General features: G+C 67.8%; 43 protein-coding genes and 2 pseudogenes. 25 read left to right on the plus strand and 20 right to left on the minus strand.

Annotation, left to right across the window (positions count from 1 at the left end):
- Positions 1-79: 79 nt before the first annotated feature.
- From HR086_RS00585 to HR086_RS00620, 8 genes are all read right to left on the minus strand, one after another.
- Positions 80-1708 (minus strand): sodium/solute symporter, encoded by a 1629-nt coding sequence (locus HR086_RS00585; RefSeq protein WP_141640706.1) that lies wholly within the window; start codon positions 1706-1708, stop codon positions 80-82.
- Between the two features lie 13 nt (positions 1709-1721).
- Positions 1722-2000 carry a DUF485 domain-containing protein gene (locus tag HR086_RS00590; protein ID WP_141640705.1) on the minus strand — a complete coding sequence of 93 codons (279 nt, stop codon included), beginning with the start codon at positions 1998-2000 and terminating at the stop codon, positions 1722-1724.
- Positions 2001-2038: 38 nt separating this feature from the next.
- The gene (acs, locus tag HR086_RS00595; protein ID WP_174464538.1) at positions 2039-4003 is read right to left on the minus strand and encodes an acetate--CoA ligase; all 1965 of its coding nucleotides are present in this window, start codon (positions 4001-4003) and stop codon (positions 2039-2041) included.
- A gap of 30 nt (positions 4004-4033) precedes the next feature.
- Positions 4034-5143: a hypothetical protein gene (locus HR086_RS00600; RefSeq protein WP_174464539.1), complete on the minus strand. Its 1110-nt coding sequence runs from the start codon at positions 5141-5143 to the stop codon at positions 4034-4036.
- Between the two features lie 200 nt (positions 5144-5343).
- Positions 5344-6711, minus strand: a complete 1368-nt coding sequence (locus HR086_RS00605; RefSeq protein ID WP_174464540.1) for a sigma-54 dependent transcriptional regulator — start codon at positions 6709-6711, stop codon at positions 5344-5346.
- Positions 6708-9689, minus strand: coding sequence for an ATP-binding protein (locus HR086_RS00610; RefSeq protein ID WP_174464541.1), 2982 nt, complete (start codon positions 9687-9689; stop codon positions 6708-6710). Before HR086_RS00610 ends, HR086_RS00605 begins: the two co-directional genes overlap by 4 nt.
- Complete coding sequence (locus tag HR086_RS00615; protein WP_174452950.1) at positions 9679-9879, minus strand: hypothetical protein; 201 nt, start codon at positions 9877-9879, stop codon at positions 9679-9681. Before HR086_RS00615 ends, HR086_RS00610 begins: the two co-directional genes overlap by 11 nt.
- 218 nt (positions 9880-10097) lie before the next feature.
- On the minus strand, positions 10098-11009 hold the full coding sequence (locus HR086_RS00620; protein ID WP_371745498.1) for a LysR family transcriptional regulator: 912 nt from the start codon (positions 11007-11009) through the stop codon (positions 10098-10100).
- A gap of 52 nt (positions 11010-11061) precedes the next feature.
- Between HR086_RS00620 and HR086_RS00625 the strand changes: the two genes are divergently transcribed.
- On the plus strand, positions 11062-11937 hold the full coding sequence (locus HR086_RS00625) for an SGNH/GDSL hydrolase family protein (protein WP_373564241.1): 876 nt from the start codon (positions 11062-11064) through the stop codon (positions 11935-11937).
- On the plus strand, positions 11934-12773 hold the full coding sequence (locus tag HR086_RS00630) for an NAD(P)H-binding protein (protein ID WP_174464542.1): 840 nt from the start codon (positions 11934-11936) through the stop codon (positions 12771-12773). Before HR086_RS00625 ends, HR086_RS00630 begins: the two co-directional genes overlap by 4 nt.
- 126 nt (positions 12774-12899) lie before the next feature.
- Here the strand turns inward: HR086_RS00630 and HR086_RS00635 are convergent, their stop codons facing one another.
- Positions 12900-13304 carry a hypothetical protein gene (locus HR086_RS00635; protein ID WP_254626118.1) on the minus strand — a complete coding sequence of 135 codons (405 nt, stop codon included), beginning with the start codon at positions 13302-13304 and terminating at the stop codon, positions 12900-12902.
- A gap of 208 nt (positions 13305-13512) precedes the next feature.
- Here HR086_RS00635 and HR086_RS49655 point away from each other — a divergent pair.
- The 4 genes and pseudogenes from HR086_RS49655 to HR086_RS00650 all read left to right on the plus strand — a co-directional run.
- Positions 13513-13643: pseudogene (locus HR086_RS49655) on the plus strand (IS5/IS1182 family transposase); the annotation flags it as partial.
- 148 nt (positions 13644-13791) lie between these two features.
- Entirely contained in the window at positions 13792-15168 is a 1377-nt protein-coding gene (locus HR086_RS00640) for a hypothetical protein (RefSeq protein WP_174461616.1), read from the plus strand.
- Positions 15169-15408: 240 nt separating this feature from the next.
- Positions 15409-17118, plus strand: a complete 1710-nt coding sequence (locus HR086_RS00645) for a DUF1592 domain-containing protein (protein ID WP_246136946.1) — start codon at positions 15409-15411, stop codon at positions 17116-17118.
- Complete coding sequence (locus tag HR086_RS00650) at positions 17115-18539, plus strand: DUF1552 domain-containing protein (protein ID WP_174452955.1); 1425 nt, start codon at positions 17115-17117, stop codon at positions 18537-18539. The genes HR086_RS00645 and HR086_RS00650 overlap by 4 nt, the downstream gene beginning before the upstream one ends.
- A gap of 57 nt (positions 18540-18596) precedes the next feature.
- Here the strand turns inward: HR086_RS00650 and HR086_RS00655 are convergent, their stop codons facing one another.
- On the minus strand, positions 18597-19925 hold the full coding sequence (locus HR086_RS00655; RefSeq protein WP_174452956.1) for a M12 family metallopeptidase: 1329 nt from the start codon (positions 19923-19925) through the stop codon (positions 18597-18599).
- Positions 19926-20383: 458 nt separating this feature from the next.
- Between HR086_RS00655 and HR086_RS00660 the strand changes: the two genes are divergently transcribed.
- Complete coding sequence (locus HR086_RS00660; RefSeq protein WP_174464544.1) at positions 20384-22822, plus strand: FG-GAP-like repeat-containing protein; 2439 nt, start codon at positions 20384-20386, stop codon at positions 22820-22822.
- A 184-nt stretch (positions 22823-23006) separates the two neighbouring features.
- Positions 23007-23561 (plus strand): dihydrofolate reductase family protein, encoded by a 555-nt coding sequence (locus HR086_RS00665; RefSeq protein ID WP_174464545.1) that lies wholly within the window; start codon positions 23007-23009, stop codon positions 23559-23561.
- Between the two features lie 71 nt (positions 23562-23632).
- Here the strand turns inward: HR086_RS00665 and HR086_RS00670 are convergent, their stop codons facing one another.
- The 3 genes and pseudogenes from HR086_RS00670 to HR086_RS49660 all read right to left on the minus strand — a co-directional run.
- Complete coding sequence (locus HR086_RS00670) at positions 23633-26110, minus strand: GH25 family lysozyme (protein ID WP_174464546.1); 2478 nt, start codon at positions 26108-26110, stop codon at positions 23633-23635.
- A gap of 105 nt (positions 26111-26215) precedes the next feature.
- Positions 26216-26866, minus strand: a complete 651-nt coding sequence (locus HR086_RS00675; RefSeq protein ID WP_174452960.1) for a TetR/AcrR family transcriptional regulator — start codon at positions 26864-26866, stop codon at positions 26216-26218.
- A 25-nt stretch (positions 26867-26891) separates the two neighbouring features.
- Positions 26892-26993, minus strand: a pseudogene (locus HR086_RS49660) (IS5/IS1182 family transposase); the annotation flags it as partial.
- A gap of 209 nt (positions 26994-27202) precedes the next feature.
- Here HR086_RS49660 and HR086_RS00680 point away from each other — a divergent pair.
- Both HR086_RS00680 and HR086_RS00685 read left to right on the plus strand, forming a co-directional pair.
- Entirely contained in the window at positions 27203-29134 is a 1932-nt protein-coding gene (locus HR086_RS00680; protein WP_174464547.1) for a hypothetical protein, read from the plus strand.
- A gap of 1001 nt (positions 29135-30135) precedes the next feature.
- The gene (locus HR086_RS00685) at positions 30136-30969 is read left to right on the plus strand and encodes a hypothetical protein (RefSeq protein WP_174464548.1); all 834 of its coding nucleotides are present in this window, start codon (positions 30136-30138) and stop codon (positions 30967-30969) included.
- On the opposite strand, the gene HR086_RS00690 is transcribed toward HR086_RS00685, so the two are convergent.
- Together HR086_RS00690 and HR086_RS00695 are read right to left on the minus strand one after the other, a co-directional pair.
- Positions 30950-31102, minus strand: a complete 153-nt coding sequence (locus HR086_RS00690) for a hypothetical protein (protein WP_174461608.1) — start codon at positions 31100-31102, stop codon at positions 30950-30952. The genes HR086_RS00685 and HR086_RS00690 overlap by 20 nt on opposite strands.
- 322 nt (positions 31103-31424) lie before the next feature.
- Positions 31425-31856 (minus strand): Imm30 family immunity protein, encoded by a 432-nt coding sequence (locus HR086_RS00695; protein WP_174464549.1) that lies wholly within the window; start codon positions 31854-31856, stop codon positions 31425-31427.
- A 564-nt stretch (positions 31857-32420) separates the two neighbouring features.
- Between HR086_RS00695 and HR086_RS00700 the strand changes: the two genes are divergently transcribed.
- The gene (locus tag HR086_RS00700) at positions 32421-33971 is read left to right on the plus strand and encodes a GspE/PulE family protein (protein ID WP_141640685.1); all 1551 of its coding nucleotides are present in this window, start codon (positions 32421-32423) and stop codon (positions 33969-33971) included.
- A gap of 115 nt (positions 33972-34086) precedes the next feature.
- Here the strand turns inward: HR086_RS00700 and HR086_RS00705 are convergent, their stop codons facing one another.
- Positions 34087-37428 carry an Ig-like domain-containing protein gene (locus HR086_RS00705; protein WP_174464550.1) on the minus strand — a complete coding sequence of 1114 codons (3342 nt, stop codon included), beginning with the start codon at positions 37426-37428 and terminating at the stop codon, positions 34087-34089.
- Between the two features lie 95 nt (positions 37429-37523).
- Between HR086_RS00705 and HR086_RS00710 the strand changes: the two genes are divergently transcribed.
- The 3 genes from HR086_RS00710 (at position 37524) to HR086_RS00720 (ending at position 39451) form a co-directional block, all read left to right on the plus strand.
- The gene (locus HR086_RS00710; protein ID WP_174464551.1) at positions 37524-37709 is read left to right on the plus strand and encodes a hypothetical protein; all 186 of its coding nucleotides are present in this window, start codon (positions 37524-37526) and stop codon (positions 37707-37709) included.
- Positions 37710-37727: 18 nt separating this feature from the next.
- The gene (locus HR086_RS00715) at positions 37728-38255 is read left to right on the plus strand and encodes an FHA domain-containing protein (RefSeq protein ID WP_141640682.1); all 528 of its coding nucleotides are present in this window, start codon (positions 37728-37730) and stop codon (positions 38253-38255) included.
- A 101-nt stretch (positions 38256-38356) separates the two neighbouring features.
- Positions 38357-39451 (plus strand): PEP-CTERM sorting domain-containing protein, encoded by a 1095-nt coding sequence (locus HR086_RS00720; protein ID WP_174452964.1) that lies wholly within the window; start codon positions 38357-38359, stop codon positions 39449-39451.
- 12 nt (positions 39452-39463) lie between these two features.
- Here the strand turns inward: HR086_RS00720 and HR086_RS00725 are convergent, their stop codons facing one another.
- On the minus strand, positions 39464-39871 hold the full coding sequence (locus HR086_RS00725) for a hypothetical protein (protein ID WP_174452965.1): 408 nt from the start codon (positions 39869-39871) through the stop codon (positions 39464-39466).
- Between the two features lie 126 nt (positions 39872-39997).
- Here HR086_RS00725 and eis point away from each other — a divergent pair, with 126 nt between their 5' ends.
- The 5 genes from eis (at position 39998) to HR086_RS00750 (ending at position 46738) form a co-directional block, all read left to right on the plus strand.
- Positions 39998-41179, plus strand: coding sequence for an enhanced intracellular survival protein Eis (gene eis / locus HR086_RS00730; protein ID WP_373564242.1), 1182 nt, complete (start codon positions 39998-40000; stop codon positions 41177-41179).
- A 148-nt stretch (positions 41180-41327) separates the two neighbouring features.
- Positions 41328-42323 (plus strand): NAD-dependent epimerase/dehydratase family protein, encoded by a 996-nt coding sequence (locus tag HR086_RS00735; RefSeq protein WP_174464552.1) that lies wholly within the window; start codon positions 41328-41330, stop codon positions 42321-42323.
- Between the two features lie 63 nt (positions 42324-42386).
- The gene (locus HR086_RS00740; RefSeq protein WP_174464553.1) at positions 42387-43247 is read left to right on the plus strand and encodes a WGR domain-containing protein; all 861 of its coding nucleotides are present in this window, start codon (positions 42387-42389) and stop codon (positions 43245-43247) included.
- 34 nt (positions 43248-43281) lie between these two features.
- Entirely contained in the window at positions 43282-44490 is a 1209-nt protein-coding gene (locus HR086_RS00745) for a substrate-binding domain-containing protein (RefSeq protein ID WP_174452967.1), read from the plus strand.
- Between the two features lie 226 nt (positions 44491-44716).
- Complete coding sequence (locus HR086_RS00750) at positions 44717-46738, plus strand: glycoside hydrolase family 88 protein (protein WP_254624855.1); 2022 nt, start codon at positions 44717-44719, stop codon at positions 46736-46738.
- A 108-nt stretch (positions 46739-46846) separates the two neighbouring features.
- Here HR086_RS00750 and HR086_RS00755 read toward each other — a convergent pair whose 3' ends face one another.
- A complete protein-coding gene (locus HR086_RS00755; RefSeq protein ID WP_174452968.1) occupies positions 46847-47602 on the minus strand; it encodes a hypothetical protein in 756 nt (251 codons plus the stop codon).
- A gap of 318 nt (positions 47603-47920) precedes the next feature.
- On the opposite strand from HR086_RS00755, the gene HR086_RS00760 reads away from it, so the two are divergent.
- Genes HR086_RS00760 through HR086_RS00775 form a run of 4 tightly spaced genes read left to right on the plus strand, consistent with a single transcriptional unit; the run spans position 47921 to position 51586 of the window.
- Entirely contained in the window at positions 47921-48493 is a 573-nt protein-coding gene (locus tag HR086_RS00760; RefSeq protein ID WP_174461600.1) for a sigma-70 family RNA polymerase sigma factor, read from the plus strand.
- A 3-nt stretch (positions 48494-48496) separates the two neighbouring features.
- Entirely contained in the window at positions 48497-49276 is a 780-nt protein-coding gene (locus HR086_RS00765) for a hypothetical protein (protein WP_174464554.1), read from the plus strand.
- Positions 49263-50951 (plus strand): caspase family protein, encoded by a 1689-nt coding sequence (locus HR086_RS00770; RefSeq protein ID WP_174461598.1) that lies wholly within the window; start codon positions 49263-49265, stop codon positions 50949-50951. Before HR086_RS00765 ends, HR086_RS00770 begins: the two co-directional genes overlap by 14 nt.
- A complete protein-coding gene (locus HR086_RS00775) occupies positions 50951-51586 on the plus strand; it encodes a carboxypeptidase regulatory-like domain-containing protein (RefSeq protein ID WP_174464555.1) in 636 nt (211 codons plus the stop codon). Before HR086_RS00770 ends, HR086_RS00775 begins: the two co-directional genes overlap by 1 nt.
- Before the next feature lie 26 nt (positions 51587-51612).
- On the opposite strand, the gene HR086_RS00780 is transcribed toward HR086_RS00775, so the two are convergent.
- Entirely contained in the window at positions 51613-52413 is an 801-nt protein-coding gene (locus tag HR086_RS00780; protein WP_174464556.1) for a hypothetical protein, read from the minus strand.
- Positions 52414-52509: 96 nt separating this feature from the next.
- Complete coding sequence (locus HR086_RS00785) at positions 52510-52959, minus strand: Spy/CpxP family protein refolding chaperone (protein WP_141640670.1); 450 nt, start codon at positions 52957-52959, stop codon at positions 52510-52512.
- Between the two features lie 339 nt (positions 52960-53298).
- Between HR086_RS00785 and dnaE the strand changes: the two genes are divergently transcribed.
- Together dnaE and HR086_RS00795 are read left to right on the plus strand one after the other, a co-directional pair.
- Positions 53299-56850, plus strand: a complete 3552-nt coding sequence (gene dnaE / locus HR086_RS00790) for a DNA polymerase III subunit alpha (RefSeq protein WP_174464557.1) — start codon at positions 53299-53301, stop codon at positions 56848-56850.
- Between the two features lie 99 nt (positions 56851-56949).
- A complete protein-coding gene (locus HR086_RS00795; protein WP_254626119.1) occupies positions 56950-57654 on the plus strand; it encodes a TIGR02269 family lipoprotein in 705 nt (234 codons plus the stop codon).
- Positions 57655-57671: the final 17 nt, after the last annotated feature.

Genomic DNA, 57671 nt, shown 5'->3' on the forward strand with positions numbered 1-57671 from the left:
CCCAGGCTCCTTGGAGGCCCAGGCCCCACCCCCGCCCTCCTCCCCAGGAGCAATGACGGAGGAGGGCTACTCGGTGGCGTTACGCCTTGCTGGGCGTGGGAGGCGGTGTCGCCTTGGAGGTCGCCGCGGCCACCTTCGCCGCGACGGGCACGGGGGGCTGGACCGCGCCCATGTGCATCCGGTGCTTCACCTCCGCGAAGCGCTCGCTGGACTCGCGCTCCGGGAACAACAGCGACACGAGGACTCCCACGACGAAAGCCAACGGCATGGTGATGATGCCTGGGTTCTTCAGCGGAAACAGCGCGCTCGTGTTCTTCAGCAGGTCCACTTGTACGGTGGGCGACAGGAAGATGAGCAGCACCGCGCTGAAAGAGCCCGTCAGCATGCTGGACACCGCTCCATACGTGGTGAACTTCTTCCACGCCATGGACAGGAGCAGTGCGGGGAAGTTGGCGCTCGCGGCGATGGCGAACGCCAGGCCCACCATGAAGGCCACGTTCTGTCCCTTGAAGGCCACGCCCAGCACCACGGCCAGCACGCCGAGGAAGAGGCTGGCGAGCCGCGCCACCTTGAGCTGCTCGTGCTCGGGCGCCTCGCCCTTGCGCACCACGCTGGACCACAAGTCATGGGACAGCGCCGCCGCTCCGGACAGCGTCAGGCCGGCCACCACCGCGAGGATGGTGGCGAAGGCCACCGCGGAGATGAAGCCCAGAAAGCCCGTGCCGCCGACGACTTCCGCCAGCATGGGCGCCGCCATGTTGCCGCCCTTGTCCACGCTGGTAATCGCCTGCCGGCCCACCAGCACCGACGCGCCGAAGCCGAGGATGAACGTCACCAGGTAGAAGTAGCCGATGAGGCCCGTGGCGTAGAACACGCTGCTGCGCGCCGCCTTCGCGTTGGGCACCGTGTAGAAGCGCATCAGGATGTGCGGCAGGCCCGCCGTGCCGAACATCAGCGCCAGCCCCAGTGAAATCGTCTCCAGCGGGTTGCTCACCAGCGCGCCCGGCGCCAGCGTCTGCGCGCCGTACTGCGTGGCCGCCTCGTTGAAGAGCGCCAGCGGGTTGAAGCCGAACTTGTACAGCACCGCTCCGGCCAGCGCGGACGCGCCGGCGAGCAGCAGCACGGCCTTCACGATTTGCACCCACGTGGTGGCAATCATTCCGCCGAAGAGCACGTAGAGAATCATCACCGCGCCGACGATGACGACGGCGACCTCGTAGGACAGGCCGAAGAGCAGGTGGATGAGGTTGCCGGCGCCCACCATCTGCGCAATCAGATAGAAGCTCACCACGGTGAGCGTGCCCAGCGCGGCGGCCAGTCGCACCGGCGTCTGCTTGAGGCGGTACGCCACCACGTCCGCGAAGGTGTACTTGCCCAGGTTGCGCAGCGGCTCGGCGATGAGGAACGTCACCACCGGCCAGCCCACCAGCCAGCCCACCGAGTAGATGAGCCCGTCGAAGCCGGACATGGCGACGAGGCCGGCGATGCCCAGGAAGCTGGCGGCGCTCATGTAGTCGCCCGCGAGGGCGAAGCCGTTCTGCAGGGCGCTCACCCCGCCGCCGGCCGCGAAAAACTCCGAGGTCGTCTTCGTCTTGCGCGCCGCCCAGTACGTGATTCCCAGGGTGACACCGACGAAGAGGAGGAAGAAGAAGATGGCCGTGCTGTTGGGCTGGCCCAGCTGCGTGCCCGGTGTCGATGTGGGGTTCATTCGAGGCTCGCTCTCAGCGACGCAGTTGGCTCAGGGCCCGGTCGTACTTGCCGTTCGCCCAGATCATGTAGATGCCCGTCAGCGCCCAGGCGGTGACGATGACGACAGCGCCCAGGAGGATTCCCACCGACAGGCCGGGGGCTATCTGATGGCCCATCAGCGGCTTGTTGAAGGCCACCAGCAGGATGAAGCCGAAGTACGCCACCAGCGTGGCCACCGTCAGGACGGCGGCCACCCGCCAGCGCGACGCGGCGAGTGCTTCCAGGGCGTCTTCTTGGGATTTCGAGGACATTTCTTGCCTCCAGTGTGACGTCGGAAGACCGAGGGGAATCAGGGCTTCGCCCGCACGGGCGTGCCCTTGGTGAGCAGTTCATCCAGCACGGCGGGGTCGGCCAGGGTGCTGGCGTCACCCAGGTTCTCCGTCTCGCCGGACGCAATCTTGCGCAGCATGCGGCGCAGAATCTTGCCGGAGCGCGTCTTGGGCAGACCATTGACCACGACCACACGGTCCGGCGTGGCGATGGGGCCGATGACGTGGCGCACCTGTTCCTTGAGCGCGCCCACCATCTGCTCCGTGGACGTCTCCAGCCAGTCCGGCTTCACCGTGACGAAGGCGCACACGCCCGTGCCCTTGATGTCATGAGGGAAACCCACCACGGCGGCCTCGGCCACGGCTTCGTGCGCGACGAGCGCGCTCTCCACCTCCGCGGTGCCCAGGCGGTGACCGGAGACGTTGAGGACGTCATCCACGCGGCCCGTAATCCAGTAGTAGCCGTCCTCGTCGCGGCGGCAGCCATCACCGGTGAAGTACAGGTTGGGGAAGCGCGAGTAGTACGTCTCCACGAAACGCTGGTGGTGGCCATACAGCGTGCGCGCCTGCCCGGGCCAGGAGCGCGCCAGACACAGGTTGCCGCTGACGCCGTTGCCCTCGATGACTCGGCCCTCGTCGTCGAGCAGCACCGGCTCCACGCCGAAGAAGGGCAGGGTGGCGGAGCCCGGCTTGCACGGCGTCGCGCCCGGCAGCGGGGAGATGAGGATGCCGCCCGTCTCCGTCTGCCACCACGTGTCGATGATGGGGTTGCGGCCCTCGCCCACCACGTCGTGGTACCAGCGCCAGACCTCCGGGTTGATGGGCTCGCCCACGCTGCCCAACAGGCGCAGCGACTTGCGCGAGGACTTCTTCACCCACGCGTCGCCCTCCCGGATGAGCGCGCGCAACGCGGTGGGCGCGGTGTAGATGACGGTGGCCTTCACGTCGTCCACCACCTGCCACAGCCGGCCCGCGTCGGGGTACGTCGGCGTGGACTCGAACAGGACGGTGGTGGTGCCGTTGATGAGCGGGCCGTAGAGCAGGTAGCTGTGGCCCGTCACCCAGCCCAGGTCCGCCGTACAGAAGTGCACGTCGTCCGGCCGCGCGTCGAAGACGTAGTGGTGCGTGGTCGCCGCATACACGAGATAGCCGCCCGTGGTGTGCAGCACGCCCTTGGGCTTCCCGGTGGAGCCGGAGGTGTAGAGGATGAAGAGCGGGTCCTCCGCGTCCATCCACTCGGCGGGACAGACGCCGCGGTGGCGCGCCATCTCCACGTCCAGCCAGAAGTCGCGCCCCTCGGACATGGGCACTTCGCGCGACGTGCGCCGCACCACGAGCACGGACGTCACCTGGGTGAGGCCCTCGACCGCTTCGTCCGCGATGGCCTTGGTGGGAACGGCCTTGGGCCCGCGTGGACCCTCGTTCGCGGTGACGAGCACCCTGGCGCCGCAGTCGAGGATGCGCTCGCGCAGCGACTCCGAGGAGAAGCCCGCGAACACCACCGAGTGCACCGCGCCGAGCCGCGCGCACGCGAGCATGGTGTACGCCAGCTCCGGAATCATCGGCAGGTAGATGCAGACGCGGTCGCCTTTTCGGACGCCGTGGGCCTTGAGCACGTTGGCCACGCGGCCGACGTGGTGCTGGAGCTCCCGGAAGGTGATGGTCTGGTATTCGCCCGGCTCGTTCTTCGCCCAGATGATGGCGGCCTTGCCGGGGCGCTCCCGCGCGTGGCGGTCCACGCAGTTGTAGGCGGCATTGAGCTTGCCGCCGCTGAACCAGGAGAAGTCCACCTGCTCCGCGTCCACCTCGCGGATGGCCTCCGGAGGATGGAACCAGGTGAGCCGCTGGGCCTGCTCACCCCAGAAGGCGTCGGGCTCATTCAGGCTCTTTTGATAGAGGTCGCGGTAGTCCTCCAGCGTCTTCACGTGGGCGTGACGGGAGAAGTGCTCTTTGGGCGAGACGAACGAATCCTTCGCGGCAGTCATCGGAGGTGACCTCGGGGAGAGCAGGGGGCGTCAGTAGAAGAACTGGAGCTGCGCGGTGCCGGTGATGCCGGTGTCCGCCTCGGAGATGTCGCCCAGGCGGGAGATGGCGACCTCTGTCTTCAGGTTGAAGGTGTGCTTCTGGAACCAGAGGTTGAAGCCAAGCCTCACCACGAATGTGTCCTGCGCCACGACGCGCGAGTTGAAGTACTCGACGGACACCAGCGGCTCCACGTGGCCGATGCGATAGCCGAGCTCGGACAGGAAGCCGGTGCCGCTCTGCGGGCTGTCCATCCCCTGGCGGTAGGTGTACACGCCCGTCTGGAATACGAGCTCCTGGTCATTGCCCATGGGCCAGTCCAGGAACACGTCCGCCGAGAAGGCCACCGAGTCGTGCACGCCGCTGGCCGTCGCGACGGCGGAGGGCTGATAGTCCGCGCCCGCGCCCACGGAGAGGTGGGGCTTCTCGGTGAAGTAGATGCCCTGGAAGAAGAGGTCCTCCTCACGGGTGAGGAAGTTCCACCGCACCATCGCCACGCCTCGGGGGATGTCATCCGGGTTGATGGCGGGCGCGTCCTCCCGGACGGTGCCCTCCGCGCCGTTGAGGATGGCGGCTCGGAAGCCGAGCGGACCCACGAAGCCGCGCAGCTGCACGCCCATGTCGCGCCAGATTTTTCCGACGCCCGGCGTGAAGCGGATGAGGTTGGAGTGGAAGTCGACGGTGTTGAGCGCGATGGCGCCCTGGAGATTGTGGCGCGACAGCGGGGCGATGAGGAACCCCACGTCCACCCAGAGCTTGTCGACGAACTCGTAGGAGGCGAAGGCATCCTGGACGAAGAAGTCGACGTTGTAGTTGCCGTCCTTGCCGAAGTTGGGCTGGTCCGTCTCCATGAAGAAGGACAGCCGCTTCGTGACGTTGCCGAAGACGAGCAGCCGCACGCGGCGCAGGAAGAAGTCGGTGCCCACGTGTCCGACGGGCGCCCCGTCCTTGATGAACTGGGCCTGGGGCTGCAGCAACAGGTTGATGTTGAGGTTTGCCTCGTCGTTGATGGTGATCTTCCCGGCGACCGCGGAGCCCAGGGGCAGCAGGGCCACCGCGAGCGTCAGCAGCAGCGGCAACGGACGCGTGGGGGGGAGGGGCATGCCCGTCGCCCAGAGCAACACTCCGGCCAATTGCCGCCACGCGAAGATTCAAGACCTTGCAGGTTGGCTCGCCGCGTCAGGATGTTACGGAAGGTGACGTGGGCGTTACCTCGGTAACGATTCGTGCAATGCGTCGTAACGAAGCGCGCGCGACGGAAGACGTTGGCCGGTGACAACGCGCCTGCCCTGAGGGCGGTGCGTCATGCGCGAGTGCGCGGGAGGCCGAGTTTCTGGCGCTTCTCCCACAGCGCCTTGCGGCTGATGCCCAACCGCTTCGCCAGCTCCGTCTCGCCCATGTGCTCCTGGTGCTCGAGTACGAAGCGTCGGAAGTACTCCTCCATGGAGCCGCCCGCCTCCTCGGCTTCTGGCTCGACGGGCGCGGGTGCGTCGGTGGTGAGGGGACGCGCCTCGCCGCCGGGCAGCTCCAGCGCGAGCAGGTCGGGGGTGATGACGGGGCCGTCCGCGAGGATGACCGCGCGCTCCAGGGCGTTCTCCAGCTCGCGCACGTTGCCGGGCCAGGGATGGACGGTCAGCGCCAGCAGGGCTTCCGGTGACAGCGTGGCGGGAGCGCGGCCGAGCTTCCGACAGGCCTTCTCCAGCAGGTACTTCGCCAGCACGGGCAGGTCCTCGCCGCGTTCGCGCAGGGGCGGTGTGCGGATCTCCACGACGCGCAGCCGGAAGTAGAGGTCCTGGCGGAAGACGCCCTCCTGCACGCGACGAGGCAAGTCCCTGTGCGTGGCGGCGACGATGCGCACGTCCACCTTGCGAGGCCGCGTGGAGCCCACGCGCCGCACCTCGCCGTCCTGGAGCATGCGCAGGAGGCGGGCCTGCGCGGCCGCGGGCAGTTCGCCCACTTCGTCCAGGAAGAGGGTGCCGCCGTGCGAGGCTTCCACGAGCCCCGCGTGCGCGGTGAGCGCGCCGGTGAAGGCGCCCTTCTCGTGGCCGAACAGCTCGCTCTCCAGCAGGCCCTCTGGAATCGCCGCGCAGTTCACCGACACCAGCGGGCCGTCCGCGCGAGGGCTCTGTGCATGGAGGGCGCGGGCCACCAGTTCCTTGCCCGTGCCGGACTCGCCGAGCACCAGCACGGTGGCGGGGGAGGGCGCGACCTTGCGGATGCGCTCGAACACGTCGCGCATCGCGGGGCTGCTCCCCACCATTCCGCTCACGGGATAGGCCTGCTCCACCTCGCGCTTGAGCGCGGCGTTCTGTCGGGTGAGCTTCCCCTCGCGCAGCACGCGCTCGACCTGGAGCAGCAGCTCGTCGTGGTCGAAGGGCTTGGCGATGTAGTCCACGGCGCCCAGCTTCATCGCGTCCACGGCGGACTTCACCGTGGCGTAGCTCGTCATGATGAGCACGGGGACGCCCGGGCATAGGGCGATGACGTCCGTGCCCGGCGCGCCCGGCAGGCGCAGGTCCGACAGCACCAGGTCGAAGGAGTCGAGCGCGTAGTCGCTCGCGGCTTCCTGCACCGCGCCCGCTTCCGACACGTCGTGTCCCGCGCGCACGAGCAATCGCCGCAGCTCCGTGCGGATGATGGGCTCGTCCTCGATGACCAGGATGCGACTCATGCGGTGGCTCCCGGACCTGGACGCGAGCTCGACTCCACGCCGCGCGCGTCGGGTAGGCTCACCGTCACGGTAGTCCCTCCACCCGTCCGACTGTCCACCTGAATGGTGCCGCCGTGCTCCCGGACGATGCCCGCCACCAGCGCGAGCCCAAGGCCCGTGCCCTCGCCTGGCTGCTTCGTGGTGAAGAAGGGTTCGAAGACCCGCTGCGAGAGTTCAGAGGGGATGCCGTGCCCCCGGTCCAGCACGCGCAGATGGATGCGCCCGTTCGCGGACTCCGCTTCCAGCTCCACGCTCGCGCCTTCGGGGGACGCGTCCACGGCGTTGGTCAGGAGGTTCACGAGCACCTGCTCCAGGCGCTGCGAGTCGCCTTGGACGACGAGTCCTTCGGGGCTGTGGTGCTCGAAGCGCACGCCGCGAGACCTCGTCGACGCGCGCGCCAGTCGAGCGAGCTGCACGGCCTCGGTCAGCAAGGGGCCGACCTCCACGCGCGCGAACGGGCGAGCCTCCCCGCCCACCGTGCCCGCGTGGCTGAAGCCCACCAGCGCGCGCACAATCGCGTCGATGCGGCGGCACTGCTGAAGGATGAGGAGGGTGCGTTCCTTCACCGCGTCCGCGTCATCCAGCTCGTACTTGAGGTTCTGCGTCAGGCTGGCGATGGCCGTCAGTGGATTGCCAATCTCGTGCGCCACGCCCGCCGCCACGCGCCCCAGTGAGGCCAGCCGGTCCTGGTGCGCGAGTCGCGCATCCACGGCCTTGCGCGCCGTCAGGTCCTCCACGAGCAGCGCCATGCCCTCCGAGGCGCTGCCACCTTCCTCGTCGGGCGTGAGCCGTGAGCGGTGGAGGCGCAGCGTTCGCTCACCGTCGCCCACCGTGACGCGCGTCTCGGTGTCCGCTTCGGCGCCGGTCGCGAAGCCGGACAACAGCGGGCCCCAGGGGGAGGGCAGGGCGGCCAGGGGATGACCGCGCGCCGCGTGCTCCTCCACGCCGGACAGTCGCTCCAGCGCCGCGTTCCAGATGACCACTTCTCCATCCGGGCCCACCGCGCACACGCCGAGCGGCAGGTCTTCCAGGATGCGCCGCAGATAGCGCCGTACGGCCTCCACCGCGTGTACCGGGCCCTGCATGCCCCGGGCATCGCGCAGGCGTTCCTCCACGAAGCGGAGTTGCTCGGCCAGGGCCGCGCGTGTGCCGGGCCCCAGTCGGAGCGCTTCCTCCACCGTCAGGCGCGCCAGCACAGGGCCGAGGAGTCCGGACAGGTTTCGCTCCACGCCGTCGCGCAGGCGGCGAAGCTCCGCGGGGCGACGCTCGTCGGGGGACATGCCCAGACCGGCCAGCGCGCGGTCGACCTCGGCTGATGCGGCCTCGGCGCCGAGCAGGGGCGCGAGTCGCTCGCGGAACTCGCGGGGCGAACCTGCCTCCACGCCGCCGGAGACGAGTCCCGGGGCTTCACGCGTACACGCTCGCGCGGCCTCGGCTTCCGATTCGGACTGTCGCGTGGCCAGCGACACGGCGACGAAGGCCAGCGTGTTGAGCGTCAGTGAAGCGAAGGTGGAGAAGCCCCAGGGTTCGTCGCCAGGGAAGCCCAGCAGCACCGCCACGCGGTGCGTCCATGCGACCAGGCCTGGCGAAGCCCACAGCGGCACCACCAGCGTGAGCAGCCACATCGTGGCCCCAGCGCCCAGGCCCGTGAGCAGGCCCGCGCGAGTGGCCCGCTTCCAGAAGAGGAGACCCAGCACGCCCGGAGCGAACTGCGCCACGGCCACGAAGGACACGAGCCCCAGGTCCACGAGCCCGAGGCCGCGAGTGTCCAGCAGCCGGTAGAAGCCGTAGCCCGCGAGGATGATGAGCGCGATGAGCAGGCGGCGTGCCCACAGGAGCCAGCCGTACAGGTGGGGTTGTCCGCGCGCGTACCCCAGGGGCAGCACCAGGTGCGTGAGGCACATGGGGGCCAGGGCCAGCGTGGTGACGATGACCATGGCGCTGGACGCGGACACGCCGCCCAGGAAGGCCACCAGCGCCAGCCCCGTGGCACCGCGCGAGGCAGGCACCGCGAGCAGGTGGAAGTCCGCGGGCCAGGGCAGGGCGAGCGCTTCACCGCTCCACAGCACCACGGGCACCGCCAGGTTCATCACCAGCAAGACGAGTGGGAAGGCCCACGTCGCGGTGGACAGGGCGTCGCGCTCGGGGGCCTCGGTGAAGGCGACGTGGTAGCTGCGCGGAGTGAGGAAGGCGGCCGCGCAGGAGAGCACCAGCAGCGGAGCCCAGGACGCTTCGCGCGCGGGACGGCGCAGTTGCTCCACCGCCTCCGGGTTTGCCTCCAGCCACTTCCACAGTCCGTCCACGCCGCCGAAGACGGACGACACGGCCCAGGCACCCACTGCCACGAGGGCCACCACCTTCACGGCGGACTCGAAGGCGATGGCCAGCATCAACCCTTCGTGTCGCTCGCGCGGGGTGAGGTGTCGCGCGCCGAAGAGGACGGAGAAGACGATGAGCACCGCGCAGAAGCCCATGCCGACGAGCGTGGGAGAGGCCGAGGGACTCAGCACCTTCGCGGACTCGACGACAGCGCGCACCTGGAGCGCGAGGTAGGGGAGGCTGCCGGCCAGCATGAAGAGCGTCACCGCGGTGCCGGTGCTCTGGCCCGGGTAGCGAAAGGCGAGCAGGTCCGCCAGCGAGGTGAGCTGGAGCTCACGGGTGAGGCGCAGGAGTGGGCGCCACAGCACGGGCACGAGCAGACACGCCAGGGTGACGCCCAGGTAGATGCCCAGGTAGCGGAAGCCGTGCCGGGCCGCGTAGCCCACGCTGCCGAAGTAGGACCACGACGTCGCGTAGACGCCGAGCGCGAGCGCGTAGACGAGCGGGTGCTGGGTGATGCGCGAGGAGATGAGGCCGCGCTCGGCCGCGTAGGCGACGAGGAACAGCACCAGCAGATAGGCAACGGATGCGGCGACGAGCGAGCCCAGCTCAAGCGTCATGGCCACCGCTCCGGTAGGCGGCCCAGGCTCCGAGGGCGATGACGCCCAGCCACACGATGAAGGGCATGTACCCGGGTGCGTCCTCCGCCAACCACAGACGCCGCAGCGGCGAGCCAAAGAGCAGCACAGCGATGGTGAAGACGAGCAGCGACGGCATCGCGGGCGCGTCCTGCTCAGGGGGGCGCTTCATGGTGGTGAGGATAGCAGCGGGGCGACGGCTGGGTGACAATGCGGTGAAGTGCTGTCCCCATGCCGGGGGGAACTGTAGATGGCCGCGGTTGAAACCGTCGCGTGGGTGAAGCCACCCGAGCTTATCTGCGGCCTCGACCACCTTGTCCGCGCGAGCTTCTGGGGGCGCGAAGAGCTACACGCAGCGACGGGGAGACGGTTTTCACGACCAACGCCCGGTCAGTTCTCCCGAGCGCTGCGGACCAGATGAATGGTGGGAAGCTCCGCGAGCAGATGGTCGATGCAGGTCCGTACCGCCGCCGTCAGCGACCGATGGGCGCGGTAGAGCAGATAGACACCGGCAGCCTCCCCTTCCCAGTCTTCTAGGACTCGAGCCATGTGCCTCTTGTTCACATCCTGGGCGCACAGCGACTCGGGGAGCATCGCGATGCCGACACCCGCGAGCACCGCGCGATAGGCAGCGGAGAACTCGCTCACGTAGAGGCGCGGCGCGAAGGTGAAACGTCGCTTCGTGCGACCTTGGGCGAGCGTCCACGTTGCGTGGCCGTCCGTGGCGCGCGTCGTGATGCAGTCGTGAGAGGCGAGCTCCTCGACTCCGCGAGGCGTGCCGTGCGCCTTCAGGTAATGCGGGCTCGCGAACAGCAACTTCCTGGTCATCGGGCGGACCTCGCGCGCAACGAAGTCGTCGGTGTCTTTCAATTTTTCCGTCGCGATCGCGATGTCGAAGCCGCTGTCGGGGTCGGGGCGACGTCCGTCGATCTCCAGGTCGATCGACACCCCCGGGTGCCTGGCGAGATACAGGTAGACCACGTTGGCGACGGCGGGTCCGAAGGCGCTCGGCGCGGCGATGCGAACGCGGCCGCGAGGTTCATCCTGGAGCTCGCGAACCTGCCCGGTGCCTTGCGCGAGGTCGTCCATCGCGCGTTCGGCATGGTCGAAGTACTTACGCCCCGCGTCCGTCAGGCGAAGCGTCCTCGTCGTGCGCTCCAGGAGCCGCAGGCCGAGCGCCGACTCGAGCCGAGCGATGCGGCGGCTCACCGTCGAGACGGGAACCCCGCGCTCACGAGCAGCAGCGGAGAAGCTCCGCCGCTGCACCACGCGCACGAGCAGCGCGACGTCGTTGAGGTCCACGTCTATTTTTGCATTCATGATAAGAGTCCGTTTCCGAGGAGCATACTAGTGCGTGACCGTTCCGTCCGGTATCTCGTTGCGCATGACATGGTCGACCGAACAGACGCGCTGGCTCATGAAGGTGCTTCAGCCAGAACAAACCGTGGCATCGCTTCCCGGGGCTGCGGCGCTCACCGAGCCGATGCGTGCGGCCCTGCTCGGCCTCGCTCCGGACGCCTACTCCGCCGAGCTCGGGCGCCTGCGGGCAGGCGCGAAGGAGGCCGCGCGCGAGTTGCTCGCGGATCCCGCGGTGGGCGCGATGGTGGACCGACTTCCCTTGCGGCCCGGGGCGAGGGTTCTCGCGTTCGGCGATAGCCACACTTCCGATCCGCAGTCGTGGGCGGTGATCCTGAACGAGATGTTGGCCGCGCGCCGTCCCGCGGATGGAATCTCGATCGACGTCAGCGCCGTCGCCGGTGAGACGACAACGCACGGCCTGATTCGAATCGGCGGGGTCATCGCGAGGAATCCAGACTGGATCTTGTTCTTCATCGGCGTGAACGACGCTCGAACACAAGGCCCGACGCCGAGCAAGACGCTCGTCGCTCCCGAAGAGACGGCGCGCAACCTCGCGGAGCTCCGCACGCGCGTCTCCCGGGAGACGAAGGCGCGGTGTCTGTGGGTAACTCCTGCCCCGGTGCTCGAAGATCGCGTGTCGAAGCATTGGGGGTTGTCCCGCTTCGGGGTTCGCTTCCGCAACGAGGACATCGCCCGCGTTGCCGAGGTCATTGCCGCCTTCGACGAGCCGGCGATCGAACTGTTCGCGAGGCTCGGCCTGCCACCCCCGCAGGAGCTGCTCATGGAGGACGGGCTTCACTTCACGCAGGAGGGGCAAAAGAGAATCGCGCTCGAAGTCGTGCGCGGCTGGGCCGACGCGAGGGCGCGATGAAGTATCTGGTCACCGGCGCGACCGGTAACATCGGCTCGGGGGTAACCCGGTGCCTCCTGGCACGGGGCGAGCGCCCGTGCGTGTTCGTGCGCGACGCGAAAAAGGCGCGAGCGCTTTTCGGGGATCGAGTCGAAGTCCGGGTCGGCGATCTGTCCGGTTCGCGCGCCTCTCTCTCCGCCGCCCTCGCCGGGATTGATGCGGTGTTTCTCCTGAACAGTGGTCCCAAGCTCGGTGTCTGGGATCGCGCGTTCGCGCTCGCCGCCAGGGCTGCCGGGGTCAAGCACCTGGTCAAGCTCTCGACGCTGGACGTGAGCACGGGCGTGGGGACCGGCCCATGGCATGCGCGCGGCGAGACCGCCGTTCGAGAGAGCGGCCTCTCGTTCACGTTCATCCGGTCGGCGGCGTTCATGTCGAACGCGCTCGGCTGGGCCGATTCGATTGCCTCCGAGGGCGTGCTCCGGTCCTCCACGGGCGAGGGGAAGATAGCCTTCATCCATCCGGACGACATCGCCGAGGTCGTCACCAGGGCCCTGACGACGCGCGAGTACGTCGGGGAGTCTTTGGTGATTACAGGGCCGGAGGCGCTGAGCTACGGCGAGATGGCCACCCGGATCGGCGCCACCCTCGGAAAGACGGTTCGCTTCGAGCCGATCTCCGATGAGGAGGCCCAGGCGGACGTTGGCAGAGGCCCGTACGCCGCGGCGCTCGTCGATATCTGGCGCGCGGTCCGCGAAGGGCGGATGGCGCTCGTCAACGAAGGAGTGGAGCGCGTCCTCGGACGAAGGCCGCTCTCCTTCGACCGCTGGGTCGCGCAGCACGCCGAAGCGTTTCGCTGATCGCTCAGCTTCGGTAGGAACCCTGTGCCTCCCCAAAATTCGAGGGCTGCATCATGCGCGCGTCAAAGCCGCGCCACGACGTGCCAGGCGCGGTGGGCTCGCACACGCGCCCTTGGCGGAGAGGGTTCAGACATCTTGGTAGACATAGGACACACGCGGGTCGTGCGGTCGTGCATGGCCCGCGAGGTACACGTCTGTGCCGGCCATGCCTGTCTCTTCAACGGAGTTGAGCACGAAGCCGGGACCTGCTGGGAGGCCATCGTCAAACCAGCGCAGCAGCAGCTCGTGGGCGAAGAAGGCAAGTATCCGAGGAGCCGCAACCGGGTCAACGAGTGCACGTGCTGGCTCGGGCCATTCGAGGGCACGCAGGGCCTGGTCCAGCGGGTCATCCGGCGCGGGAAACCGCTGGTAGTCGCTCACCAATCCAGGCCAATCGCGTTCGAGCAGCGCCACTGCATATTGTCCAGGCAAGATGACTTCGTAGCGCACCTCGGTGATTCCTGGAGTGCGCCAGGGTTGGTTGAAGTTCATGGTCCGCACTCGCATGGCATCCACCGACACGGGGCGGCCACCTGCGAGGCAACTGGCTCTATGGGGCGGTATCGGAAAGCGGTGACGCCACTCGTTTTGATAAACCATGTCTCGCTTCCCAAGCACCTCTGGGTGGACAGAGGCCCTGTCTACGACGAGGTAAAGGAGTGTGCTCCAAGACGAGCCACGCTCGACAGAAGGCGCGACGGTGGAGCGCGGGCACTCCTGGCTGAATCGCTTCCGACGACTGCTGGTGCGATGGGAGAAGACACCTCTCTGGGAATGCCGCGCCTCGCGGCGGCCATCATCATCTGGTTCCACGCGCTCCTGCCGAGATAAGCTCCGGGATGTTGGCCCTTCAATTGCTTTGGGCAGAGGCAGCCCCTCATCTCGTCACTGGAAGCCGAGCACCCATGCGTTCCCGCCCCTTCGTCTCTGTCCTCCCAGCCGCTTCCACCTCGTCTGTTCGCGCCAGGGAGGTGGCCCTGTGAGCCGCGTCGCGGGATGGGTGTTGCTGGTGCTCGCGCTGGTCGTGTCGTACCGCCCGGCCGAGGCCGCGCAGGCGAAGAAGACTCAGGCGAAGAAGACCCAGGTGGCGGTGCTGCGCCCGGAGGGCCGCCAGGCGGATGCGCTGCGCAGGGTGCTGACGCAGGAGCTGGGCAAGAAGGGTCGCGGGCGAGAGGTGCTGCCCGCGAAGAAGGTGGATGCCCAGGTGAAGCTCATCCGCGGCGGTCCGAAGACGGATGAGCAGCGGCAGGCGCTGGCGAAGAAGCTCGGCGCGGACGTGCTGATCCTCGCCTCGGTGAAGGGGACGAAGCGCTGGGACGTGGAGGTCCGCGCCTACTCCGGCAAGGACGGCACCCTCCTCGCGGAGGAGCGCTGGGCCGTCCGCACGAACCGCGCCTTCCCCGATGTGCGGCGAGAGCTCGAGCCCAGGCTGGGCGCGGCCCTGACGGAGGGCTCGGAGCAGAGCCTCCCGCCTGCCGCCGTCACGCCTCCGACTCCTGTCGCCGAGCCCGAGCCCGAGGTCGCGCCCCCGGCCCCCGTCGCGGAGGCACCGCGCCCGGCGGTGGTGAAGCCTCCTCCGCCCACCGTGAAGAAGGAGGAGCCGCCGGTGGAGCCCGAGCCGAAGGCAGCCGGCCCGCGCGACCTGGACGGCCCCACCCTGGAGGTTCTGCTGTCCGGACAGGGGCTGTTCCGCCGCTTCAACTTCTCGGGCAACAACGCCGACGAGCTGCCCGACTACAGCCTCAACAGCGCCGCGGCGGCGAGCCTCGCGGTGAGCTACTTCCCGCTCTCCCACTTCACGGATGGGGTGGTGCACAACCTGGGTATCGTGGCGCGGGGCTCACGCGCCTTCGGGCTGTCCACGCGGCTCCCGGATGGCTCCAGTCACGCCACCACCGCGCAGCTCCTGGAGGGAGGCCTGCGCTTCCGCCTGCCGCTGCGGTGGCTGGAGGTCTCGGTGGGCGCGCTGTACGGCACCCACTCCTTCGCGGTGGAACTCCCGCCGGAGAGCACCTTCACCCTGCCCGACGTGGACTACCGCTTCGCGCACGTGGAGCTGGGCCTGCGCAAGGCGCTCACCGAGCGATGGGCCATCGCCGCGCGCGTGGGCTACCAGCACGTGCTGAGCGGCGGCGAGCTGTCCTCGGACGACTACCTCCCGGAGCTGAGCGGCTCCGGACTCGATGGCGAGCTCGCCGTGGAGTTCGCCCTGACGCGCATGCTGGGTCTGCGGCTGGGCGGAGAGATGCGGAGCTACTCCTTCACCGCCAACGCCGCGGAGGGCACCCCGGTCTTCGCCGGCGGCGCCAAGGACCTGTACTTCAGCGGTCAGCTCGGCGTGTATCTGAGGCTGTAGCACCGGCGCATTGAGGGGGTCTGTCCCCCACGCATGTGGCGCGTCCTCCACACTTTTGCGCGAGGCCCGCACGAAAAGTCGGGTCTGATGAAACGCGTATGCACGTGTGACACGAGTTTTTCAGTATCCGTGTCATCGGGCCATTTGACCGACGCGCGTGCGAGTCGCGGCTACATTGACAGGAACGCGTAATCCATCCGATTGGTATGTCTCCCAATGATGGAGGCGCTCGTGCCGAGGATGCGGTCACAACGGTTGTCACGAGAGCCAGCGGAGCGGGGACGGTGGTGGCGCCCGGTGGTGCTCGGGCTGGTCTTGAGCGGGGCTGCTGGCTGCGAAGGAAACATCTCCAACCCGGAGGGCCCCGGTGGAGGACCCGGCCCCGGTACGCCCACCGCCATCGAGAAGCCAGCCCCGTCCGTGCGGATGGCGCGCCTGACGCACGTGCAGTGGACGAACAGCGTGCAGGAGCTGCTCAGGCTGGATGCGCCGCCCACCACGCTTGCGGGCACCTTCCGCGCGGACCCCGCCCAGAGCGGCTTCCTCTTTGACAACGATGCGCGCGCCCTCTCCGTCGACGAGGCCCTCTGGGGCGCCTACCAGCGCGCCGCCGCGGAGCTCGCCGGCCAGGTGACGACGGACGCGACGAAGCTCGCGCGTGTGCTGCCTCCGTCGGCCGACACCGGCGAAGCGCGCGCCCGTGCCTTCGTGGAGTCCTTCGGCCTGCGCGCGCACCGGCGCCCGCTGACGTCCGAAGAGGTGGAGAGCTACCTCGGGCTGTACCGCAGGGGCCCCCAGGCCTACGCGGACATGGCGGCCTTCGAGGGGGGCATCCGGCTGGTGATTGAGGCCTTCCTCCAGTCGCCCCACTTCCTCTACCGCGTGGAGCGCAGCACGCAGGCCGTGCGGGACCGGGTGCCGCTCGACGACTACGAAGTGGCTTCGCGGCTGAGCTACGGCCTCTGGAGCGCCATGCCGGACGACGCCCTGTTCGCCGCCGCGAGCGAGGGCACCCTGCATTCCCGCGAGGGCGTCGCCACACAGGCACGGCGCATGCTCCAGGACGCGCGCTCGAACAAGGTGGTGGAGGCCTTCCACCGCACCCTCTTCGACGTGCCCCGCTATGCCGCCATCCGCCCCTCCCTCACGCGCTACCCGCAGGTGTCCGAGCGCCTCGGGGAGCACGCGGCCCGGGAGACGACCCTCTTCGTCCAGGACGTCGTCTTCTCCCGCAAGGGCGGCTACAGCGACCTGCTCACCTCGCCAGCCACCTTCGTCAACGACGAACTGGCGCGGGTCTACGGGCTGAGTGGCGCGTTCACCGCCGACTTCGTCCCCGTGACGTTGGACTCGCGCGAGCGCAAGGGCGTGCTCACCCAGGTGGGCTTCCTGGCCGCGCACGCGACGTCGGTGGACCCGGACCCCATCCACCGCGGCGTCTTCGTGTCCGAGCGCATCATCTGCCGGAAGATTGGCGCGCCGCCGGCCAACATCCCACCGCTCCCCGCCCCGCAGGGCCGCACCAATCGCGAGGTCGTCGCCTCGCACACCGAAGTGCCCGGGAGTGCGTGCGCCAGCTGCCACTCGCACCTCATCAACCCGCTCGGCTTCCCCTTCGAGAACTTCGACGCCATCGGCGGCTACCGCACCACGGACAACGGACATCCGGTGGACGCCAGCTCGACTCCCAACATCAACGGGGAGACGGTGCCGGTGCGCGACGCGCTCGACCTGGCGGACGCACTCGCGGCCAATGAAGGGGTGCATGCGTGCTACGCGCAGCACTGGGTGGAGTACCTCCACGGGCGCCCGTTCGCCCACGAGGATGGGCCGTTGGTGGAGCGGCTCGGAAAGCTGTCGAAGGCGGGCAACCTGCCCATCGTCGACCTCGTCGTGGAGGTCGTCACCAGCGAGGGCTTCGTGAATCGCCACCCGGAGGAGCTGCCATGAAGCTGAGTCGCCGGATGGTGTTGAAGGGCCTGGGCGGGACGATGCTGAGCCTGCCGTTTCTCGAGGGGCTGGTGCCGAGGACCGCCCGCGCGGCGGATTTGGGGGCGCTGCCGTACGCCATCTTCTTCCGGCAGGCCAACGGCGTCGCCTCGGCCCAGACGACGTCGGAGCTCGGCGCGGAGCCGGAGCGCTTCTGGCCGCGCACCCTGGGCGCGCTCACCGCGGCGAGCAGCGCCGGGCGGGCCGTGGACGTGCTCAAGGACCACCTCGCGGACCTGCTGCTGGTGCGCAACATCAACATGAAGGACTACAACTACGGGGACGGCCACGCCCGCGGCGCCATGCAGGGGCTGACCGCGCGGGGCCCCGTGGTGGAGGGCGCGGGCGGCGGCTCCGAGTCCGGAGGCGAGTCCATTGACCACCGCATCGGCCGCGAGCTCAATCCGCAGCAGCGTGACTCGCTCGTCTTCTACGCGGGCCGGCGTGGCGGCTGGCTCGGGGGGCCCTGCCTCTCCTACCGGAGCAGCAACGTGCGCCGGGCCGCGCTGCATGACCCGTGGAATGCGTACCAGACGATGATTGGCGGCCCGGGAGGACTGACTCCCGAGGCTCGCGAGCAGCTCCTCGTCCGGCAGCGCAGCGTGAACGACCTGGTGAAGGCCCAGCTCCAGTCGCTCCAGCAGCGTCCCGAGCTGAGCGCGTCCGACCATGAGCGCTTGGACCTGCACCTGTCCAACGTCCGGGACCTGGAGGTCGCCCTGAGCTGCCGCATGCGCGCGGACCAGGAGCTCATCCTCCAGCAGCAGTCACCCGGCTATGACAGCACGGACGGCACCGAGGTGCTCGCCACCGCCAGGCTGCACATGGACATCGCGGTGATGGCGATTGCGTGCGGCACCAACCGCGCGGCCGTCATCCAGGTGGGCAATGGCAACGACGGCGACACGCGCTACCGCGACCCGGACACGGGGCAGTTGATGGAGAACTTCCATTACGTGTCCCACCGTCGCACGTCGCACGACTCCAGCGGCGGCATCATCACCGGCTCGGACCTGCTGCACCACCACGTGGACGTGCAGTTCGCGCGCGCCTTCAAGCACCTCCTGGACCGGCTGGCGGCCTACCAGATGCCGGACGGAAAGCGACTCATCGAGCACGGCGTGTCTGTCTGGTACAACGACCTGGGCAACGGGCCGGCTCACTCGGCGCGCAATGTGCCCTTCGTCCTGGCGGGCAGCTGCAATGGCTTCCTCAAGCAGGGCGTCTACGTCGAGGCGTCGGGCGGCGGCAATCCCAACCACAACCGGATGCTGAACACGATTGGCACCGCCGTGGGGCTGAGGAACGCGGCCGGCGGGAGCCTGGACGACTTCGGCGACCCGGCGCTGACCAAGGGCGTGCTCTCCGAGCTCATCGCCTGAGTAGACGATGGCGACCTGCTCCAGTGTTCGACGCTGGAGCAGGCCCTACCCCGTGCCTCAGTAGAAGGTGATGGTGAACTGCTCCCATTGCCCCACGGAGGCACCGGCGGCATACACCCCGCCGTCGCCCCCGTTATCGGCATACAGGTAGCGGGGGGTGAGGAGATTGTTCGTCGACAGGGCCACGGTGTCTCCGGTGCCGATGGTGAGCAGGCCCGTGCCGGATATCTTCGAGATGCGGAAGGTTTCATAGCTGCCAGGCGCCGTGGGGGTGGCTGTCACCTCCGAGCCGCCACCGTTCACGGCCATGAGATAGTTGCCGTTGACCGTCTGCAGGTGGATGAGGTCGCCGGTCTGCAGCTCGAAGCCGTTGCGGTCCACCAGTTGGAACTTCTCCCAGGGACCCACGGCGGCACGATTGGCGTTCACCGCGCCGCCGCCGCCGCCCTCGGCCACCACGTAGTGGCCGCGCAAGGCACGCAGGGAGATGGTTCTTGAGTAGAGACGCGCCACGGTGGCCGCGTCCGTGATGCTCAGCGAATCGCGCTGCCCGATGGCCTGCCCCCCCAGGGGCTCGATGGTGGGCAGCCCATTCTTCGAGAACGCCGTCCTCGGGTAGTGCATGATGGAGCCGTAGTCATAGGCGAGGATGTCGTCACCGTCGGCGATCTGCTGGTTGAAGTTCTGCTCATAGCCCGCGGTGATGTTCTCGGGCCGGACGAGCACGTAGTTATTGCGGTCCTCGCGCGACTGCTCGTGCCACAGCCCCAGGGCATGTCCGATTTCATGGATGGTGTTGCCCGTGGTGCACCCGGCCTCCAGCGTCACCACCTGCCTGCCACCAATTCGTCCCACGTGGGCACTGCACCCGGCGCCCGTCTGGAAATTGACGTAGTTCGGGTACAGCGCCGCGTTGAGCACGTTGCGTTGCACGAAGCGCAGGTGCGTACGCTGTTGCCAGTGGTTGATGGCGTCCGTGATTCGCGCCTGGTTTGGCACAGCCGCGTCGATGGTGTAGGGCACCTCGGAGTTGGTCCAGCGGAAGTTTGCTCCGGTGATGGCCACGCCCTGGGCGTGGACTCCCGGGGCGTCGAGACCTCCCCGGGCCTTCACCTCGCGCACGCGCGCCTCCATCTCCTCCACCGTGCCGAGAATCATGTCTCCATCGAGGATGGCCAGTCCATCCACCTCGGCGTACTTCACTGGCACCAGCTTCCCTCTCGCGGCGTTCCAGGCGTAGCCCTCGCGAACCGGGGCGCCAGCCGGCACCCGGGCCATCTCCGGGTCCAGGGCGGGACGCGACTCCAGTCCCTCACCGCAGGCGGTGAGCAGCAGGCTGGGGATGAACAGTGCAACCAGCGCGGACTTCAATGTAAGTCGAAGCATGGTGCCTCCTTTCCGGAAGGCATTCCGGAAAGCAGGAGACAACCACATCGCTCTGACATTTGTCGTTTGGAATTAAGGGCCCGCACCAATTCACGGCATGCCCCGGCGCCTCCGCCGAATGGAAGAGATGCACTGCATATGCATTCATGGGCGCCAAGGCGAACGGGTACCTGTGGATTCCCCGTATGGGTTATAGCGCCAGGACTCGGGTTCCAGGCGTAACCACACGAGTAGACCCCTTCTACTTTGCGGACATGCGGGAACAGACGCGGAGACGATCAAATGCATGTGATGGACTCTGTGTCCATGGTCCTCAAGTGCTTTCTGGCGGGTCGCCAGAGGACGCTGGCCATTCACATGTTGCTGGCCGAATGGGAGGGAGAAAGGAATAGTGTCTTTCATTCCATGGGGGGCTGGTCCATTCCGGGTTCCATCCTGTTCCTTGGGGGAGAAACAAGATGCGAAGCCGTCAAGGTGTGCTGTGGTCGTGGGGGCTGGGCCTGACACTGGTCTTGTCACTGGGGGCGTGTGGTGTGGATTCCCGTCCTCCCGCGGATGGGGTGTCGCAAGAAGACCCCGGGGCGTTGACGAGTGAGCCGCTGGAAGCCTCGTTCACGTGGGACCCGTATGCGGACGCGGTGGCGTCGGGCACCAATGCGGCGGTGCTCAACGCGAGCGCGGCGCTGGGCGCTCCGGATGGACAGGTGGCGACGCTGCTGGGCCTTCTCAACGCGGCGCTGGTGCTGGACCTGGGTGCGGGCGAGGAAGGCACCGGCGACCTGCGCGTCTACTACAAGGGCTTGTCGTTGGCGCTGGTGGCCCAGGTGGACTTCCTGAAGGCGGATGGGACCTACATCGGCTCCAGCTCGTTGCATCTGGTGGAGCTGGGCCTGGGAACGCATATCGCCGTGGCGACGTACCCGGGGAACGTCCCCTATCGCTACGTGCGCCTGAAGGGCGCGGTGGCGCTCTACCTGGTGGACGCGGTGGAGACGTCGCTGCGGGCCGTCTGTGGTGATGGGGTGCTGGGCGGATTCGAAGTCTGTGACGACGGCAATCAACTCTCGGGAGACGGCTGCAACAGCGTCTGCCAGTTGGAGCCGGGCTACACCTGCACGGGACAGCCGACAGTGTGTACCGACATCGACGAGTGCGCCGCCGGTACCGACAACTGCGACGACAACGCCACCTGCACCAACATCGGGGGCTCCTTCACCTGCGCCTGCACCGCGGGGTACGAGGGCGACGGCGTGACCTGCACCGACATCGACGAGTGCGCCGCCGGTTCCGACAACTGCAACGACAACGCCACCTGCACCAACATCGAGGGCTCCTTCACCTGCGCCTGCACCGCGGGGTACGAGGGCGACGGCGTGACCTGTACCGACATCGACGAGTGCGCCGCCGGCACCGACAACTGCAGCGAAAACGCCACCTGCACCAACATCGGGGGCTCCTTCACCTGTGCCTGCAAGGCGGGGTACGAGGGCGACGGCGTGACCTGCACCAACATCGACGAGTGCGCCGCAAGCCCCTGCCTGAACGGTGGCACCTGCATCGACGGCGTGGGGAGCTACACCTGCAAGTGCGCGCCCACCTACGAGGGGAACATCTGCCAGTCTTGCTCCGGCACCCTCGCGGACTGCAACGCGAACTCGTCCGACGGCTGCGAGGTGAACCTCCAGAGCGACGCCGAGAGTTGCGGCGCCTGCGGCATCGTGTGCTCGACGGGACAGATCTGCTCGAACGCCACCTGCCAGGCCATCCCACCCGGCCAGGTCCCCGGCACGCCGGTCAGCTCCCCCGCGAACCACAGCCCGCTGGCCCCGACGGTCGCCGATGTGAATGGCGACGGCAAGCTCGACATCCTGGTGGCCAACGCCGAATCCGGTTCGACCCAGACGCCCTCTGGCTCGCTCTCCGTCTTCCTGGGGAATGGCGACGCCAGCGTCCAGCCAGAGGTCAACTACGGGAGCGCCTCGCTCTCCAGCAACGCGGTCGTGGCCGTGGACGTGGACGGTGACGGGTGGCTCGATGCCGTCACCGTCGACGGCCAGACCAACCTGCCCCTCATCAACGGAAACATCAGCGTCTACAAGAACCTGGGCTCGAGCGCGCCCGGGACCTTCGGCGCGCCGACGAGCTTCACCACTGGCACCCCGGGCTCCGTCCACCTCTGCACCGGGGACTTCGATCACGACGGGGTGGCTGACATCGCCACGACAAGCGTGACCCAGAACCAGGTGAGCGTGCTCTTCGGCACCGGCGCGGGCAACTTCGGCGCGCCCACGTTCATCGGCATCCCGAACACCGGCGGCGCGCAGTCGACCACCGCCTGCCGTGACCTGAACAGCGATGGCTTCTCCGATCTCGTGGTGACGAGCCCCGCCAGCGCACGCCTGTCGGTCCTCATCAACCAGGGCGACGGCTCGTTCGCCGCACCCGTCGCCTACAGCAATTCCGCCAGCGGCCAGACGGCGGGCATCGCCTTCGGCGACGCCGACGGCGACGGCACACTCGACATCCTCTCGAACGGCGCGGCCGGCCGGTACCTCTTCTTCTTCAAAGGGAACGGCAACGGCACCTTCGCGAGCGGCGCTCAGTCAATCGCCGCGGCCAATACGGCCACCAACTCGGCGCTGGGCGTCGTGGCCGGTGACTTCAATGGCGATGGCAAGCTCGACGCCTACATCCTCGTGACAGCGGCCTCGGGCGGCGTCCGCCCGATGACCGGCAACGGCAACGGAGGCTTCAGCTCTGGCGCCGTCGTCACGACCGGCGCCTCGCCTGGCCTCAACGCCATCGCCACCGCGGACATGGACGCGGATGGGTACCCCGATCTCATCCTGACCAACAGGGGATCCAGCACCGTGACCGTGGTCCCCAACGGACTCTAGGTCGCTGTCCGCGATACCGCGATGGGACAGTGTGCTCTGAGTTCAGCGCGGTCTCGGTAGGAGGATCGGTGCGCCGCGTGCTTCGCCGCGCGGCGCACCGGAAGACGCGCAGGCGCCTGACGGGCATTGCGTCGCTGGCTCGGGCTGCTGCGCGCTGGGCGCGCTTTTCGTAGAGTCCCACGCCATGAACCTCCTCACCTTCGGTCTCAACGTCACTTTGGACGGGTGCATCGACCACACCCAGGGCATCGCGGACGACGAGCTGCACGACTATTGGACGCAGCTCATGGACCAGAGCGGGGCGATGCTCTTCGGGCGCAACACCTACGAGCTGATGGAGGGAGCCTGGCCCGCGGTGGCACGCGACGAAAAGGCGCCGCGTGCGATGCGCGAGTGGGCGCAGAAGCTCGAGGCGAAGGCAAAGTACGTCGTGTCGAGCTCGCGGAGCGACTTTCCGTGGCGGAACACCATCAAGGTGGAGGGTGACCTTCGCGAGGCGATCTCGGCGCTGAAAGCGAAGACCGAGCGGGGTGTCCTCGTCGGAGCGCCCAAGCTCGCGGCTGCACTGGAGGAGTTGGGGCTCATCGACGAGTACCGCATCGTCGTTCATCCCATCATCAGTGGCCGCGGGCCGACGTTGTTTCAGGGCCTGTCGAGTGCGCGGCAGCTCGAACTCCTATCGACGCAGCGGTTCAAGTCCGGCGTACTGGCGCTCCACTTCCGTCGCAAAGCGGGATGAGTTGGAGTCTGTGACTCCGCGCCAGGCCCCTCCCGACGCACGGGAGCGGGCCTGGGGCAGTGGGCCAGACGTCAGTCCAGGAGGTTCGCCAGGCCCGCGTACGTGTTGGGGCCGGGGATGCCGTCGAGCGGCCCGCTGTAGCCGCCCCGGTTCGCCAGCGACTGGAGCACCTTGTACGTGTTCGTCCCGGGGGCCCCGTCAACGGGCCCCGTGTACCCGGCGCCGCTCAGGAAGGTCTGGAGGCCCCGCCACGAGTTCACGCCCGGGGCCCCATCGGGGGGGCCCATGTACCCGCCCAGGCGCGCCACCCGCTGCAGCGCCGCGTAGGACTGGGTGCCCATGACACCGTCGATGGGGCCCGTGTAGCCGAAGCCCCGCAGCACGGTCTGCACGCCCTTCCAGGACTGGGTGCCCATGGCACCGTCGATGGGGCCCGTGTAGCCGCCCTTCGCGGCGAAGCGCTGGAGCGCCGCGTAGGACTGGGTGCCCATGACGCCATCCACGGGTCCGGAATAGCCATACCCCCCGAGGACCTGCTGGACGCCCTTCCACGTGTTCGTGCCGGGGACGCCATCCACCGCGCCGGTATACCCGCCCGCGCTCGCAATCCGTTGCAGCGTCACGCCCTGGGCCTGGGTGACGGGCGGCACGGGACCGGAGGACCCGTCCAGGTACGCCTGGATGCCGTTATAGGTATTGGGGCCGGGGACGCCATCGATGGGGCCCGTGTAGCCACCGTCCTGGGCCAGCAGTTGCAATCCCTTGTACGTGTTGACGCCCGGGACGCCGTCGGCCGGCCCCGAGTAATACCCCAGCTCACGCAGGACCTTCTGGATGCCCGTCCAGGTCTGGGCCCCCGGCACGCCGTCAATGGGGCCGGTATAGCCCCCGCGGCGCGCCAGGTTCTGGAGGATGGTTCCCTGCTGGGCGGTGATGACGGGGGGGCCTCCGCCGCCACTCCCTCCGGGGATGGCCGTGGGCGGAGGCGCCGTCGCGCCCAGCGGGGGCTGGGCCAGTCCGGCGAACGCGGACAGCTTCGCGACGTTCAGGTCGAGCGGAATCCCGTTCTGGTTGCCGGACGACGTGTACTGGTGGATCTCCCACGTGGGATAGGCCGTCCCCACGGACGGGTTGCCCGGCGTGCCCGTGTAGTGGGCAATCCAGAGCTTCGAGCCCACGGCCTGCGTCTGGGGCCAGGTGTGGGCCTTGAGCAGACTCGAGTACGTGTACAGGAACGGGGCCTTGCCCAGCCGCGTCTTGACCGCCTGCATGAAGCTCGCGGTCAGGGAGTCGTTCCAGAAGATGCCGTTGTCGATGGCCTCGTTGTCGAGCACCAGCAGGTCACCGGGCCGGTGGTCGTAGAGGTGGTCCACGAAGTACTGCGCGTCACCGGCCGGGGTGTACGAGCCCGCCACCCAGTAGTGCCCCACGAGCAGCCCGGCCGCGCGGGCCCGGGCGACCTGCTGGGTGTAGTAGGGCGCGACGTAGAGGGGAGAGACATTGGAGCCGCCGGCCTTGACGATGGCGAACTGGTAGCCGGCGCTCTTGATGGCATTGAAGTCCAGGTCCCGCTGAGTCGTGCCGACATCAATCCCATACACACCGCTCATCCCGGACGGCGGAGGCGTTCCGGGGTCCTGGGCCAGCCAGGTGGTGAGCCCCGCGTAGGTGTACTGCCCCGGGAAGCCATCCACGGGGCCCGTGTACCCGCCGAGCTGGGCGAGCCGCTGGACTCCCTTCCAGGTGTTCTCACCCGGCACGCCGTCGATGGGGCCGGAGTAGAAGCCCTTGCCGGTGAGGACCGTCTGGATGCCCTTCCACGTGTTGACGCCGGGCACGCCGTCCACCGCGCCCGTGTAGCCGCCCCGCTGGGCCACGCGCTGGAGGATCTTCCCCTCGTCGATGCTGATCTGGATTCCCCCGGAACCTCCACCGCTGCCGGTGCCTCCGCCGCTGCCGGTGCCGAGCACGTTGCGGATGAGCGGCGCGGGGTCGCTGACGTTCTCGCCGAACGCGGCGTTGTTGGTGGTGCCCCGGGTCATATGGAGGTGGGGCCCGGTCCACGCCGAGCCGTGGTCGTCTCCCGCGCCCGCCACGTACGCGATGATGTCTCCCTGCTGGACGTAATCGCCCACCGCGAAGCGCGTCCGGATGACGTGGGCGTACCCGGAGAAGTCGCCCGGAGCGGACTCCACCGCGAGGGTGTGGCCCACGATGGAGGAGTACTGCACGCGGCGAACGATGCCCGAGCGGAGCGCGGGGATGGCCTGGCCCGCGCTCGCGTAGAGGTCCAGCCCCCGGTGCCCCAGGGGACCGTAGTAGGGGCCCTTGACGCCGAAGCGGGTCCCCCACCGGGACTCCGCGTAGAAGGCCTGCACGTTGGACGGTGCGAGGGCCTGCGCTTCCTGGACCACGTCGGTGGGGCTCCCGGAGCCTCCCGTGTCCGGGCCTCCGCAGGCGGTCAGGACGACGAGCAGGCCCCACAGCAGCTTCGTCGGGGTCAAGAGGCGGCGCGGGTTGAAGCGCCCTGGACGGGCTCGGGTATTCATGTCGCTCCCTGGTTGGATGACTCGAACCAGAGCAGATTTAGCATGAAAACGTGAAATTCTTGCGATGGAGGTGTCCTGCTCCCCTGCTGGACGCCTGGGCCTGAATCAGCGCAGAGGCAATCCCAGCCGCATTGCCAGGAATGAAATCATCACGTCGGCCGCGGCCTGGGTGTATTCGTTCGTCATGCGGCCATGAAGGTAGAAGGACATCCGCAGGCTCGCGGTGCCGAACTCCACCGCCAGCGCCGCGATGTCCGGCGAGCCCCGCGGGATGTCGATGCCGTGCGTCGCGAGCAGGTTGCGCGCGAGCGTGCCGAGGCGCGCGATCGTGGACTCGAGCGCGCGAAAGCTCACATCCGAGACCGGTCCGGTCAGCAGGACGACCTGCGCAGCCGGATGCGTGCGGTAGAAATCCGCCGCCTCCTGAACCATGCGCGTGAGCGGTTCCTGCCAGTCCTTGGCCCCCAGGAGGCTTTGGGCATAGTTCGTCAGGTGCGCTTCCAGCGCCGCCAGTTGGCGCTCCGCGAGCTCGTTGAGCAGGGCTTGGGGGGTCGGAAAGAACTTGTAGATCGTCGAGCGCGGGTACTCGAGACGCTCCGCCAGCGTCGGGATGGAGAAGGCCGAGAGCCCTGATTCGAGCAGCAGCTCCTCCGCCGCCTGGAGCACGGCATCGACCCGGACCTTGGCGCGCTGCTGCTGCGGCTTGCGCGCCACGAAGTCTGGGTTGGGAGCGGATTGACGCGCATCGTCAGCCATGGCGCTTGACTCCATTGCGTCCGTCGCGGACTCGCAGTCGGCCAGGCGGGTTCTTCCACGCCAGGGTTCGCTCGACAACCTGGCGGTGGCGGCCGAGTCCTTCCTTGGACTCGACGCCCGGACGGGCACCCGCCCAGCCCTGACTTTCGCAAGAGGCGGTTAGGCGACAAATGTCGCCTACGGCACTTTGGCGACAAATGTCCCTTTTCGGGGTACACGTGAAGTGCGCTCATACCGAGTGTGCGTCTCGGAAACTGATGTCTCCGAGCACGCGCCCAGCCGGTCGGACCGAAGCCCCATCCGACCGACCCACAGGCTGTCAGGAGGAGGGACGTCATGGCGGCACGTCTGACTCGAAGCGTTCTCGTCGCGATGTGTTTTGTCTGTGTCGGCGGCACACCGGCGGCAGCACAATCGGACCTGCTCGGCAGCAAGCGTGGAGGGCACTACTGGTTCGATTTCTGTACGGGCAAGTCCGATGCGACGCTCCTACCGCCCGACCCACGGTCACTCGTGACGCCGACGGCGAACAAGAACGTCGTCTTCAACGTGGGATGGAACTCGTGCATGAACCGGGCTCCGCTGACGTGTGGCGAGCTGCGGTCGACCAATGCGGCTGGAGGGCGGCTGCTCGGCGGAAACGGAAGTCCCGATGCCGGCTGGGAGTTCAGCGGCCATTCCGCCTGGAGTCTCTGGTCGATGTCGGCGTCCCAGTACAACGCGCTGTGGCTGAGGTGGGGCCTGCCGTTCCGCCCTTCCGACTTCGACAACCTCGTCGCCGAGCGCTACGGCACCCCGCTCAGCGCGCAGCGCAATCCGTATCCTCTCCCGTTCGAGGATCCGAACCGCACGAACGGTGGCTCCGGCCAACTGCCGATGGCACTGACCCAGACACGCAATCCCGACGGCTCGTGGAGCGGACAGATCGGCGTCACGTGTTCGGTCTGTCACAGCGGCCAGATTGGCAAGGCGAGCGACGGCGCGGGCCTGGGGGCACTCCACGGCACCAACGGCCTCACCGACGCGTCCCTGTTCCTGGGCGAGCTCGGAGGCCTCAACCCCGCCTTCACGATTGCCTCCCTGAACCGCATCCGCGGCACGGGGAACATCACCAACTTCCAGCTCTTCGCCCTACTCACCATCTTCGACCCCGACGGGACCATCCCCGGCGTCATCCTCAATCCGGAGATCTGGGCGGCCGGCTCGACCGGCACGGAAGACCCGCCGAACTGGTGGAACCTCGGGCACCGGCCGGTGAAGTTCTTCGACGCCGGGATGAGCAGCGACGCCACGCGCATCGAACTCTCGTGGTACATGCCGGGCGCCGCACTGCCGAACTACGAGGGCGGCTACGACTGGATCCTCGAAAACGAGTACGAGGCGAACACCTGGATGCTCGGTCTGAAGTCGCCGGCATACCCTCTACCGGTCAACACGGCGCTCGCGCAGCAGGGGTCGCTCCTGTTCCACACGCTCGATCTGTGGGCAGCGAACCGCAACAACCCGGTCGTGAAGCCGCAGCAGGCCGGCAACGGCTCGTGCGCGAGCTGCCATGGAGCCTACGCGCCGCGCTACGTGAACGATCCAAACTTCCTCGCCAATCCCTTGTTCGAGGGCATGGCGGCCAACGTCACGGCGATCAACGTCATCGACACCGATGAAGCCCGACTGCTCGCCAACGACGGAGCCGTCGAGACCCAGGCCAAGTACAGCTTCTTCGGGTACAACGGCCAGGACGGGTGCGCCGAAAAGTACAACATGATCGGCTATCTCGCGCAGCCTCTCTACGGTATCTGGGCGTCCGGCCCCTACTTCCACAACGGCTCGGTGCCCGACCTCTGGAGCTTGCTCAAGTCGTCGGACCGCCCGCGGATCTGGCGTCGCAAGTCGAAGTCGCCGAGGTTCGGCGTCGTGATGGGATTCGAGACCGACCTCGCGAAGGCCTATGACCAGGCCAAGGTCGGGTGGAAGTACGACACGATTGCGTGCAGCCACCTGACCTTCTCGCCGTTCAACCACTGCAATCCGTGGGATCCGAACGAGACGCCGCTCATCGAGGGCGGGCTGTCGCTGCTGTACGGCAACGGCGCGCTGGCCTGGAACCTCCTCGGCAGCATCGTGTCCCCAAGTTTCTCGAACTCGGATATCGAGGATCGCAAGATCTACAACACCCGGATGTTCAGCCAGTCGAACTCAGGCCACACGTTCACCGACGTGCTGACCGATGCGGAGCGCACCGCGCTGATCGAATACATGAAGACGTTGTGAGTCCTATCCCGGAGCGTGGCGGGGATTCGCTCGCCACGCTTCGGCACACTCCATCGGCGCCAGGGGAGAGGCGCCTGCGCGGTGGGTCGCCTGCAACGGAGCATGAGAAGGAGAGGAGCCCTATTGGGCGTAGCGGGCGGGAATAGAGGGGGAGGTGAGGGACGCTGACGGGGAGCTGAATGAAAGGCCCTGCCAACTGGCAGTGCCTTCTTGTCTAACGCGTGCCTCGCGATGAAAGGGATGGATTTGCAGCGAGCGCCTCGCGCGAGCCTGGCGAGTTCATGACATTCGAGAGAATGCGCCGACTGAACTCCTGTAGGCCGCGTTCGCACAATTCCAGAAGCCGAGTGGTCGCCTCCGTCCGGCGCTGAGCCAGCTTCATACGATGCCTCCGATGTTCGGTTCGAGAGAACCCAGAAGCGGTACTTGCCTGAATCCCGCATCCATTTCGCTGGGCGCTCAAAGACGGAATCGGCCAGAGCGAACACAGTGTTCGCGGGGAAGATGACCCCAGCCATCAACAAGCACTCGGCGGTACTGAGACAGATGGCGTGGTCCCAGGGGCCAGGACCCACGATTTCGTCGAGCACCCCTGCCGCCGAGCCTCTGCCGTCAACGATGGCAAGTCCTGCGGCGAGTTTTTTCGGGCCAGCGGTGGACGCCCCGGTTCGGCTCTGCTCTCGCAGGCGCTTGATTTTGGAACGAAGTGCACTCGCAAAATGATTGCGCCTCGGGTCGTCGCCAAGCGGATCGCGGCATCCTTCGCGCGCAGCCCATATCAAGTCATGCCGAAGCGCTTGATTGAAGGCGCGCCCAGTCTTCCGAAAGTCTATTCCTCGCGGAACCAGGCCAGTACTGCTGGCGCGGGAATCGCCGTGACCGTTCGTGTTTGTCCCTTCCCCGGACCATCGGTATAGAGTGAGTCTCCCCGGGGCCTCCATCGACGTGCCCAGCTCCGGTGCACGCACCTTCTTCCGCACATCGATTCCCTTCCCATATGTATGCCTTCACGTTCCTGGCACCGTACCGTCGGCATCACCGCCACTCTGGGTCTCTGCGCCTGCGGAGGGCCCGACGAGAGCGACCGGTATCTGCTCGACTTCGTCTACAGCTCGAACACCATCCGGATGACCTCGGACAACACCTTCGAGCTGGCTCCGGACAGCTTTGTCTCGTCCGACGACCTCTTCTTCACGGTGGAGACCCTGACCTACAGGCTGGCGGACTTGCGGATGGACCTGTCGCCCGCGGTCCGCTGCGAGGACTATGAGGAGGTGCTCTCCCCGGAGATGTCCTGTAGCAACTCCGTGAGGCGCCCTGGCTCGGACCCCCTCCTGGATCCCACCGAGGACCTGCCTGGCGTGCTTCACCTCCCGGGCCCCGTGGAGGTGGGCACCGGCAAGCGCCTGTCGGCGGGGGGCAAGCAAGTGTTCATCCCCCGTGTCTCCTATCCCGCCATCGACACGCGGTGGGTCCCGGGGACACCGGAGCACCCCAGCTTCCAGCTTCGCGCGCGCTTCACCTACCAGGGACATCCCCATGTACTGGAGTTCGCCTTCCAATCGGACGAGTCCATGCGCTTCGAATACCGGGGCGTGCCGCTGGGACTGCCCGAGGAGTTCTCGGAGCATCCCGCCGCCTTCGGTGGAAACCTGGAGATGGATCATTGGCTCGAGGACATCGACATCTCGGGCTGTCTGGCGACTGGGGACCTGACTCTGGACGGGAACGTGCTTCGGCTGGAGACCGGGCGGGGGGCCTGCGCGGAGGCCGCCACGAAAATGCGAAGCAGCATCCAGTGGAGTGGCGACCTGTTCACCGGGCTGCGCCCGTAGACACATTCACCGCATCCATGCCCTGTGCCTTCCATGGAATGCGTGTGCTCAGAACCCGGGTTGCCAGCTCCAGGTTGAGGCTGACCACCTTCTCCTCGTAGAGAGGCGCCGGCGTGTCATCTTCGTCGTCCATCGGTGCCCACCGCTCCCGTACGGGAAGAAGGAGAAACAGGCGGTCACGTCTCGAATTGTGTGTAGTTGGTCGGGAGGGAGTTCGGGGGGAGGCTCCTTGGCGAGGTCATTCAGCGGAGTCTGCGTTTGGCCTCAGCAGGCCGAGAACCGCACCATCCGGTGCAGGTTCTTCTTACCTTCTTGCGCGAGAGCATGAGCGTCACTCGCTTCCGTGGCTCTCCCGCACTTTGTGTGATGTGCCAGCGGTCCGCTACTCGTTGAACGTCGGGAGCACCGAGCCGGCTGTCCGACATGGTCCAAGACGGCGCTGACAGACTCTGAAGTCAATCCGCCAGGACGCACTCGACGCGCTCCCTCTTCTCGGGGTTGCCGTTCAGGAACTCCTTGAGATATCCCCTGACGGCCGCCTCCTCCGCATGTCCTGCCAGCGCGTCTTTGTACACCGTCGTCAACTCATCCGAGTTGAAGATGCGGTAGTGGATGATCTCCAGCCAATCCCAGGCCCTGTCCCGCAACGTGCCTGTCATGTCGACGACCGTCGAGACGTAGTCATCGGCGCCGAACGACTCCGACATGCCGATGATCTCTTTCATCAGGTCTCCATGCTCCGTGTCATCATCGAGATACGACAGCATCACAGGGATGTATTTCCGGTCCTTGCTCAACGCCATGCGTCCCAGGACCTGGGAAAAAGCCTCGACATCCGAAGGCGTGCTCAACTTCGAGTAGAACTCCAGTTCTCTCCGCAGCTCCATTTCGCCTCCCTCGCATCGTGACAATCCACTTCCTCCAGATTCTGGTGTGTGCGCGAGGAAAGTGTCCACGGCGCGTCGTCACACGCGTGGCCCTCCACCCGCCGAGAATGAGCCCGGATGAGAATCCGGCGCCTTCGTGGAGCTATGTCCTGACCGCGACATCCAGGGGGCGAGTTGCAGGCTCACTTCAGGACGAGCGTCGCGCGCGTGCGGACCTCCATGTGAACCGCGCCGTCTGCCATCAGCTCAATGGCCTGAGTCGCGGTGAGTCGGACCTGCGCTTCTCCACGTCAGTGGCCAACATGAACGTCTGCGGCGTTGCCCCTCAACGTGGGGAGCTGGGCGAGGCTGGGGCCATGCCTTGAGTTCGATGGCCACGAGCCGCTGTATGCGCCGTTGCCTCCGCGCTTCAGTGCGGCCCTGACGGTATCGCCGTCCTGTCGGGCTGGTGCTCCCGACGGAAGCGCCGCCAATTCTCGATGGGGGACCTCGGCGCGGGGAGGGTTTCCTCCCCCGGAGCGGTGATGGTCAGCCAGACGCGAGGCTGATAATCCCTCCTCCGCCATGTCCGAGGACGCCCCCGCCTTCGCAGAGCTCGCGCAGTTCACCCTGGACCGGGCCTCGCTCCGGTTGCTCCCCGAGTCGTTCTGCCGCCGCAACCAGGTCGTGGTGCTGGGCAAGGTGGACCCGGAAGCCCCCGACGTGCCGGTGACGGTGGGCACGACGAACCCGGACAATGGGCCGATTCTGGAGCTCGTCACCGAGTTCCTCCGGCGCCCCCTCAACACGGTGCGCCTGAACCCCTACGAAATCGAATCCGCGCTGGAAGTCGGCTTCGGCGCGGGCCCGCGTGTCACGGCGGATATCGTGCTGAAGCCCGGCCTCAAGCTCACCCACTCGCCGACCACCGTGGAGCTGGTGGAGCACGTCCTCTTCAGCGCCGTGGAGATGAAGGCGTCCGACATCCACGTGGAGAGCTACTTCGACGACGTGGACCTGCGCTATCGCGTCGACGGCATCCTCCATCAGTCCTACACGGACATCGACCCGCGCTCGTTGCCGGGCGTGGTCAGCCGCGTGAAGGTGCTGGCCGGACTGGACATCACCGAGCGCCGTCGTCCCCAGGACGGTCGCCTGCGCGCCCTCGTCGAGCGCCCCGAGGGCCGCAAGGTGGTGGACTTCCGCGTCAGCGTGGTGCCCAGCCCCGCGGGCGAGGACGTGGTCATCCGCATCCTCGACGCGAGCGTGGGTCTGGTCCCCGTGGAGAAGCTGGGCCTGTCGCCCGCCATGCAGGCCGTCTTCCTCCAACTGCTCTCCAACCCGGAGGGACTGGTGCTCGTCACCGGCCCCACGGGAAGCGGGAAGACGACGACGCTGTATTCGGCGCTGGCGCGGCTGAACGACGGACGGCGCAAGATCGTCACCGCCGAGGACCCCATCGAGTACTACGTCCCCAAGGTGAACCAGAAGCAGGTGACGCCGCAGATGCCGTACGCGACGTTGCTGCGCGCGCTGCTGCGCCAGGACCCGAACGTCCTGCTCGTGGGAGAGATTCGAGACCTGGAAACAGGCAGCATGGCGCTGACGGCCGCGGCCACGGGGCACGTGGTGCTGGGCACCCTGCACACCGCGGACGCAGTGGGCGCGGTGGCCCGCCTCCGTGGATTGGGACTGGATGACGTGGACGTGGCGGACTCGCTGCTGGCGGTGCTGACGCAGCGACTGGTGCGGCGCATCTGCGAGCAGTGCGTGGAGGACACGAAGCCCACGCCGGAGCAGACGAAGCTGCTGGGGCGGCTGCTGGACGGAGTCCACACGCGCGCCGGACGAGGGTGCCCCGCCTGCAATCACACGGGCTATCGAGGTCGCTCCGGCATCTTCGAGTTGCTCGTCGTGGACCCGGACCTCCAGGACCTCATCGCGCACGGTGAGCCCACGGTGCGGCTGCGCCGACACGCGCGGAAGCACGGCCTGCGAACGCTGATGGAGGACGGGCTCGACAAGGTCAACGCTGGCACCACCACGGTGGCGGAGCTGGTGCGCGTGGTGCCCTATCGCCACATCCTCACCACCCGGGATGAGCGCTTCGGCGCGGAGTCGGACGAGGAGGCGTAGGCCCGAGCCCGAGTGGAGGGCGGGCCTCGCCAGGCCAGGAGCACCTCCGAGCACGATTCTCGGAGGTGCTGGCCCAGGGGACTGCTTCAACTCGCGACGGGCCTGAAGCCTTGCGTCACAGGACCTGACAGAACAGCAACGCGGGCTCGGTTGAGGCCGTGTCGACCGGACACGCGAGGCTCGTGTTGGAGGTGTTGCCCCATTTGTCCGTGGCCAGGAGCGAGAAAGGAAGCTGGGTGTCGAAGGAGTAGATGTTCGGGATGGACCACGTCAACGAGTACGGCGCCTGCGTCAGCGTGACGTTGAAGCCCGGGATCAGGCCTCCGCTGAGGACGACGGACTGGATGCCCCGCGGGTCGCTCACCGTCCCCGCTGAGACGAAGTAGGTGCGACCGGCACCAAAAACGGTGAACGTGTACGTGGGGCCGGTGTTGTCCGCGGTCACCGTGCGCGTCACGGGCGTGCTCGCCGCGCCCTGGAGGTCGCTGCACTGGAACAAGAGGATGGAGTCCCCGTCCTGCCGGGCCGAGGTGTCGACGATGAACTCGTAGGGTGCGGTGGTGTCTATCTGCATCACGACGCCGTTCTCGCGCATCTCGACGTGGTGAACGCCATCCGTGTCTACGCACTGCACGGTGAACTTCGGGGACTTCGGCTGGGAGTCGTCACGGGTGATGCCTGTGATGACGGGAGGCGTGATTCCCTTGAAGAACACGGTCTCGAAGTTCGTCGTGTTGCCGCAGTTGTCATGGACCACCGCGTGGAAGGCGTGCGGGCCGTCGGCCATGTTGGCACCGAACTCCAGCACGTACCCCGGGGTGGTGGGCAGCGCCACCAGGGTCCCATCCACATACAACCCATAGGGGTAGACCAGGCCACAGATGTCCGAGGCTCCAAAGGTGAGCCTCACCAAGGAGCCCAGCTGGGTCTTCTCGAAGGTCACCGCCGGGGGCGTCACGTCACGAGGCGCGGCCAGGGTCCTCACGCTCTTGTTGCCAAAGGCATCCGTCACCTCCACGGAGAGGTTGTGGGCCAGCGGATCCATGGGCGTGTACTGGACCACATATGACGTGGCGGAGTTCGTGCGCGTGGCGAAGACCACTCCGTCCACCTTGAAGTCGACCCGTGTGATGGTCGAGATATCCGACACGCTCGCGTTGACGATGAAGGGCGGGGCACTGCCTCCCACTGTCATCGAGACATTGGGAGGCGTGTTGTCCACATCCAGGGCGTGGTGGACCATCGTGACATTCAAGAAGCGGTCGAATGCCTTGATCAAGATGTCGTGGGTGCCGTCAGGCCAGGTCGACGTGTCGTATTCATTGTCGAAGGGCGCCATCGATACGGTTGACCTCCACACGGAGTTGTCGAAGTACTCGACCCGTTCGATACCGGAGTCGTCGGTCGCCGTGACGGAGAAGTAGGGCTGCTTCAGCGGGCCCAGGCGGGTGACCGACAGGACGGGCGGCTTCTTGTCCAATACGACGGACACAGTCTGGGTGGTGGCGTTCTGCCAGAAGTCCCAGGCCTTCAGTCGGACCGTATGCGTCCCGTCCTTGAGCGCGGCCCCCGGCATTCGCAGGGTGAACTGCCAGCCCGGCAGCGGGAACGGATTTCCGCCATCCAGTATCAGCTGTGGGGGTGTGTGGAACTTGTTGGGAGTCTCCGCATCGGTGACGGTGCCGGTGCATTCAATGTCCGCCCATACCTGGGTGCAGCTCAGAACGGCGGTGGGAGGGTTCGTGTCGGGCAGGTCGCCCACGTTGATGGCGGCGAACGCGGAGCCCACGGTCTTCATCTGGGTGCTTCCCGAGGCGCCGTACAGGGATATCACCGCCTCGAGCGTTGCCTGGCGGGCCTGCGCGTAGTCCGCGCCCAGGGGCATGGATTGCACCGCGCGGCTCCAGAGGCGCAAGGCCGCGGTGGGGCCAAGGCCGGAGAAGCCTTCGGGGACCAGGAAGCTGCTCCACGGGTCCGTGCTCTGCTCTCCCTGCCAGGGAGTACAGCCGTAGGCCAGGAGCAGGAACATGCGCGCCAGGGGGCCACCTGCGCGGTGGGTCTCCTCACCGCCGATGCCGTCGAACCAGATGTCGATGATCGGATCGATGAGATTGCGCATCACCGGGCCGGCCTCCTCACCCATGGTGAGGTTGGTGGTCTTCAGGGGCACGGCATCGATGTCGAGCGCCGTCCCACCCACCCGCGCGGCGTCGCGGGCGAGCTCGGTGACGAAGCCGAAGATGTCCCCTGTTCCCTCATTCATGCCATGCATCTCCGTCCTGCCGGAGGGAAAGGTCGCGGGGTTCCTGGCCAGCTCCCGCATGAAGAAGTCATGGCCCAGCTCGTGGCCGATGATGTCGGTGGTCGACAATGGAACGAGCAGGCCCCCGGCGGCCGTGACGCCAGCGGGAAAGGTGCGATAGCCAATCTCCAACCGCGGACGGGTGTTGCTGGGATTGTACTCCGCGTTGCCCATGGGGGCGTGCAACCAGACCTCGAAAGGCAGACCCGCTCCGGTGGGGCCATCGCGGCTGAGGAGAGACTCGTAGACGCCCCAGGCCAGGTTCACGGCGAACATCGCGTCCACCGCCGCGCTCTCGCCGTTCTCGCCGTTCTCCTCGTTCGTGGGGTTGAAGAGGCGCCCATCACCAAACTTCGCGTCAATGCTCACATAGTCTTCGATAACAGAGCCAGGGAGGCTCTCCGTACTCAGCATCGCCTGGTACTTGTTGCCCCGTGGATCCTGGAGCACATAGAGGCGATTCTCGAAGAGGACGGAGTGCGTGAGCCTGCCGGAGAAGTAGCCATAGCCCGACACGGGCTTGTAGGTCCCCCCTGCCAGGTCGATGGCCAGCGGCTCCAACCGCAGCAGCTGGCCGGAGCGGGCGTCCACCTGCGCGCTCCAACGCCGCTCCATCCCGGCCGGTTCATTCCCCGTGAGCAGATGCAGCTGGTGCACGAGCGTCAGGCCCGTCACCACGCGCTCGAAGTGGTCGGCGTTGTGGGCACGTCCGGCGGCGGGGGTGGGCACGCCTGGCTTGAGGCGGCGCTCCTCCTGGGGAAGGAACATGAGCCGGGACTCTTCCACCCGCGCCGAAGCGTCCTTCATCTCCGCGAGGACCGTGGCCTCCGCCTGGGCGGCGGTGACCCGAGCCTGCGTCTGGGGACGCGTGGTGGCCGCGAAGCGGACGTTGGTGAGGGAGGTCACTCCTTGAGTCGTCCTTGCTTCCAGTCCCTGGATGGGGATGCCCTGGAAGTGGAGCGAGTGGCGGTCCCCCGTGTCACCGGGCGCCGGGACGAGCGTGACCTCCCGGAGGTCGAAGCCGTGCTCGGCGGCGAGCCGCTCCGCCTGGACCCGTGACGGAGACTTCTCCCGCGCGGCCTCGTCCAGCGGCGCGGAATCACAACTTGCGACCATGAAGACACAACCGCCCAACAACCACCTGCGCAATCTCATCGGACTTCCCCCTCTGGCGTATGGACTCATTTCCCGGTGATTCAGGGACCCCTGCGTCCTGCGCTCCATTGTCGGAATGTGGAGGGAAAAGGTGCTTGCCGCGCTCCAATCCGGAGGGCCTGATGCTCGTCGCCGCCTCCGTGCCCGAGCAGGTGAAGCTCCGGGGCGGCTGCTGGACGAAGTCCGCACGCGCGCCGGCGGAGCGGCCCTCTCGTCGAGGCATTGACACGAGAAGACTCGACGCGTGGCGGCGTCCCCCGCAGAATCGCGCGCGTGAGTGATTCGGGGGAGCAACCATCATGATGACCGTCCAGGAACTGCGTGCGCTGAGCTCGCGCCTGACCGAAGCCTTCTTCTGCAAACAGGTGGGCCCGTTCGTGCTGGTGCAGCGGCCGCCCAGCCCGGTGATGGCGCAACTGGCGATGAAGATGGGCGCGGCGCGCACGACGATGGCGCGGGACCTGCCCAGCCTGGAGCGGCAGCAGGTGGCGCTCTGGCTGCACTTCGACGCGCTCACCGTGGCCACGCTTCCGCCCGTGGAGGGACAGGACGTGCTCACCGTGGGACGCCAGCCGGACTGCGACCTGGTGGTCAACGAGCCCTCCGTCTCCAAGCGCCACGCGAAGCTCTGCTGGTGGGGCCCGTCGGTCGGCTGCACCTTGGTGGACCTGAAGTCGAGCAACGGCACGTTCGTCAACGCCAGGGAGGTGGAGGCGGGCGGCGAGATGCACGTGCGGGACGGGGACCTGCTGGGCTTCGGCGACGCGACGTTCGCCTATCTGCTCGCGCCTTCTTTCTATTCGAAGATGAAGCGCGTCGCCCCATGAGCGCCAGCGGCCGGTGAGTGGTGGGTATGTGATGGAACGCGGCGGACCTGTCCTCGAGTCGGTTGGTTTCCGGGGCCCGCGTGCCGCAACGTGGCCCCACCATGCCGACCCACACCCCTGACACCGTCTCGTCTCCTGGCCGTCGACTCGCACGCCAGGCCCTGCTGCTCACAACCCTCTCCACCTGCCTCCTCGGCTTGTTCCCGGCCCACGCCGAGGACGGAGCGCCCGCGCGCCGCGACACCCTGTTGGTCGGAAATACCCGAGGCAACAACGTGGTGCGCTACGACGCACGCACGGGAGAGTTCCTCGGAGACTTCATCCCCTCTGGCAGTGGCGGGCTGGTGAACCCTGACTCGCTCGTCTTCGGGCCGGATGGCCATCTCTATGTCGCCAGCGGTGACACGCTCGCCAACTCCGCCATCCTTCGCTTCAATGGCCGCACGGGCGCGTTCATCGACACCTTCGCGTCGGGCGCGGGCCTGTTCCGCCCCTATGGACAGGCGTTCGGACCGGATGGCCTGCTCTACGTGAGCAGCTTCCTCACGGACAAGATTCTCCGCTTCAACGCCCGGACGGGCGCCTTCGTGGATGTCTTTGCCTCCGGCAACGGCCTGCCCGGTGGCCTCAATGGTCCCAACTTCCTGGCGTTCGGACCGGACCATCGGCTCTATGTCACCACCCAGGGTTCGGTCGCCGTGGACGGCGTCCCCACGTTCCCCGGCCTGCCGAGTCAGGTGCTGCGCTTTGACCTCTGGTCTCGAAGGTCCGAGGTGTTCATCGACCAGCCCGCGCCGTCACCGGATGGAGCGGGCTTCATCAGCCTGCTCGGGCTGGCCTTCAGTCCTGGCTGCTCGCGGCTCTTTGGTGACTGCGACCTGCTGGTCAGCGACTTCGCCAACGACATCCACCGCTATGACTTCTGGACGCGGCGGATGGAGTCCACGCTGTCCACCAACTACACCGGCACCGTGCCGACGAAGAACTTCCGTGGCGGCGTCGTCTTCGGCACCCACGAGCGCATCTACACGGTGGGCTTCGACTTCACGGACCCGGCGCTGAGCGGCGCGGTGCTGCGCTTCGATGGCCGCGATGACAGCCCGCTTCCTTCTCCGGGAAACAGCGGCGCCCTCCTCGTGCCGCCCTCCACGGACCTGTTGCGTCCGGTGGGCATCGCCTTCGTTCCTGGCCGCTGAAGGCCCGGCGCGTCACCGTGACCTGGAACGCGAGCTGAGCAGGAACCAGGCGGTCAGCAAGACCACGGAGCCCAGCATGACCGCCAGCGGCAGGGGGAGGTGGGCGTGTTTCACGCCCAGGTAGAGCAGAAAGCCTATCCCGCCCAGCACCAGCACGATGAGGACCATGGACAGAAGAATCATGGGCAGCACCGAGCCCACCGCCATGAACAAGAGGCCGCGGACCATCAGCCCGAGTGCGGCGTCGACGGCGAGGTCCGGCAGCGACTGGGACCCCATGGACCTCCGAGCGCAGGCCTGACAGACGCGCACCCCGTTCCTCACCTCCGGCTCCTCGCGGAGACGGGCGCCGCAGACCTGACAGTCTCCGCCCAGGCCCAGCTTGTACCGCCAGGACCCAGGGCGCTTGGGAGTGGCCATGGGAGAAGCGTAGGGACTCCCCGTTACGCGAATGTCACGCGTGGAGCGCCGTCTTCGTGTGGAGGCCCGGGTCCCCCGGTAGGATGTCCCTCGGGTGTGTGAGCGCACCCCTGGAGGGATGGCGACGTGGACGCGAAGCCGGACGACTTTGGACCGCCGAGAGATGAGCAGGAGCTGTCCGCCGTGGCGGACATCCTGATGCATGCCTATGCGATGACGCCCGCGGACTGCCTCGCGTGGAGGCAGCGGCTGGATGCGCGCGACCTGCGCCTCTTGCGCGACGGAGGGAAGGTTGCGGGCACGCTGGTTTCCATCCGGAAGGGGCAGTGGTTCGGCGGGCGCAGCGTGCCCGTCGTCGGTGTGGGCGGCGTGGGTGTCTCGCCGCTGCACCGGGGGCAGGGGACAGCGACGCGGCTGATGACTCGACTGGTCCAAGAGGCGCGCGAGTCGGGCGCGGCGCTCTCCATCCTCTATCCCGCCACCCAGCCCCTCTATCGGCGCGCGGGCTATGAGCAGGCCGGGGCGCGCTACGAGACGCGCGTGCAGATGTCCGCGCTGGAGATGGGCGAGCGCACGCTGTCCCTGCGAGCCATCGAGTCACGCGACGAGGCGGCCATCGCCGCGTGTTACACGAGCGTGGCCCGCTTCCGTCAGGGCTGGCTGGACCGGAGCGAGTTCTCCTGGGGGCGCGTGCGCAACCCTCGCTCCGAGCCCGTCCACGGCTACCTCGTGGAGGGCAGCGCCGGAGTGGAGGGCTACGTCTACCTGGCGCGCCGTCCGCTCAAGGACTTGAAGCAGGAGCTGGCCCTCACGGACATCGTGGCCACCACGCCCGCCGCGGCGCGCCGGCTCCTCCGCTTCCTGGGCGACCACCACTCCCTGGGCACGGAGGTGGTCTGGTACGGCGGCCCGGACGACCCGTTCCTTCTCTTGCTGCGCGAGCAGTCCTATTCGGTGAAGGTGTACATGCACTGGATGGTGCGCGTGCTGGACGTGGTCTCCGCGCTGGAGGCCCGTGGCTGGACGCCGGGACTCTCTGGCTCGCTGCACCTGGAAGTGATGGACGAACTCTTCCCGGAGAACCAGGGCCGCTTCGTGCTGGAGGTGGAGGACGGCGTGGGCCGGGTGAAGCGGGGCGGCGAGGGCCGGCTGCGGCTGGATATCCGCCAACTGGGCCCGCTGTACACCGGCTTCCAGTCCGCGGCCTCCCTGCGCTCGGTGGGGCTGGTGGAGGCGGATGACGCGTCCGTGGAGGCGGCGATGGCGCTGTTCTCCGGGCCTCAGCCGTCGCTGCGGGACATGTTCTGAGAGGGGACGAGCGGCCCCACCCCCAGGCCCTGGTGGCCCTCCGTCGGGCGCCAGGGCGCTCGGATGGGGGGCCCGGCCGTCAGGTGGCTACCGCGCCGAGGGCGGGTGATGGTAGGAGCCCGAGACCTCATTGACAGGGGAGCAGTCCATGCGGGCGTTCGTCACCGGTGGTTCCGGTTTCGTGGGCAGGTACCTTCTCGCGGCGCTCAAGGCTCGCGGCGACGAGGCTCGCGCGTTGGCGCGCTCGCCGGAGTCCGTCGCGACGGTGGTGGCGGCGGGGGCGGAGCCCTTCGAGGGCGACCTGTCGGACGTGGCGAAGCTGCGGGAGGGCATGGAGGGCTGTGACACCGTCTTCCACTCGGCCGCGCTGGTGAAGTCGTGGGCGCCTCGCGCGGAGTACTACGAGGCCAACGTGCGCGGCACGGAGCGCGTGCTGGAGGCCGCGCGCGCGGCGGGCGTGAAGCGGCTGGTGCACGTCAGCACGGAGGCGGTGATGGCGGACGGCACGCCGCTGGTGAAGGTGAACGAGACCTGGCCGCTGCCGGAGCGCCCCATCGGGGACTATCCGTCCACCAAGGGCGAGTCCGAGCGCCGGGTGCTGAGCGTGAACTCCGCGGACTTCACCACCGTGGCGGTGCGTCCGCGCCTCGTCTGGGGACGCGGGGACACGTCGGTGCTGCCGCAGATGGTGGAGGCGGTGCGCACCAAACGCTTCAAGTGGGTGGGGGATGGTCGCTACCTCACGTCCACCTGCCACGTGGCCAACTGCGTGGAGGGCCTGCTGCTGGCGGCGGAGAAGGGCCGGGGTGGCGAGGCGTACTTCCTCACCGACGGCGAGCCGGTGGTGTTCCGCGACTTCGTCACCGCGATGCTCAAGTCGCAGGGCGTGGACCCGGGCAACAGCACGATTCCCTACGGGCTGGCCGCCACGGTGGCCACGCTGGCGGACCTGGCGTGGGGAACCTTCGGCCTGCCGGGCCGCCCGCCGCTCAGCCGCACCGAGGTGCTGCTGATTGGACGTGAGGTGACGGTGAGCGACGAGAAGGCCCGCCAGGAGCTGGGCTACGAGGGGCGGATGCCGCGCGCCATCGGGCTGAAGGAGATGGAAGCGGAGTTCCAGGAGCGGTCATCGCGCGCGGCGTGAGGCGCGACACGAGCGTGTGCGCTAGCCTTGTTCGCGGCGGCTGACACACGAGGAGGATGGGCCATGCGAAGGTTCGAGTTCGTCGAGGGAACCAGCTCCAAGTTCTGGCAGCCGGAGGTTCAGGGCAACCTCTTCATCGTCACGTTCGGGCGCATCGGCACCGCGGGGCAGCGCAAGGAGAAGGCGTTCCCCGACGCGGCTGGCGCCGAGCGTGAGTACGAGAAGAAGGTCGCCGAGAAGGTGCGCGAGGGCTACCAGGAGGTGACGGCCGGTGGCGCCGCGGCCACTCCAACCCCGGCCGCCGCGCCGCGTGCGCCCGAGAAGGTTCCGCTGCCCCGCCGCGTGCCCGTTGCCACGCCCACGCAGGAGACGCTCAAAGCCGCCGCGGATGCGCTCGCGGCGCTGCGGGCGCGCCTGGGCTGGCGAAGCTGGGAGGTGACGTCACGGGCTCGAAGCGCTCGCAGGGCGCTGCGGGCCCTGGGCGGCGTGAACCCGGCCGCGCACGCGGAGCTGGCCGCGACCTTCGATGCGCTGATGGCGCGCGTCGTCGCCACTCCGAAGGAAGGCCGGCTGCCGCTGCGTCACGCGCTGGGGCTGCTGAGCGAGCTGGACGTGGCGGCCTTCTCCCGTGCCGTGGAGGCGTGGCGCCGCGCGCCGGAGACGGAGGCGCTGGCCATGGTGCGGCGGGCGGAGTCACTCGGTGAGCCGGAGCTCGCGCTGCGGCTGGGGCTGTTGCTCGCGGAGCGTCCCGGCATGAAGGGCAGCGCGTCCGAGGAAGGCTGGGGCAAGCGCTGGGGCCAGCTGCGCCCGCATGTCGAGGCGAAGCTGTCCTCGTCGGGTGGCTCGCTGACGGAGTGGGTGAAGGGTGTGAGCCCGGGCAGCGATACGCAGCTCGCCGGTCGGCTCTCGCGCCTGGAGGCGTGAGGCGCGACGCGGCGCGAGGGGGACGCATCGACACATGACACCCAGGGTTCTCATCGTCGTCGGGCTCTTTCTCGCGCTGGGCGGGGTCCTCTTTCTGTCCGCCGACCGGGAGCCCCAGCCTCGGGGTGTGCAGGAGGCCGGCACGTCGACGCCCACGCCGCCCCGTCCTCCAAGGCCCGGCCAGGTGGTGGACATCTCCTTCCTCTACAGCACGGAGAAGAAGGAGTGGGTGGAGGCCGTGGCGGAGGACTTCCAGCGGCAGCATCCCCACATCCGGCTGAAGCTGATGGGGCGCGGTTCGCTGGATGCGGCGCAGGCCATCCTGGATGGCCGTGAGCAGCCCACGGTGTGGAGCCCGGCGGACAGCGCGGTGTTGCGCATGCTGGCCTCCGACTGGGCCACGGACCCCACGCGGGGGCCGTTGTTCGCGGAGACGGGCGAGCAGGCTCCGCGTCCGCTGGTCATCACGCCGCTGGTCTTCGTGGTGTGGGCGGACCGTGCGGAGGTGCTGCGCAAGGCCAGCGGAGGCGGCGCGGTGTCGTGGAAGGTGCTTCAGAAAGCGGTGACGAGTCCCCAGGGCTGGCCCGCGATTGGCGGCAAGCCGGAGTGGGGGTTCGTGAAGCTGGGCCACACGGACCCGACGCGCTCCAACTCCGGCCTGCAAGCGCTGCTGCTGGCCACGCTGGAGTACTACGGCAAGCGCGGCGGGCTCACGGTGGCGGACCTGTTGGACCCGCGCTACCAGGACTGGATGAAGGCGCTGGAGCGAGGCGTCACGCGCTTCGAGCCCTCCACGGGCACCTTCATGGCGGACATGGTCCGCTTCGGCCCGTCCCGCTACGACATCGCGGTGGTGTACGAGAACCTGGCCATCGCGGAGCTGTCGCACGCGCAGGGCCGGTGGGGCGAGCTGCGGGTGTACTACCCGGCGCTCACCCTGTGGAGCGACCATCCGGCGGCGGTGCTCCAGGCGGACTGGGTGACACCCGAGCAGAAGGCGGCGGCGCTGGAGTGGCTGCGCTATCTGCAGAGCCGTCCGGTGCAGGAGCGCGCGCTGGAGTTCGGCTTCCGCCCCGCGGACCCAGCCGTGCCGCTCAAGACGCCGGACCCGAACAATCCCTTCACACGGCTGGCCCCCCATGGAGTCCGCGTGGACGTGCCTCCCGTGGCGGAAGTTCCCGAAGGCCCCGTGGTCCGCGACCTGCTGACGTTGTGGTCGCGGGTGTTGACCTCCGGTCGTTAGCGCCTCGGGGTTCCCCGACGTCTGCCGTGCCCCGGAGGATGGGGGCGCGGCTCAATCCTTCACATCCAGGTCGTCGCGTACCTGTCACTGCACCCCTGGCGCCGAGCTTGGACCGGTGGGTGCGAGTGCTCCTCGGGCGTGCGGCCAGTCGCCGTCATGTCGGGCCTCGCTGGACTCGAGCCAGGCACGCGGCCACCTTGGCCGCGGGTGAAGGAAGGGGTGCCTCATGATGAGAACCACGCAGGGGATGAGGAAGACCATGGGGGTGTTGGGGGTGGCGTTGCTGCTGGTCACCAGCACGGCCCACGCGTTCAACGACGCGGATGCGCTGAAGGTGGTGGGCTTCGCGCGAACGCAGCTCCGGAAGACCGCCACGGCCATGCCCAGCACGTCTCGCTCACCGAAGGCGTCGCGCGCCGACGGGACGTGGTCGACGGTGGCCAACACGGATGCGGTGGCGTGGACGCAGGGCTTCTTCCCGGGAAGCATGTGGCACTTGTTCCAGGTGGGGCTGGAGCCGTCGTGGCAGCAGAAGGCGGACCAGTGGACGCGGCCCCTGGAGGGTCAGAAGACGAACCGGCAGACGCATGACCTGGGCTTCAAGCTGTTCACGAGCTACGGCCAGGCGTACCGGCTCACGGGAGACCCGTACTATCGCGGCGTGCTGCTGACGTCGGCCGAGACGCTCGCGACGCGGTACAACTCACGCATCGGCATCATCGATTGCTGTGATTGGAACTCGGCGTGGGACGTGCCGCTCGTCACCGACACGATGATGAACCTGGAGTTGTTGCTGTGGGCCGCGGCGAACGGGGGACGCGCGGAGCTGCGGACGATGGCCATCAATCACGCGCTCACCACGCTGCGCGATGCGGTGCGCCCGGATGGCAGCTCCTTCCACTACGTGGACTACAACGCCGCGACGGGGGCCATCCGTTCGAAGGGCACCTTCCAGGGGTACTCCACGAACTCCACCTGGGCGCGGGGCCATGCGTGGCTCATCTACGGCTACACCATGGTGTACCGGTACACGGGTGATGCGCGGATGCTCGCGGCCGCGCGCAAGGTGACGGACTGGTACCTGGACAATGTGCCGGCGGACATGGTGCCGAAGTGGGACTTCAACGCGCCGGGGACGCAGAAGGACTCCTCGGCGGCGGCCATCGTCGCCTCGGCGCTGCAGGAGTTGAGCAACCTGGAGACGGACGCCGCGCGCAAGACGCGCTACCGCGACGCGGCGCTGCGCACGCTGGACACGCTGGTGTCACCGGCCTACTTCGCGCAGGGCACCAACAGCCCGGGCCTGCTGCTGCATGGCGTGGGGCACCTGCCCGCCAACCAGGAGATTGATGTCAGCCTCATCTACGGCGACTACTACTTCCTGGAGGCGGTGCTTCGCTTCAACCCGAACCCTCCGTACCCCTGGTACTCGAAGGTCGCCTTCTTCGAGAGCCAGCACCTGCTCGGCACCACGAACACGGGCGTGCGCACCGTCGAGTTCGACGTGACACCGCTCGCATCCTCGCAGGACGGCACGGTGGGCTACACCGACAGCTCCACATCGGTGACGGGCTACTCCGTGCTGAACATGACGGTGCGGATGAACCTGGACGGGTACTTCGACGTGCGCAATGGCGGGGCCTACGCGTCGCTGGTTCAGGTGCCCTATGTGAATGGGCAGACGTACCACGTGCGCATGGTCGCGGACCTGCCCGCGCAACGCTACAGCGTCTGGGTTCGTCCTCCGGGCGGGAGCGAGGTGCAGATCGCCAACCGGTACGTCTTCCGCACCGGGGCTCCGGCCATCAATGACCTGGGGCGCGTGTCCGTGCGGACGGTCATCGCGGACAGCGACTTCCGAGTGCTGGGGCACACCGTGACTCCCGGTGGAACGACGGCCGCGGGGGTCGCGGAGGTGCTGCCCGGGCCTGTGCGGCCGCCGGTGGACTTCGAGCACACGGCGATGTCGGGGAGCGAGGTCTCGCCGGTGCTCACGTGGCTCTCGCAGGACGCGTCGTTGCTGTCGCTGCTGGCGGACTTCGAGCGCTGGGGGACCGTGCCGACCGACCACCTGCCCGGCGACGTGGACGAAGTCGCGGTCGCGGAGGCGGCGCGGGTCGTGGCCAACGAAGCGATGCCTGAAGGCTTCGGCTGCGGAGCCGCGGGCGCGGTGCCTCTGCCGCTGCTCGTGCTCGCGCTGCGAAGCTGGCGCAACCGCCGGCGGAGGCAACAGGCCGCGCGCGGCTGAGGCCCGATGTGACAGCGGCCCGCTCCTCGCTTTGTCGAGGGGCGGGCCGTTCACTCACCTCACGCCCGCCCGGCCCAGGTGCGCGTGGGAGGGCGTGGGGGACGACCGTCAGTCGTCGTTGTCGTCGTGGTCATCGTCCTCGTCGCCATCCTCGTCATCGTCGTCGAAGGCGTCGATGGAGCGGCGCAGGTTGTTCTCGATGGTGGAGCGTGCGGCGTCGTCCCGCGGGTCCAGTCGCTGGCCCTGGCCGTCGACGAACCAGCCGCTCGGGTCGATATTGATGGTGATGTTCGGCTCTTCTCCGGCCTTCACCTCGAAGCGGGCCTCTCGCTCCTGCTCCAGCCGCACGCTGGAGACGAAGCTGAAGGGCTGCCCGTCGATGTGTCCGTCGATGACCACGGACGCGCCGAGCCGCGCGAGCTCCTGGAGCGCAGCATCCTCACCTGCCTCGGTGGTGGAGACCTTGCCGATGTCGAACTCGATTTCGTCGAAGATTCCGGGCTCCACCTGCAGGTTGCCCACGCGGATGACCTGACCGTTCAGGTCCTCGCTCGTCAGGTCGATGAGCAGGGGGCCCACCTCCTGCTCGGAGTCATCATCGTCCCGCGTGCCGTCATCCGCGCCACCCGTGTGGCCGTCGTCGGCGTCGTCGCCCTCCAGCTCCAACTCCAGCTCCCGCACGGAGAGTCGGACCCGGTCGATGGTGATGCCAGTGGGGGCCTCGAGCCGCTGCTCGATGTGGCCGGGCGCGGACTGGGCGCCACGCGCGGCGCCGACTCGGGTGCTCAGCCCGACCTTGACGGAATCCGGGTTGCCGCAGGCCGAGAGCAACATGATGGACGTGCACAAGCCAATGAGTCGCATACCGTTCATCTCCTGGTATCGAGAGGACCTGGCGCGCGACTTCTCCGGCCTGGGCCGCACGAAATCCCCTGTTCGAAAAGAAGGAGCATCGGCGCGCTTATCGGCCACATCGCGACGCGGGGACCTTTCGTGAAGGGGGCGCCTGTGGCCGATAGAGGCCTCGTGACTCCTTCCTGATAGGCGCGGTACTGAATGGGGAGACATGACCGGTGCTCGTACCCCAGCAACAGCGTGTGTCCGGTGGTCCGGAGCGCCCTTCGTGTGGGGTGCGAGGGCGCGGCAGGGGCCTGCTCGGCGTGTGGGTGAGAGGGGCGGGCCGTGACGGAGGAGGAAATCTCCGCCTGCATCCAGCGCGCGAATCGAGGCGCGCAGGATGCGCACCGCGAGCTGTACCAGCGCTTTCACGCGTCGGTGCGTCGTGTCGCGCTGGGCTACTCCGCGCTGGGTCCGGCGGAAGTGGAGGACGTGGTCCAGGAGACGTTCGTCCGGGCCTTCCGGGAGCTGGCGCGGCTGGAGCATCCCCGCGCCTTCGGGCGCTGGCTGGTGACGATTGCGCGCCACCATTCCCAGGCCCTCAGCCGGGGCGCGCGGATTCGAGGGCGCGCGGCGGAGGACCTGGCACTGGAGCTGGAGACGAGCATGCCAGCCATTCCTCCCGCCCTCACGCTGGAGCGGCGCGTGGTGGTGGTGCGCGAGCTCATCGAGGGACTGCCCGAGGGCCCGGAGAAGGAGACGGTCCGCCTGTTCTATCTGGAGGGCGAGCTGAGCGCGCGAGAGATCGCGGAGCGTCTGGGGCTGGGCAAGAGCGCGGTGACGATGCGCCTGGAGCGCTTCCGGGCACGGGTGAAGCGTGAGCTGTTGGCGCGGCTTCTGGCCGCGGGAGTGGAGTGAGCCATGAGCGACGCGAGCAGACACCTGGACGCGCGGAGCTGGAAGGCCCTGCGCGACAAGTCGCCCGAAGAGGTGGCGTACTTCTCCACGCATCTGTCCCAGCCCTGTGAGGTGTGCGAGGCGTTCCTCGAACGGAGCGACGAGGACGACGCGTTCGGCGTGGAGTCGTTGGCGGATGAGGCGCTGGGCTCGATGTCCACCCCGCGCGAGGACGCGGTGGGGTGGGCTCGCCTGCGCCGTCGCCTCGGGACGCCACGACGCGCGTGGCTCGCGGGAGCCCTGGCGGTGGCCGCCGCGGCCGTGGTCGCCATCGCCGTGCTCCCCCCGTTGGCGTCGAAGGAGCACGAGGACCGCTCGTGGCGACTGAAGGGTGTCGCGCCGATGTCCCTGGAGCTGACCGCCGTGGCGCGCCTGCCGGACGGGACGTTGCACGCGGTGACGGAGGACGCCTTGCTTCCTCCCGAGGCCGTGGTCCTGGTGCGCTATCGCGCCAGCGAGGTCTCCGACGCGATGCTCGTACTGGAGTCCCCGGAGGGTCCCGCGCAGATGCTGGGCGGCTACACGTTGGAGGCGGGGACGCACGACCTGAAGGAAGCAGGCGAACTGGCGGGTGTGTCCCTGGCCGGGGAGCACGGTCCACGGGTGCTGGTGCTGGCCGCGTGGCCACGGGGGCCTCGCTCGGCGGCCGAGCGGGACACGGCCCTCACTCAAAGCAGGGTACCCGAGGAAGCCGCCCAGGCGAGGCTCCGGCTGCGGGTGGAGCCGGGGTATGTTGCCCCCTGAGCGTGCCTTCGTGAGTCGTCCCTGCTTCCGCGTCGTCCTGTGGCTTGCCTTCGCGTCGCTCTGCGCGTGCGGTGCGGCGAGCGTGGGCGAGAAGGGGCGGGCGGTGCGCGTGCGCCTGGATTCGGCGGAGCTGGCGTCGGCGCATGAGGGCGAGCGGCATGCGCTGCTCATCGGCATCAATCAGTATGAGGACGCCTCCTGGCACGGGCTGCGCTACCCGGGCAAGGACGCGGAGGACCTGGGGCGTGTGCTGGCGGACCCGCGACGCGGCGGCTTCCGCTCGGTGACGGTGCTGACGCGTCCGGAGCAGACGACGCGCGCGGCGGTGCTGCAGGCGCTGCGGACGCTGGCCGCACGGCCCTGGAACCCGAAGGACGTGGTGGTCATCTACGTCTCCGGCCATGGCACGCTCGCGCGGGATGCACGGGGTGACCTCCAGCGCTACCTGGTGATGCGCGACACGCGCTTCCGGGACGTGCAGGGCACGGGGCTGGAGATGGCGGCGCTGGAGCGGGAGTTGGAGCAGCTGGGCTCCAGGCGACGGGTGCTGGTGCTGGCCACGTGTCACAGCGGCACGGGCAAGTCGCTCCTTCCCCCGGCGGTGCTCGAGGAATTGGAGCGCACCAAGGGGGCGTTCCCACCGCGTCCGCTGGAAGAGGACAGCCGCGCCTCGCTCGTCCTGTCCGCCAGCGACTGGGGCGAAACGGCGCGCGAGGACGATGCGCTCGCCAATGACATCTACACGCACTTCTTCGTCCAGTCGCTCGACGGCCGAGGGGACCGCAACCGGGATGGCGCGGTGAGTGCGACCGAGGCGCATGACTGGGCGCGCCGCCACACGTGGACCTATACGGAGGGCCGGCAGCGCCCGAGCGCACGGATGACGGAAGTGGGCGCGGACCCGGTGCTGCTCGCGGGCGCGTTGACCCAGCCCGGGCAGCCGGAAGTCTTCTCCTACAGTCCTCGCCTGGAGGGCTTCACGCTCAAGGTGGATGGCGTGGACGCGGGCGAGCTTCCAGGCGGCGTGGCCTTGCCGGAGGGAAGCCGGAAGCTGGGCCTCCACAAGGGTGGCCAGTTGCTGTGGGAAGACACCGTGGCGTTGCGAGCGGGGGAGCGCCGGGCGCTGGACTCGCTGCTGCGCGAGGTGTCGCCCGGCCCCCAGCGCACGGTGGCCCTGGAGGTCGGCGCCCTGGGCTTCCTCGACGCGCGCAGCCGCCGCGAGGTGCTTCCGCCCACGGCGCTGGCGGGCGTGGGGCTGCGGCTGGGGGGCGTGCTGCTGGAGCAGCGGCTCGACGTGGGCGTGGACCTGGCCGCGGGGCAGGGGCGTCGGGCGCTGCTGCTCGACGTAGGCGGAACGGTGCCCGTACGCCATCGGGTGTTGATGCTGGGCGTGACGGTGGGACCCTCGTGGCAATGGGGTCGGCTGGGGTTGTCCACCGGGCCTCGTGTGGCCGCCTTGTGGTTGGAGCGCTCCTTCCAGTTGGACCTGTTGAGCCAGGACGAGCGCTACCTCACGGTGTGGCCTGGCTGGATGGCGGGAGTGTCATGGCGTCTGGGGACGAGGTTTGTATTGGAGGCGAAGGGCCAGCTTCTCTGGGCCTACGTCCCCGTGGACGGGCGCACTCGCGCGGTGGGTTTTGGTGGCCTGTTTCTGGGCGGAGGATATCGCTTCTGATGCGTGCTCCGAGACGCGTGATGCCCCTGGCGTGGGCGGGCCTGGCCTTGATGGGGGCGTGTGGTGGCTTCAACAACGGGCCGCTGGAGGCGGGCACCGTGCGCGGGCGAATCCTCGGCGCCGAGGCCGACGTGGCGGTGGTGAGCGTGCTGGGCCAGCCCGAGTTGAGGGCGCGTGTGTCGTCGGACGGACGCTTCGAACTCGGCGGCGTGCCGGCCACCTCCGTGGAGTTGTTCCTGGTGGCCTCGCGCACCCGCGCGGCCCGCACGAAGGTGGTGGCGCAAGGCGCGCGCATCACCGAACTGGGTGACATCGACGCGCCCCTGGGCGCCTTCATCACCGTTCGCCTGCGAGACAGCGCTGGCAACGTGCCACCGCGTGGCGAGGTGGAGGTGGAGGGGACCGCGCTCGACGACCTGGAGATGGACGCGTCGAGCGGAGAGGTGCGCGTCGGTCCTCTTCCCGAGGGGTGCTACACGCTGGAGGTCAAGGCGGACCATCTCGAGGACGAGGAGGAAGAGGTCTGCGTCCGCCAGGGCGAGGAGCTGGAGCGCGAGTTCATCCTGCGTGAGGACGACCTCGGCGGAGACGACGATGGGGGCGGTGACGACGACGGAGGGGACGAGGGCGGCTGAGTATCCGCGGAGCGTCCCGTCCCCGGTCAGCGTCCCGTGCGCGCGGCCAGGTCGATGAAGCCGCGAATCCAGATGAGGTTCACCGCGTGGCACGCCTCCATGCTCATGGGCGTGGTGGTCTCCAGCGTCGCTGTGTACGGCACGCCCTGGCGCGCGTACCAGTCCGTGACGCTGCCATCGTGGTAGACGATGAGGCCGTCGTCGTCGGTGATGTTCTGCTCGTCGACCTTCTGGTTACGCACCACCGTCGCGTGTTTGGACGAGGCCTCGACGAAGGGGCGGTAGAAGGCCTTGTCTCCGAAGGTGTACGCGTACGTCGCGGCGCCGCCCAGGTAGTTGTCCTGGTGGATATCCAGCGCCGCGTTCGGCGCCCGGAAGCGCGACAGGTCCGAGCGCACCAGGCGCGTCTCCTTGGGCCCGCCGTCGTAGAGGGCCCAGCGCAGGTGGTCCTGCCCTTCGTTCAGCTCACCCCGCCACTCACCGGGCGCCACTTCATAGCGAAGGAAGTCGTTGTTGGGCTTCTCGCCGGAGCGGTTGTAGCGGGTGCCGTCCTCGAAGCCGGAGGGGTTGATACATGGATACACGCGCAGGCCCACGCCGCGTTGCCGGGCATAGGCCACCACTTCGGGGAAGCGCTCGGCCAGGGTGAGGGGACCCGCGGGTTCTTCCCCGTGGAACCCCGAGGTGATGACCAGCCAACGCTCTCCCGGCACGGTGATGCGGAAGAGCGGGTAGGGCTGTCCGCCCTCCAGGACCTGGCCGTACTCGGCCACTTCTCCAAGGTTCTCGAACGAACGGATGCGTTGCGCGTAGTCGGTGTATCTCACACCTTCAACCTATGCGTGACGCTCCCCGTCGCCTACCCATTCCCACCCATGGTCATGGGTGGGCGTTGAGTGGGGGACGGGCACCGAGGGGGCTTCTCACTCCATGCCGGTGCGCTCACGGAACTCCGTGGCCAGCTCCTTGCGCTGCTCCGGCGTCAGCGTGCCGTGGACCTCCAGCGCGGCATCCGTCGCCTGGTGGGCAAACGCGCGCATCGCGTCGATGCGCTCGTCCACCAGCGCGTGGAGCTTCTGCGCGTCGGGCGTGGTGGACTCGAGCTGGGTGACGACCTCCGAGCGCACCGCGTGCTGCTCCTTCGCGAGCTTCGCGCCCTCGTCGAGGAGGCGGTCCTTCACGGCGTTGATGGACTTGCGCTGGGCGTCCGTCGCGTCGATGTCGTCCAGCTTGTCGTTCAGCTTCCACGACACCATCTGCTTGATGCGCTCGGGGTTGTGGCCCCAGCCGTGGTGGCCTCCGCGGAAGGCGAAACCGCTGAGCAGGACGACGGCGACGACGGCGGAACCGGCGATGGCGAGCTTCTTCATCATGGGACTCTCTCCGAATGCGGGGCCCGACGCGGGCCCGGGTGGCTTCGCCGTGTTGGCGATGTTGCCCAATGTGCCGGGCCGCTTTTTCGGGCGCTTGTACCGGGCGTGAAGAAGTGTGAAGCCCCCCGGCCCTGGAGTTTCGCCCCGGGTGCGCCCGCCTGGACGGCTGGAGGGAGAGCCCGGCCCACCGGCCCTGGGGGCCCCGATTTCGGGCCGCGCCCCGCCTTTCCGCTCCCGACAGAACGACTTTCGAGGCCGATTTCTCGGCCTGTGGGACGGGCCACCCTGACGCGTTCGAGAGAGTAGCGGGAGGCCGGGGCCGAACGTAGTGTTCGGGCCATGTCCTTTACCCACCTCCACCTGCACACGCTCTACTCACTGCTCGATGGGGCCATCCGGATGAAGGACCTCATCAAGACGGTGAAGGAGAAGGGGATGTCGAGTGTCGCCGTGACGGACCACGGCAACATGTTCGGAGCCATCGACTTCTACAAGAAGGCGAAGGACGCGGGCATCAAGCCCATCCTCGGCATGGAGGCGTACGTCGCGGGCGCCAAGGGTCGCGAGGACCGCTCGGAGAAGGTCAACCACCACCTCATCCTGGTGGCGAAGAACGCGGAGGGCTACGCGAACCTGCGCTACCTGTCCTCCACCGCGTACATGCAGGGTTTCTACTACCACCCGCGCATCGACAAGAAGGTGCTCGCGGACCACAGCAAGGGCCTCTTCGCGCTGACGGCGTGCCTGGGTGGTGAGGTGACGAGCGCGTGCTTCCGTGGGGACATGGACCACGCCCGCCGCGCGGCCCAGGAGTACAAGGACATCTTCGAGCCCGGGCACTTCTTCCTCGAAGTGCAGTCCAACGGGATGCCTGAGCAGGACAAGGCGAACCTGAACCTGATGCAGCTGTCGCGGGACATGGACATCCCGCTGTGCGCCACCGCGGACGCGCACTACATCAAGCGCGAGGACGCGCGCGCGCACGAGTTGCTGATGTGCATCGCCAGCGGCAAGACGCTGGCGGACAGCAAGCGGATGAAGCACGCCACGGACAAGCTCTACGTCACCAGCCCCACGGAGATGCTGGAGTTCTTCAAGGAGATTCCGGAGGCCGTCCACAACACGCAGCGCATCGCCGAGCAGTGCAACCTGGAGCTGAAGCTGGGCAAGCCCATGCTGCCCACGTTCAAGGTGCCGGACAGCCACACGCCGGACAGCTTCATGTCGGAGCTGGCCTACGAGGGCCTGCGCGAGCGCTTCATCGAGTTGGCGGCCACCGTCAGCTATCCCATCGACCGGGAGGAGTACCAGGCGCGCCTGACGCTGGAGTTGGGCGTCATCCAGAAGATGGGGTTCAGCGGCTACTTCCTCATCGTCCAGGACTTCATCAACTGGGCGAAGAAGATGGGCATCCCCGTGGGCCCGGGCCGTGGCTCCGGCGCCGGCAGCCTCGTCGCGTACGCGCTGCGCATCACCGACGTGGACCCGATTCCGTACAACCTCCTGTTCGAGCGCTTCCTGAATCCGGAGCGCGTGTCGATGCCCGACTTCGATATCGACTTCTGCCAGGACCGGCGGGACGAGGTCATCCAGTACGTCGGCCGCAAGTACGGCGAGATGAACGTGGGGCAGATCATCACCTTCGGCTCACTGAAGGCGAAGAGCGTGCTGCGCGACGTGTGCCGCGTGTTCGCGCTGCCCTTCAGCGAAGGTGACCGCATCGCGAAGCTGGTGCCGGAAGTCCTCAACATCACCTTGAAGGAGGCCATCGAGATGGAGCCTCGCCTCAAGGAGATGATGGAGAAGCCTTCCAACATCGGTGAAGTGGAGGGGCGGCCCGTCACCACGAAGGACGTGCTGGAGATCGCGCTCGCGCTGGAGGGCCTGCACCGCCAGCCGGGCATGCACGCGGCCGGCGTGGTCATCGCCGACAAGCCGCTGTGGGAGTTCGTGCCCGTCTACCAGCCGCCGGGTGAGAAGACGCTCATCACCCAGTTCGCCAAGGACGAGGTGGAGGCGGCGGGCCTGGTGAAGTTCGACTTCCTCGGCCTGAAGACACTCACCGTCATCCAGCACGCGCTGGATTTGGTGAAGCGCAATCATGAGAAGGACATTCCGCGGCATGAGATTCCGCTGAATGACGACAAGGTCTGGGAGTTGATGGCCAAGGGCGACACGGCCGGCGTCTTCCAGATGGAGTCGAGTGGCTTCACGGAAATGGTGGTGAAGCTCAAGCCGTCCTGCTTCGAAGACGTCATCGCCGCGGGCGCGCTCTATCGCCCGGGTCCTCTGGACTCCGGCATGGTGGACGTCTTCATCAACCGCAAGCACGGCCGGGAGAAGGTGTCGTATCCGCATCCCGCGCTGGAGCCGGTGCTCAAGGACACGTACGGCGTCATCGTGTACCAGGAGCAGGTGATGCAGATTTCGCAGGTCCTGGGTGGGTACACCCTGGGCCGCGCGGACCTGCTTCGCCGCGCCATGGGCAAGAAGAAGGCCGAGGTCATGCAGGCCGAGCGGGCCGGCTTCCTCGAGGGCTGCGCGAAGAACAGCGTCGACCTGAAGGTCGCTGGCGAAATCTTCGACCTGATGGAGAAGTTCGCTGAGTACGGCTTCAACAAGAGCCACTCGGCGGCGTACGGCCTCGTCACGATTCACACCGCGTGGCTGAAGGCGCATTACCCCTGTGAGTTCATGGCGGCCCTTCTCTCCAGCGAGAAGGACAACACGGACAAGGTGGTGAAGCACATCGGTGAGGCGCGCGAGTCGGGCCTCCAGGTGTTGCCGCCGGACGTGAATCAGTCCGACCTCCAGTTCGGCGCGGTGGAAGGGAAGATTCGTTTCGGGTTGGGCGCCATCAAGGGCGTGGGCGAGGGCGCCATCGAGTCCATCCTGGATGCGCGCAAGGACGGCTCCTTCAAGAGCCTCTTCGACTTCTGCGAGCGCGTGGACAGCCGGCGCGTCAACAAGAAGGTGTTGGAAGCGCTGGTGAAGGCGGGCTCGTTCGACTTCGAGAAGCGTCCGCGTCGGCAGGTGTTCGACACGATTGAGCGGGCGATGAACCGCGGCTCGTCCAGCCAGAAGGACAAGGCGGCGGGGCAGAGCTCGTTGTTCGGCATGCTCGCGGGGCCCGCTTCGGGCGGCGCCGCGATGAAGGACGACTACGTCGTGGTGGAGGAGTGGTCGGAGAAGGAGCGGCTGGCGCTGGAGAAGGAGGCCATCGGCTTCTACGTGTCCGGCCATCCGCTGCATCAGTACGACAAGGAACTCAAGCGCTACGCGAAGCCGATTACGTCGGTGCAGCGCGCGCGCAAGGACGACAAGCTCACGGTGGCGGGCGTCGTCACGGTGCTGCGCGAGCGGCCCACGAAGACGGGCAAGCGCATGGCGTGGGTGACGATTGAAGACCTGTCCGGGTCGATTGAGCTGGTGTGCTTCCCGGGCAAGGACGGCACGCGCAACGTCATGGGGCGGGATGGCAAGTGGGCGAAGCAGGGGCCCAAGCCGGGGTTCGAGAACTGGGAGCACCTGCTCAAGTCGGACGACCCGATTCTGGTGACGGGGACGGTGCAGATCAGCCAGCGCGACGAGGACTCGCCCACGCCGGAGTTGATTGTCGACGACATCCAGAGCCTGAAGGAGGTGCGTGAGAAGCGCACCAAGCGGCTGGAGCTGCGCGTGCCGGCGGACCTGCTGACGGAGGACCGCGTGGCGAAGCTGCACGAGCTGGCGAAGAAGTTCGCCGGTGCCACGCCTGTGGCCGTGAGTGTGTTGTTCCACGGTGAGGCGGAGGCGCTCATTGGGAACACGTCGCTCAAGGTGCAGGTGCATGACGACCTGCTGCTGGCCGTGGACCGGTTGTTCGGGATGCGGGTGGTGGAGTTCGGCTGACCCTTTTGGCGCTCCCAGCCTGAGGGCTGGGGCGTCACGGTCGCGTGGGGAGCCATGAGAGGGCGCAGGCTGGCGCTCTCGTCGGCTACGGTTCGAGGCATGTCACCGCTTCGTTGGCTTCTCCTCGGAGTGCTGTTGTGGGGCTGCGCGTCTTCGGGGCCGCCCGGCTCCCTATCGCGCGGGGCCGCTCCTTCCACGGGCATATGTGAGCGTGCGCACGAGGAAGAGTGCGTCGCCCTTGCCTGTGCTGGGGAGGATTGCGGCCTGTTTGGCTGTGAGGACGTCGACACGGAAGCGCTGTCCTCCGGGGCGGAGGCACCTCGTGTCGAACCCGTCCTGGCCATGAGGCCGCCGCCACGAGCCCCTCCGGCTTTTCGCAATTGGAGGAGCCTGGGAATCCGTTCGGGAGCACAGCCTCGGATGACGTTTCACTTCCGCTATCGGGAGGGGTTTCTCCCCGCGTTGCCACGCGGGCCAGGAAAGTTGGTGCATCACCACCTGTTTCCCCAGCAGCCAGAACTGGCGCAGTGGTTCCGGGCGAACGGTATCGACATCCACAAGTTCACCATCCTGATTCCCGAGCATATCCACCGGCAGATCCACTCGGTAACTGGGCGTGGCGGACTGTGGAACCAGGCCTGGAGGGACTACCGGAGGATCAAGCAGGGCGGCTTCGTCACGCGCGAGGAGCTTCATCGAAAGGCGGTCGAACTCATCTTTCGCTTCGAGCTGACAGGTCCCGTGGTGCCCTACAATACCCCCCTGGCGCCGTTCAATTCGATGCCTCAGCTCCGTGCCCCCTAGAGGTCCCGTGAAGTTCT

The organism is Myxococcus sp. CA039A, from assembly GCF_013336645.1.
GTDB classification, from domain to species: Bacteria; Myxococcota; Myxococcia; order Myxococcales; family Myxococcaceae; genus Myxococcus; species Myxococcus llanfairpwllgwyngyllgogerychwyrndrobwllllantysiliogogogochensis.

Excerpts from the sequence above, each read along its gene's own strand:
- HR086_RS00585 (WP_141640706.1), bottom strand. The coding sequence starts at position 1,708 with ATGAACCCCACATCGACACCGGGCACGCAGCTGGGCCAGCCCAACAGC.
- HR086_RS00590 (WP_141640705.1), bottom strand. The coding sequence starts at position 2,000 with ATGTCCTCGAAATCCCAAGAAGACGCCCTGGAAGCACTCGCCGCGTCG.
- acs (WP_174464538.1), bottom strand. The coding sequence starts at position 4,003 with ATGACTGCCGCGAAGGATTCGTTCGTCTCGCCCAAAGAGCACTTCTCC.
- HR086_RS00600 (WP_174464539.1), bottom strand. The coding sequence starts at position 5,143 with ATGCCCCTCCCCCCCACGCGTCCGTTGCCGCTGCTGCTGACGCTCGCG.
- HR086_RS00605 (WP_174464540.1), bottom strand. The coding sequence starts at position 6,711 with ATGAGTCGCATCCTGGTCATCGAGGACGAGCCCATCATCCGCACGGAG.
- HR086_RS00610 (WP_174464541.1), bottom strand. The coding sequence starts at position 9,689 with ATGACGCTTGAGCTGGGCTCGCTCGTCGCCGCATCCGTTGCCTATCTG.
- HR086_RS00615 (WP_174452950.1), bottom strand. The coding sequence starts at position 9,879 with ATGAAGCGCCCCCCTGAGCAGGACGCGCCCGCGATGCCGTCGCTGCTC.
- HR086_RS00630 (WP_174464542.1), top strand. The coding sequence starts at position 11,934 with ATGAAGTATCTGGTCACCGGCGCGACCGGTAACATCGGCTCGGGGGTA.
- HR086_RS00635 (WP_254626118.1), bottom strand. The coding sequence starts at position 13,304 with ATGAACTTCAACCAACCCTGGCGCACTCCAGGAATCACCGAGGTGCGC.
- HR086_RS00645 (WP_246136946.1), top strand. The coding sequence starts at position 15,409 with ATGCGGTCACAACGGTTGTCACGAGAGCCAGCGGAGCGGGGACGGTGG.
- HR086_RS00650 (WP_174452955.1), top strand. The coding sequence starts at position 17,115 with ATGAAGCTGAGTCGCCGGATGGTGTTGAAGGGCCTGGGCGGGACGATG.
- HR086_RS00655 (WP_174452956.1), bottom strand. The coding sequence starts at position 19,925 with ATGCTTCGACTTACATTGAAGTCCGCGCTGGTTGCACTGTTCATCCCC.
- HR086_RS00660 (WP_174464544.1), top strand. The coding sequence starts at position 20,384 with ATGCGAAGCCGTCAAGGTGTGCTGTGGTCGTGGGGGCTGGGCCTGACA.
- HR086_RS00665 (WP_174464545.1), top strand. The coding sequence starts at position 23,007 with ATGAACCTCCTCACCTTCGGTCTCAACGTCACTTTGGACGGGTGCATC.
- HR086_RS00670 (WP_174464546.1), bottom strand. The coding sequence starts at position 26,110 with ATGAATACCCGAGCCCGTCCAGGGCGCTTCAACCCGCGCCGCCTCTTG.
- HR086_RS00675 (WP_174452960.1), bottom strand. The coding sequence starts at position 26,866 with ATGGCTGACGATGCGCGTCAATCCGCTCCCAACCCAGACTTCGTGGCG.
- HR086_RS00680 (WP_174464547.1), top strand. The coding sequence starts at position 27,203 with ATGGCGGCACGTCTGACTCGAAGCGTTCTCGTCGCGATGTGTTTTGTC.
- HR086_RS00685 (WP_174464548.1), top strand. The coding sequence starts at position 30,136 with ATGCCTTCACGTTCCTGGCACCGTACCGTCGGCATCACCGCCACTCTG.
- HR086_RS00690 (WP_174461608.1), bottom strand. The coding sequence starts at position 31,102 with ATGGACGACGAAGATGACACGCCGGCGCCTCTCTACGAGGAGAAGGTG.
- HR086_RS00695 (WP_174464549.1), bottom strand. The coding sequence starts at position 31,856 with ATGGAGCTGCGGAGAGAACTGGAGTTCTACTCGAAGTTGAGCACGCCT.
- HR086_RS00700 (WP_141640685.1), top strand. The coding sequence starts at position 32,421 with ATGTCCGAGGACGCCCCCGCCTTCGCAGAGCTCGCGCAGTTCACCCTG.
- HR086_RS00705 (WP_174464550.1), bottom strand. The coding sequence starts at position 37,428 with ATGAGATTGCGCAGGTGGTTGTTGGGCGGTTGTGTCTTCATGGTCGCA.
- HR086_RS00715 (WP_141640682.1), top strand. The coding sequence starts at position 37,728 with ATGATGACCGTCCAGGAACTGCGTGCGCTGAGCTCGCGCCTGACCGAA.
- HR086_RS00720 (WP_174452964.1), top strand. The coding sequence starts at position 38,357 with ATGCCGACCCACACCCCTGACACCGTCTCGTCTCCTGGCCGTCGACTC.
- HR086_RS00725 (WP_174452965.1), bottom strand. The coding sequence starts at position 39,871 with ATGGCCACTCCCAAGCGCCCTGGGTCCTGGCGGTACAAGCTGGGCCTG.
- HR086_RS00735 (WP_174464552.1), top strand. The coding sequence starts at position 41,328 with ATGCGGGCGTTCGTCACCGGTGGTTCCGGTTTCGTGGGCAGGTACCTT.
- HR086_RS00740 (WP_174464553.1), top strand. The coding sequence starts at position 42,387 with ATGCGAAGGTTCGAGTTCGTCGAGGGAACCAGCTCCAAGTTCTGGCAG.
- HR086_RS00745 (WP_174452967.1), top strand. The coding sequence starts at position 43,282 with ATGACACCCAGGGTTCTCATCGTCGTCGGGCTCTTTCTCGCGCTGGGC.
- HR086_RS00750 (WP_254624855.1), top strand. The coding sequence starts at position 44,717 with ATGATGAGAACCACGCAGGGGATGAGGAAGACCATGGGGGTGTTGGGG.
- HR086_RS00755 (WP_174452968.1), bottom strand. The coding sequence starts at position 47,602 with ATGCGACTCATTGGCTTGTGCACGTCCATCATGTTGCTCTCGGCCTGC.
- HR086_RS00765 (WP_174464554.1), top strand. The coding sequence starts at position 48,497 with ATGAGCGACGCGAGCAGACACCTGGACGCGCGGAGCTGGAAGGCCCTG.
- HR086_RS00770 (WP_174461598.1), top strand. The coding sequence starts at position 49,263 with ATGTTGCCCCCTGAGCGTGCCTTCGTGAGTCGTCCCTGCTTCCGCGTC.
- HR086_RS00775 (WP_174464555.1), top strand. The coding sequence starts at position 50,951 with ATGCGTGCTCCGAGACGCGTGATGCCCCTGGCGTGGGCGGGCCTGGCC.
- HR086_RS00785 (WP_141640670.1), bottom strand. The coding sequence starts at position 52,959 with ATGATGAAGAAGCTCGCCATCGCCGGTTCCGCCGTCGTCGCCGTCGTC.
- dnaE (WP_174464557.1), top strand. The coding sequence starts at position 53,299 with ATGTCCTTTACCCACCTCCACCTGCACACGCTCTACTCACTGCTCGAT.
- HR086_RS00795 (WP_254626119.1), top strand. The coding sequence starts at position 56,950 with ATGTCACCGCTTCGTTGGCTTCTCCTCGGAGTGCTGTTGTGGGGCTGC.